The organism is Lysinibacillus sp. fls2-241-R2A-57 (assembly GCF_030209535.1).
Taxonomy (GTDB): domain Bacteria; phylum Bacillota; class Bacilli; order Bacillales_A; family Planococcaceae; genus Lysinibacillus.
This window is the reverse complement of record NZ_JARVRU010000090.1, coordinates 1-52,898: the sequence shown is the minus strand read 5'-3', so window position 1 is coordinate 52,898 and position 52,898 is coordinate 1. Positions and strand designations below refer to the sequence as shown.

Annotated in this window: 58 protein-coding genes and 2 pseudogenes; 25 read left to right on the top strand and 35 right to left on the bottom strand. The window is 35.0% G+C overall.

Annotated elements, in window-relative coordinates; all coding sequences use genetic code 11:
* Positions 1 to 63: 63 nt before the first annotated feature.
* Positions 64 to 276, top strand: a complete 213-nt coding sequence (locus QRN68_RS15570; RefSeq protein ID WP_285397810.1) for a hypothetical protein — start codon at positions 64 to 66, stop codon at positions 274 to 276.
* A gap of 149 nt (positions 277 to 425) precedes the next feature.
* Positions 426 to 824 (top strand): hypothetical protein, encoded by a 399-nt coding sequence (locus QRN68_RS15565; RefSeq protein WP_285397809.1) that lies wholly within the window; start codon positions 426 to 428, stop codon positions 822 to 824.
* Positions 825 to 962: 138 nt separating this feature from the next.
* On the opposite strand, the gene acnA is transcribed toward QRN68_RS15565, so the two are convergent.
* Positions 963 to 3,668, bottom strand: a complete 2,706-nt coding sequence (gene acnA / locus QRN68_RS15560; protein WP_285397808.1) for an aconitate hydratase AcnA — start codon at positions 3,666 to 3,668, stop codon at positions 963 to 965.
* A 259-nt stretch (positions 3,669 to 3,927) separates the two neighbouring features.
* Positions 3,928 to 4,188 (bottom strand): hypothetical protein, encoded by a 261-nt coding sequence (locus QRN68_RS15555; protein WP_285397807.1) that lies wholly within the window; start codon positions 4,186 to 4,188, stop codon positions 3,928 to 3,930.
* Between the two features lie 478 nt (positions 4,189 to 4,666).
* Here QRN68_RS15555 and QRN68_RS15550 point away from each other — a divergent pair, with 478 nt between their 5' ends.
* On the top strand, positions 4,667 to 5,008 hold the full coding sequence (locus tag QRN68_RS15550) for an ATPase (RefSeq protein ID WP_285397806.1): 342 nt from the start codon (positions 4,667 to 4,669) through the stop codon (positions 5,006 to 5,008).
* A 111-nt stretch (positions 5,009 to 5,119) separates the two neighbouring features.
* On the opposite strand, the gene QRN68_RS15545 is transcribed toward QRN68_RS15550, so the two are convergent.
* From QRN68_RS15545 to QRN68_RS15535, 3 genes are all read right to left on the bottom strand, one after another.
* Positions 5,120 to 5,335, bottom strand: a complete 216-nt coding sequence (locus QRN68_RS15545) for a hypothetical protein (RefSeq protein WP_285397805.1) — start codon at positions 5,333 to 5,335, stop codon at positions 5,120 to 5,122.
* Between the two features lie 91 nt (positions 5,336 to 5,426).
* Complete coding sequence (locus tag QRN68_RS15540; RefSeq protein WP_285397804.1) at positions 5,427 to 6,119, bottom strand: ABC transporter permease; 693 nt, start codon at positions 6,117 to 6,119, stop codon at positions 5,427 to 5,429.
* A gap of 432 nt (positions 6,120 to 6,551) precedes the next feature.
* Positions 6,552 to 6,770 (bottom strand): DUF3955 domain-containing protein, encoded by a 219-nt coding sequence (locus QRN68_RS15535; protein WP_285397803.1) that lies wholly within the window; start codon positions 6,768 to 6,770, stop codon positions 6,552 to 6,554.
* A 735-nt stretch (positions 6,771 to 7,505) separates the two neighbouring features.
* On the opposite strand from QRN68_RS15535, the gene QRN68_RS15530 reads away from it, so the two are divergent.
* Entirely contained in the window at positions 7,506 to 8,747 is a 1,242-nt protein-coding gene (locus QRN68_RS15530) for a nucleoside permease (RefSeq protein WP_285397802.1), read from the top strand.
* A 232-nt stretch (positions 8,748 to 8,979) separates the two neighbouring features.
* On the opposite strand, the gene QRN68_RS15525 is transcribed toward QRN68_RS15530, so the two are convergent.
* Positions 8,980 to 9,432: a VOC family protein gene (locus QRN68_RS15525; protein WP_285397801.1), complete on the bottom strand. Its 453-nt coding sequence runs from the start codon at positions 9,430 to 9,432 to the stop codon at positions 8,980 to 8,982.
* A gap of 225 nt (positions 9,433 to 9,657) precedes the next feature.
* Here QRN68_RS15525 and QRN68_RS15520 point away from each other — a divergent pair, with 225 nt between their 5' ends.
* Positions 9,658 to 9,843 carry a hypothetical protein gene (locus QRN68_RS15520; protein ID WP_285397800.1) on the top strand — a complete coding sequence of 62 codons (186 nt, stop codon included), beginning with the start codon at positions 9,658 to 9,660 and terminating at the stop codon, positions 9,841 to 9,843.
* Positions 9,844 to 9,854: 11 nt separating this feature from the next.
* Here QRN68_RS15520 and QRN68_RS15515 read toward each other — a convergent pair whose 3' ends face one another.
* Complete coding sequence (locus QRN68_RS15515) at positions 9,855 to 10,664, bottom strand: phosphotransferase family protein (RefSeq protein ID WP_285397799.1); 810 nt, start codon at positions 10,662 to 10,664, stop codon at positions 9,855 to 9,857.
* Between the two features lie 929 nt (positions 10,665 to 11,593).
* On the opposite strand from QRN68_RS15515, the gene QRN68_RS15510 reads away from it, so the two are divergent.
* Positions 11,594 to 12,550: an MBL fold metallo-hydrolase gene (locus QRN68_RS15510; RefSeq protein WP_285397798.1), complete on the top strand. Its 957-nt coding sequence runs from the start codon at positions 11,594 to 11,596 to the stop codon at positions 12,548 to 12,550.
* 60 nt (positions 12,551 to 12,610) lie between these two features.
* Here the strand turns inward: QRN68_RS15510 and QRN68_RS15505 are convergent, their stop codons facing one another.
* From QRN68_RS15505 to QRN68_RS15495, 3 genes are all read right to left on the bottom strand, one after another.
* Positions 12,611 to 13,111, bottom strand: coding sequence for an NUDIX hydrolase (locus QRN68_RS15505; RefSeq protein WP_285397797.1), 501 nt, complete (start codon positions 13,109 to 13,111; stop codon positions 12,611 to 12,613).
* Between the two features lie 310 nt (positions 13,112 to 13,421).
* Positions 13,422 to 13,898 (bottom strand): PH domain-containing protein, encoded by a 477-nt coding sequence (locus tag QRN68_RS15500; RefSeq protein ID WP_285397796.1) that lies wholly within the window; start codon positions 13,896 to 13,898, stop codon positions 13,422 to 13,424.
* A gap of 204 nt (positions 13,899 to 14,102) precedes the next feature.
* Positions 14,103 to 15,926: a DNA ligase D gene (locus QRN68_RS15495; protein ID WP_285397795.1), complete on the bottom strand. Its 1,824-nt coding sequence runs from the start codon at positions 15,924 to 15,926 to the stop codon at positions 14,103 to 14,105.
* A 105-nt stretch (positions 15,927 to 16,031) separates the two neighbouring features.
* On the opposite strand from QRN68_RS15495, the gene ku reads away from it, so the two are divergent.
* Positions 16,032 to 16,850 carry a non-homologous end joining protein Ku gene (ku, locus tag QRN68_RS15490; RefSeq protein ID WP_285397794.1) on the top strand — a complete coding sequence of 273 codons (819 nt, stop codon included), beginning with the start codon at positions 16,032 to 16,034 and terminating at the stop codon, positions 16,848 to 16,850.
* Between the two features lie 58 nt (positions 16,851 to 16,908).
* Here the strand turns inward: ku and QRN68_RS15485 are convergent, their stop codons facing one another.
* On the bottom strand, positions 16,909 to 17,433 hold the full coding sequence (locus QRN68_RS15485; RefSeq protein WP_285397793.1) for an AAA family ATPase: 525 nt from the start codon (positions 17,431 to 17,433) through the stop codon (positions 16,909 to 16,911).
* 121 nt (positions 17,434 to 17,554) lie between these two features.
* Here QRN68_RS15485 and QRN68_RS15480 point away from each other — a divergent pair, with 121 nt between their 5' ends.
* The 3 genes from QRN68_RS15480 to QRN68_RS15470 all read left to right on the top strand — a co-directional run bounded on the left by QRN68_RS15480 (position 17,555) and on the right by QRN68_RS15470 (position 19,648).
* A complete protein-coding gene (locus tag QRN68_RS15480; protein WP_285397792.1) occupies positions 17,555 to 17,728 on the top strand; it encodes a hypothetical protein in 174 nt (57 codons plus the stop codon).
* A gap of 76 nt (positions 17,729 to 17,804) precedes the next feature.
* The gene (locus tag QRN68_RS15475; protein ID WP_285397791.1) at positions 17,805 to 18,569 is read left to right on the top strand and encodes a class I SAM-dependent methyltransferase; all 765 of its coding nucleotides are present in this window, start codon (positions 17,805 to 17,807) and stop codon (positions 18,567 to 18,569) included.
* Between the two features lie 56 nt (positions 18,570 to 18,625).
* Complete coding sequence (locus QRN68_RS15470; protein WP_285397790.1) at positions 18,626 to 19,648, top strand: serine hydrolase domain-containing protein; 1,023 nt, start codon at positions 18,626 to 18,628, stop codon at positions 19,646 to 19,648.
* A gap of 156 nt (positions 19,649 to 19,804) precedes the next feature.
* Here QRN68_RS15470 and QRN68_RS15465 read toward each other — a convergent pair whose 3' ends face one another.
* Positions 19,805 to 19,984 carry a hypothetical protein gene (locus tag QRN68_RS15465; RefSeq protein WP_285397789.1) on the bottom strand — a complete coding sequence of 60 codons (180 nt, stop codon included), beginning with the start codon at positions 19,982 to 19,984 and terminating at the stop codon, positions 19,805 to 19,807.
* A gap of 38 nt (positions 19,985 to 20,022) precedes the next feature.
* On the bottom strand, positions 20,023 to 20,550 hold the full coding sequence (locus tag QRN68_RS15460; protein ID WP_285397788.1) for a dihydrofolate reductase family protein: 528 nt from the start codon (positions 20,548 to 20,550) through the stop codon (positions 20,023 to 20,025).
* A gap of 100 nt (positions 20,551 to 20,650) precedes the next feature.
* On the opposite strand from QRN68_RS15460, the gene QRN68_RS15455 reads away from it, so the two are divergent.
* From QRN68_RS15455 to QRN68_RS15445, 3 genes are all read left to right on the top strand, one after another.
* Positions 20,651 to 21,592, top strand: coding sequence for a helix-turn-helix transcriptional regulator (locus QRN68_RS15455; RefSeq protein WP_285397813.1), 942 nt, complete (start codon positions 20,651 to 20,653; stop codon positions 21,590 to 21,592).
* Positions 21,593 to 21,685: 93 nt separating this feature from the next.
* Positions 21,686 to 22,738, top strand: coding sequence for a DUF418 domain-containing protein (locus tag QRN68_RS15450; protein ID WP_285397787.1), 1,053 nt, complete (start codon positions 21,686 to 21,688; stop codon positions 22,736 to 22,738).
* 334 nt (positions 22,739 to 23,072) lie between these two features.
* The gene (locus QRN68_RS15445; RefSeq protein WP_285397786.1) at positions 23,073 to 23,264 is read left to right on the top strand and encodes a hypothetical protein; all 192 of its coding nucleotides are present in this window, start codon (positions 23,073 to 23,075) and stop codon (positions 23,262 to 23,264) included.
* A gap of 194 nt (positions 23,265 to 23,458) precedes the next feature.
* Here QRN68_RS15445 and QRN68_RS15440 read toward each other — a convergent pair whose 3' ends face one another.
* Positions 23,459 to 24,955 (bottom strand): serine hydrolase domain-containing protein, encoded by a 1,497-nt coding sequence (locus tag QRN68_RS15440; protein ID WP_481817456.1) that lies wholly within the window; start codon positions 24,953 to 24,955, stop codon positions 23,459 to 23,461.
* Between the two features lie 255 nt (positions 24,956 to 25,210).
* A complete protein-coding gene (locus QRN68_RS15435) occupies positions 25,211 to 25,903 on the bottom strand; it encodes an SDR family oxidoreductase (RefSeq protein WP_285397784.1) in 693 nt (230 codons plus the stop codon).
* A gap of 345 nt (positions 25,904 to 26,248) precedes the next feature.
* On the opposite strand from QRN68_RS15435, the gene QRN68_RS15430 reads away from it, so the two are divergent.
* From QRN68_RS15430 to QRN68_RS15405, 6 genes are all read left to right on the top strand, one after another.
* Positions 26,249 to 26,590, top strand: coding sequence for an ATPase (locus QRN68_RS15430; protein WP_285397783.1), 342 nt, complete (start codon positions 26,249 to 26,251; stop codon positions 26,588 to 26,590).
* Positions 26,591 to 26,928: 338 nt separating this feature from the next.
* Positions 26,929 to 28,053, top strand: coding sequence for a hypothetical protein (locus tag QRN68_RS15425; RefSeq protein WP_285397782.1), 1,125 nt, complete (start codon positions 26,929 to 26,931; stop codon positions 28,051 to 28,053).
* Positions 28,010 to 28,399 (top strand): hypothetical protein, encoded by a 390-nt coding sequence (locus QRN68_RS15420; protein ID WP_285397781.1) that lies wholly within the window; start codon positions 28,010 to 28,012, stop codon positions 28,397 to 28,399. Before QRN68_RS15425 ends, QRN68_RS15420 begins: the two co-directional genes overlap by 44 nt.
* Before the next feature lie 32 nt (positions 28,400 to 28,431).
* The gene (locus tag QRN68_RS15415; protein WP_285397780.1) at positions 28,432 to 28,857 is read left to right on the top strand and encodes a hypothetical protein; all 426 of its coding nucleotides are present in this window, start codon (positions 28,432 to 28,434) and stop codon (positions 28,855 to 28,857) included.
* A gap of 373 nt (positions 28,858 to 29,230) precedes the next feature.
* Positions 29,231 to 29,593, top strand: coding sequence for a hypothetical protein (locus QRN68_RS15410; RefSeq protein ID WP_285397779.1), 363 nt, complete (start codon positions 29,231 to 29,233; stop codon positions 29,591 to 29,593).
* 16 nt (positions 29,594 to 29,609) lie between these two features.
* A complete protein-coding gene (locus QRN68_RS15405) occupies positions 29,610 to 30,002 on the top strand; it encodes a hypothetical protein (protein ID WP_285397778.1) in 393 nt (130 codons plus the stop codon).
* A gap of 385 nt (positions 30,003 to 30,387) precedes the next feature.
* Here QRN68_RS15405 and QRN68_RS15400 read toward each other — a convergent pair whose 3' ends face one another.
* On the bottom strand, positions 30,388 to 30,666 hold the full coding sequence (locus QRN68_RS15400; RefSeq protein WP_285397777.1) for a hypothetical protein: 279 nt from the start codon (positions 30,664 to 30,666) through the stop codon (positions 30,388 to 30,390).
* 592 nt (positions 30,667 to 31,258) lie between these two features.
* Between QRN68_RS15400 and QRN68_RS15395 the strand changes: the two genes are divergently transcribed.
* Positions 31,259 to 31,465, top strand: coding sequence for a hypothetical protein (locus QRN68_RS15395; protein WP_285397776.1), 207 nt, complete (start codon positions 31,259 to 31,261; stop codon positions 31,463 to 31,465).
* Positions 31,466 to 31,539: 74 nt separating this feature from the next.
* On the opposite strand, the gene QRN68_RS15390 is transcribed toward QRN68_RS15395, so the two are convergent.
* Both QRN68_RS15390 and ltrA read right to left on the bottom strand, forming a co-directional pair.
* Positions 31,540 to 31,941, bottom strand: coding sequence for a YhfM domain-containing protein (locus QRN68_RS15390; protein WP_285397775.1), 402 nt, complete (start codon positions 31,939 to 31,941; stop codon positions 31,540 to 31,542).
* Positions 31,942 to 32,121: 180 nt separating this feature from the next.
* Entirely contained in the window at positions 32,122 to 33,927 is a 1,806-nt protein-coding gene (gene ltrA, locus QRN68_RS15385) for a group II intron reverse transcriptase/maturase (protein WP_285397774.1), read from the bottom strand.
* Positions 33,928 to 34,927: 1,000 nt separating this feature from the next.
* Here ltrA and QRN68_RS15380 point away from each other — a divergent pair.
* A complete protein-coding gene (locus QRN68_RS15380) occupies positions 34,928 to 35,131 on the top strand; it encodes a translation initiation factor 2 (RefSeq protein WP_285397773.1) in 204 nt (67 codons plus the stop codon).
* 482 nt (positions 35,132 to 35,613) lie between these two features.
* Here the strand turns inward: QRN68_RS15380 and QRN68_RS15375 are convergent, their stop codons facing one another.
* Positions 35,614 to 35,949, bottom strand: coding sequence for a hypothetical protein (locus QRN68_RS15375; protein ID WP_285397772.1), 336 nt, complete (start codon positions 35,947 to 35,949; stop codon positions 35,614 to 35,616).
* 191 nt (positions 35,950 to 36,140) lie between these two features.
* Here QRN68_RS15375 and QRN68_RS15370 point away from each other — a divergent pair, with 191 nt between their 5' ends.
* Complete coding sequence (locus QRN68_RS15370; protein WP_285397771.1) at positions 36,141 to 36,338, top strand: hypothetical protein; 198 nt, start codon at positions 36,141 to 36,143, stop codon at positions 36,336 to 36,338.
* Positions 36,339 to 36,496: 158 nt separating this feature from the next.
* Here the strand turns inward: QRN68_RS15370 and QRN68_RS15365 are convergent, their stop codons facing one another.
* The 3 genes from QRN68_RS15365 to QRN68_RS15355 all read right to left on the bottom strand — a co-directional run bounded on the left by QRN68_RS15365 (position 36,497) and on the right by QRN68_RS15355 (position 38,502).
* On the bottom strand, positions 36,497 to 36,781 hold the full coding sequence (locus QRN68_RS15365; RefSeq protein WP_481817457.1) for a hypothetical protein: 285 nt from the start codon (positions 36,779 to 36,781) through the stop codon (positions 36,497 to 36,499).
* A gap of 326 nt (positions 36,782 to 37,107) precedes the next feature.
* On the bottom strand, positions 37,108 to 37,968 hold the full coding sequence (locus QRN68_RS15360; RefSeq protein ID WP_285397770.1) for an alpha/beta fold hydrolase: 861 nt from the start codon (positions 37,966 to 37,968) through the stop codon (positions 37,108 to 37,110).
* Between the two features lie 312 nt (positions 37,969 to 38,280).
* Entirely contained in the window at positions 38,281 to 38,502 is a 222-nt protein-coding gene (locus tag QRN68_RS15355; protein WP_285397769.1) for a hypothetical protein, read from the bottom strand.
* A gap of 321 nt (positions 38,503 to 38,823) precedes the next feature.
* Here QRN68_RS15355 and QRN68_RS15350 point away from each other — a divergent pair, with 321 nt between their 5' ends.
* Positions 38,824 to 39,213: a spore coat protein gene (locus tag QRN68_RS15350; protein WP_285397768.1), complete on the top strand. Its 390-nt coding sequence runs from the start codon at positions 38,824 to 38,826 to the stop codon at positions 39,211 to 39,213.
* Between the two features lie 449 nt (positions 39,214 to 39,662).
* On the opposite strand, the gene QRN68_RS15345 is transcribed toward QRN68_RS15350, so the two are convergent.
* Entirely contained in the window at positions 39,663 to 40,019 is a 357-nt protein-coding gene (locus QRN68_RS15345; protein WP_285397767.1) for a hypothetical protein, read from the bottom strand.
* 266 nt (positions 40,020 to 40,285) lie between these two features.
* On the opposite strand from QRN68_RS15345, the gene QRN68_RS15340 reads away from it, so the two are divergent.
* Positions 40,286 to 40,618, top strand: a complete 333-nt coding sequence (locus QRN68_RS15340; protein ID WP_285397766.1) for a hypothetical protein — start codon at positions 40,286 to 40,288, stop codon at positions 40,616 to 40,618.
* Positions 40,619 to 41,095: 477 nt separating this feature from the next.
* Here QRN68_RS15340 and QRN68_RS15335 read toward each other — a convergent pair whose 3' ends face one another.
* From QRN68_RS15335 to QRN68_RS15315, 5 genes are all read right to left on the bottom strand, one after another.
* The gene (locus tag QRN68_RS15335; protein ID WP_285397765.1) at positions 41,096 to 42,301 is read right to left on the bottom strand and encodes an EAL domain-containing protein; all 1,206 of its coding nucleotides are present in this window, start codon (positions 42,299 to 42,301) and stop codon (positions 41,096 to 41,098) included.
* Between the two features lie 536 nt (positions 42,302 to 42,837).
* A complete protein-coding gene (locus QRN68_RS15330; RefSeq protein WP_285397764.1) occupies positions 42,838 to 43,941 on the bottom strand; it encodes a TFIIB-type zinc ribbon-containing protein in 1,104 nt (367 codons plus the stop codon).
* Between the two features lie 14 nt (positions 43,942 to 43,955).
* Complete coding sequence (locus QRN68_RS15325) at positions 43,956 to 45,272, bottom strand: SPFH domain-containing protein (RefSeq protein WP_285397763.1); 1,317 nt, start codon at positions 45,270 to 45,272, stop codon at positions 43,956 to 43,958.
* 315 nt (positions 45,273 to 45,587) lie between these two features.
* Positions 45,588 to 45,962 (bottom strand): DUF423 domain-containing protein, encoded by a 375-nt coding sequence (locus QRN68_RS15320; protein WP_285397762.1) that lies wholly within the window; start codon positions 45,960 to 45,962, stop codon positions 45,588 to 45,590.
* An 11-nt stretch (positions 45,963 to 45,973) separates the two neighbouring features.
* A complete protein-coding gene (locus QRN68_RS15315) occupies positions 45,974 to 46,399 on the bottom strand; it encodes an acyl-CoA thioesterase (protein ID WP_068984419.1) in 426 nt (141 codons plus the stop codon).
* 391 nt (positions 46,400 to 46,790) lie between these two features.
* On the opposite strand from QRN68_RS15315, the gene QRN68_RS15310 reads away from it, so the two are divergent.
* A complete protein-coding gene (locus tag QRN68_RS15310) occupies positions 46,791 to 47,180 on the top strand; it encodes a spore coat protein (RefSeq protein WP_285397761.1) in 390 nt (129 codons plus the stop codon).
* Between the two features lie 198 nt (positions 47,181 to 47,378).
* On the opposite strand, the gene QRN68_RS15305 is transcribed toward QRN68_RS15310, so the two are convergent.
* From QRN68_RS15305 to QRN68_RS15275, 7 genes and pseudogenes are all read right to left on the bottom strand, one after another.
* The gene (locus QRN68_RS15305) at positions 47,379 to 47,519 is read right to left on the bottom strand and encodes a hypothetical protein (RefSeq protein WP_285397811.1); all 141 of its coding nucleotides are present in this window, start codon (positions 47,517 to 47,519) and stop codon (positions 47,379 to 47,381) included.
* A gap of 378 nt (positions 47,520 to 47,897) precedes the next feature.
* Positions 47,898 to 48,171, bottom strand: a pseudogene (locus QRN68_RS15300) (replication protein); the annotation flags it as partial.
* Positions 48,172 to 48,286: 115 nt separating this feature from the next.
* On the bottom strand, positions 48,287 to 50,362 hold the full coding sequence (locus QRN68_RS15295) for a serine hydrolase domain-containing protein (RefSeq protein ID WP_285397760.1): 2,076 nt from the start codon (positions 50,360 to 50,362) through the stop codon (positions 48,287 to 48,289).
* Positions 50,363 to 50,667: 305 nt separating this feature from the next.
* On the bottom strand, positions 50,668 to 51,255 hold the full coding sequence (locus QRN68_RS15290) for a DJ-1/PfpI family protein (RefSeq protein ID WP_285397759.1): 588 nt from the start codon (positions 51,253 to 51,255) through the stop codon (positions 50,668 to 50,670).
* Positions 51,256 to 51,436: 181 nt separating this feature from the next.
* Positions 51,437 to 51,610, bottom strand: coding sequence for a hypothetical protein (locus QRN68_RS15285; RefSeq protein ID WP_285397758.1), 174 nt, complete (start codon positions 51,608 to 51,610; stop codon positions 51,437 to 51,439).
* Positions 51,611 to 51,713: 103 nt separating this feature from the next.
* Positions 51,714 to 52,286, bottom strand: a pseudogene (locus tag QRN68_RS15280) (histidine phosphatase family protein).
* Between the two features lie 24 nt (positions 52,287 to 52,310).
* Complete coding sequence (locus QRN68_RS15275; protein ID WP_285397757.1) at positions 52,311 to 52,556, bottom strand: hypothetical protein; 246 nt, start codon at positions 52,554 to 52,556, stop codon at positions 52,311 to 52,313.
* Between the last annotated feature and the right edge of the window lie 342 nt (positions 52,557 to 52,898).

The following is a 52,898-nucleotide window of genomic DNA, read 5'->3' as shown; positions in this document are numbered from 1 at the left end:
TGACTGTTCTATCCGTCACTCTGTTTTCTATCCGTCGCTTCGGCTGTTCTTTCCGTCGCTCTGATGATTCTATCCGTCACTTTGACTGTTTTTTCCGTCGCTCTGTTTTCTATCCGTCACTTTGACTGTTCTATCCGTCGCTTCAATTGTTCTTTCCGTCACTTTGAAGTTCTATCCGTCGCTTTGATTGTTCTTTCCGTCACTCCGTTTTCTATCCGTCACTTTGCCTATCCGGAGGTGTCTATCCATCACTTTAACCGGGCTATCAATCACTAAGAATTATAAAGTGCATTACTACCATTATCTAGGTAATGGCGTTTGAAAAAGTTGTAGCTTGCATTAAATGTAAACTCCCACAATCTGTAACTATTTGTAATTTATTTCGTCTAATCGGCAATAGAATACATTTTTTGGGAGGCAGCCTAATGAAAAAATTTTTGTTTCTAATTTTGTTGGTAAGTCTATTTTTGATTTCTGCTTGTACAAATGAAAAAACGCAATCATTAGAAGCCTTTTATAAGGAAGCAAAAATTGAAAGTATAGATAAAGTAATCATCCAAGATGGTTCAACTGGTGCTTCAAAAACGATAACTAAGCAAGAACAAATCAATGAGTTCGTTTCTCTGATTAAAGATATAAAGTTTACTCCACAAGAGAATCAAGAAAAACGTGTTGGATGGAAATATGGTATTACTCTTTTTGATAGTAAAAGAGTATTTAAATTCACACTAAGTGAAATTGATGATACCTACTATGATTCAAACCCAGATATTTATCCTATTGTAGAGAACTATTACAAACAGTTGGAAATTGTAGAAAAGTAAAGATTTTAAAACTAATGACCTCTTTATATTGAGGTTTTTTGTTTTTCGGAACTTCTATCCGTCACTTCGATAAGTTGTTTTGACAGAAGTGCATAAAAAAACCGATCTCCTAGGAGATCGGTTTTCATATTTAAATGATTACTCAGCAGCTTTTGCGCGAAGAACCATTTGTAGGATACCACCGTGACGGTAGTAGTCTACTTCTACTTCTGAGTCGAAACGAGCTAAAGCTTGGAAAGTTTTAACTGAACCGTCTTCAGATTTAGCAGTAACTGTTAAGATTTCACGTGGTTTTACGTTGTCAGTAATGTTTACAGAGATTTCTTCTTTACCAGTTAAGCCTAAAGTTTCAGCTGATTCACCTGGCATGAATTGAAGTGGAAGAACACCCATCATTACTAAGTTAGAACGGTGGATACGCTCGTATGATTGTGCGATAACAGTTTTCACGCCAAGTAGGAATGTACCTTTCGCAGCCCAGTCACGAGAAGAACCCATACCGTAGTCGTTACCAGCAAGTACTACTAAGCCAGTACCTTGCTCTTGGTATTTCATACATGCGTCATAGATGTACTCTACTTCGCCTGTTGGCCAGTAAGTAGTGAATCCACCCTCTGTACCAGGAGCAACTTGGTTACGGATACGGATGTTTGCAAATGTACCACGCATCATAACTTCGTGGTTACCACGACGAGAACCGTATGAGTTGAAGTCACGGATTGCAACACCGTTTTCGATTAAATATTTACCTGCAGGTGTATCTTTACCGATTGCACCAGCTGGAGAAATATGGTCAGTTGTAATTGAGTCACCGAACTTCGCCATAATGCGTAAGCCGTCTAAGCCTTTAATAGCTTCTGGCTCTTTTGCAAGACCTTGGAAGAATGGTGGGTTTTGGATGTAAGTTGATTTGTCATCAAATGTGTATAGAGACTCAGTTGATGTTTCAATTGCATTCCATTTTTCGTTCGCTGTGAATACAGTTTCGTATTCTTTTTGGAATAATTCACGGTTAACTACAGTACCTAATACTGCGTTAACTTCTTCAGTTGAAGGCCAGATATCAGCGAAGAATACTTCGTTGCCATCTTTGTCTTTACCGAATGAATCTTTTTGTAGGTCAACATCCACAGTACCAGCAAGTGCATAAGCAACAACAAGTGGTGGTGAAGCTAAGTAGTTAGCTTTTACAAGTGGGTGTACACGGCCTTCGAAGTTACGGTTACCAGAAAGAACTGATGTTACGAATAAATCGTTCTCTTTGATTGCTTCTTCGATTTCAGGAAGTAATGGACCTGAGTTACCGATACATGTTGTACAACCGTAACCTACAGTGTTGAAACCGATTTGGTCAAGGTAAGTTTGTAAACCTGAATCTTCTAGGTAACCAGTTACTACTTTAGAACCTGGTGCTAAAGAAGTTTTTACCCATTTAGGCACAGTTAGACCTTTTTCTACAGCTTTTTTCGCAACTAAGCCCGCAGCGATTAATACGTATGGGTTAGATGTATTTGTACAAGAAGTGATTGCAGCGATTGCTACAGCACCTGTTGGGATTTCTACATCACCTTCAGCGAATTTAGCTACAGAAGTTTTTGCGAATTCATCTTCAGTTAAACCGAAACCTTGTGTACCTTGTGGTGCCACTACTGCTTCTTTGTAACGAGTACGCATTTGAGATAGTGGAATTAAGTCTTGTGGACGTTTTGGACCAGAAAGGTTTGGTTCGATTTCAGCTAAGTTTACTTCTAATACGTCAGTGTAAACTGGCTCTAAAGTTGGATCGAAGAACATGTGGTTAGACTTTAAGTAAGATTCTACAACCGCGATGTGCTCTTCGTCACGACCAGTTAAACGCATGTAGTTTAATGATTCTTCGTCAATTGCGAAGAAACCACATGTAGCACCATATTCAGGAGCCATGTTAGAGATTGTCGCACGGTCAGCTAGTGGTAATTTAGTTACGCCAGGTCCGAAGAACTCAACGAACTTACCAACTACGCCACGTTGACGTAATACTTGAGTTACTTTTAATGCTAAGTCAGTAGCAGTAGTTCCGTTTGGAAGATCGCCAACTAATTTAACACCGATAACTTCTGGAATTGGGAAGTATGAAGGTTGACCAAGCATACCTGCTTCAGCTTCGATACCACCAACGCCCCATCCAAGAACGCCGATACCGTTGATCATTGTTGTATGAGAGTCAGTACCTACTACTGAGTCTGGGAATGTTTCGAAAGTACCGTCAGCATTTTCGTTTACGTGTACAACTGGAGCTAAATACTCTAAGTTTACTTGGTGAACGATACCAGTTGCTGGTGGTACAGCACGGAAGTTATTGTAAGCAGTTTGAGCCCATTTTAAGAAGTTATAACGCTCAGCGTTACGTTCAAATTCTAGGTCCATGTTTGCTGCTAATGCAGATGCATTACCGTATTTGTCAACTTGTACTGAGTGGTCAATTACAAGGTCAACTGGAATAGCAGGGTTGATTTTGCTTGGGTCGCCACCCATTTCTTTCATAGCAGAACGTAGAGAAGCAAGGTCAACTACTACTGGTACACCAGTAAAGTCTTGTAATACAACGCGTGAAGGTTTGAATGGTACTTCAGCTTCTGGATCTGCACCGTTACCCCATTTTGCTAATTCGTTTACGTGCTCTTCTTTGATTACATATGCATCATATTGACGTAAAACAGATTCTAATAATACTTTGATTGAGTAAGGAAGGTTTGAAACTTTTGCAACGCCAGCTTTTTCAATCGCAGCTAAGTCATAATAATTGTAAGATTTACCATTAACTTCGAATGATGCGCGGCTGTTGTGTAAATTACCTTGTGCCATTTGCGGATCCCCCTAAATATCTTTTTGAAAAGGCCTATTAAAAAAATTTAAAGCATCTTTTCTCCAATACCCATGATAACGCATTAATATTCATAAGTAAATTACATTAATATTATCTTTTTCAATAAGCTTAACTTATGACCTTGATTTCTAACCTAAATGTATTTAATTTTTTGATGTGCATAATATGAAGGTTTTGCTGAAAGGACATTTTTATACATTAGAAGCTAAATGTTTTAAAGGGAGTACTTGTAGTTTTTTATTTTGAAATGGCGATCCAGTAAAAAATCAATGATTTGGCTTTGTGCTTGTACAAAGTACTCCCTTCCGAATCCGTGACATCCGCCAGAGATTTTAACTTATTTTCAGAGAATGTTTTGACATCCTCTGAAAAGTAACTTAAATCTGCATTCATCTGTTCACCATAGGGGTAGGAGACTTCTGTATCCGTCGCTACAAAAATATTGCTGAAATAAGTTAAATTTCCCGGACAAGTAATAGTAATAATAGAAGCAATCATAACAAAAAAACGTATTTACAACAACTGTTATCCTTGAATATTTAGAACATTCGCATTTTTATTCTTCGTTCAACCTAATGTCACAGCATGGATCCTTTTAAATATGTAATAAAAACCTCAAGAAAAAATCTTTAAAATCAAATGTAATAAAAAAACGGACTGTCTATTTTGTGATTACTAGCATTTTGAAACCACTTACTCACTCCCCTGCACATATTATCCCGAAAATGAATCCAAAGATTTTCAGTTCGTTTTTCAATTCGAAATTAGGCTTAGTATATGCTTCTTCTAGCACAATCCATATTCTGGTTTGCTTTCAGATTTATCTTTAATAATTTTCCCTTTAATCAATTCACACATTTTTTTAATTAATAACAAATTGATTAATATGTCTAAAGCATTCAGTAGAGTACTGAATACTATGAATATGTAAGCTGCAGATTATAAAACTTTTATTTGCAAAGGAGGTGAATTTCAAATGCCTTTAACTACTGGTCCGATTGAAAATACAGGAAATCTACCTGCTAATGCTAGTAGCGTTCGTATTAAAGTTCTTAACCTTACTGGAGGCTTACTTTCCGGACTAATTAGAGTTTTCAGACTGAACGGTACAAGACAATTACTATCAGTGACTGCTTTTAACGTAGGTGCTAATTCCTCTACTTTTATAGATGCAAGTGTTGGAACTTCGGCTCAATATGAAGTTGAAATTGCTCCAAATCAAAATGGTGGATTATTTAGCGTTTACGGATTAACTGCTTCAGGTGTTATCATTACTGCCCAAAGATTAGTTAACTCAGAATTAACACAGATTCTTTAATTTGAAAGTGGCTGTCAAAACTTTAAAAAGCGCGAGAAATCAATTTTAAAAACGTTGATTTCTCATGCTTTTCTGATGTGAAATTTTTTGTTTTTTACTATTTATTTTCTTTTAAATTACTCTCACAACGATTTGGATTGTATGGGTAATAATAATTAATAAGCCTAAACCAATACAACATGTCGCCAACGTGCTATTTTTTTGTTTTTTTTGCTTTACAAGACCAAAAATAGTCAGGCTTAAACCAATCGCAATAGATACTATTGATAGAATGGTAAAAAACGGTGTACTTAATGAAGAATTGAAAAAAATACTTTCTAATTGCATTTTACGCTCTCTCCTTAAACTTAGATATTAAAATCAATAATGCCATGGCAAAATTGCTCGGAATCGGCTTTGTGTTTGTACATACTTCAAGTTAAACCGCATCCTCCCTTTCAATATTACGAATGCCTAAGTAAGCAATTGCTCCTCCAATAACTGCAAGCCCTATTTGAAGTGGAATAAATGTCACCAAGGAGATTTCTGGATTATAAGAACAAGCAATGGCCACTACAATAAGTGATGAAGTAATTGTGACCGGAACAGAATGATTACGCATTCCGAAATATAATGGAATTAAACTCATTCCCGCAGAGGCAATTACAAAAGGAACCATGTTAATGACTTCTCCTAGAAATCGATTTACAGTTAATGTAAATGGAACTATAGGGATATAAATATTAACGATAGTAAATAGTCCTGCAACAATGATATTAGACAGCATCATAGTAATTAACGTTAACGATACGATTAGCAGCAGTTTACTAGCGATGATTTTCTTCCTATTAACAGGATAAGAAAATAAAAGGGATATTGTTTTATTTTTATATTCTTCTATGACTATTTTCGAAATCAATACAGAGGCAAATACAATAAACGTTGCCCTCACGCTTGCACCAATCAATATGTATACATCCTGATACACTGTAATTAGTAAATCACCCTCACTATGTGCTAAATAAATTACGAAACACATTATTACTGTTAATAGGATATTTGCGATAATCGCACCTTTTACATACCAACCTAATTTAAATTTCTTCAATTCTAGCTTTATTAGCTGTAACATCCCTTTCACCCCTCCTCTTCTAGATTGTCATCTCACTGCAAAGGTTATATAAGCAACACTTATTATGTTGAATATTGGTAAACTATCATTATGCTTGAATCCTTCCATTACTATACGGAATAACATAACAGCTAAAAAAATGATAAATGTGAATTTCAGAAGAAAATTCATGAATGCTATGAGTCCTAAATATTTTGTAATCGTAAGTCTAATCCCAAGTGTAGATCCCAATGCCGTGAAGCTGCTTGCTAAGGAAATTGCGACAATCATTAGTTTAAGCATGGATTCGCTCTCCTTTCATTTTGTAATTTTATTGTACGAATCGATTTTCACTTTTTTCTTACTCATTCCTTACAAATTTATTAATTTTAAAGTTGAAAACAAAAAAGACCAGGATCTCATGAAGAGAATCCCGATCTTTTCAATATAATATTAGTTTGAAATTTGTGTTTTCTTAAACATTGAGACCAACGTCACTCCACATAAAGACACAATCCCTATGAACAATAATAAGTATCCAATTGGAATCAAGAAGAAAGGTTCCTCTAATTTGCCATCTGCAGCTACATTACTTCCAATGATGGCCTTTGCAAGAAAACAGATTACTCCTAAAAGAATTGGTGTAGATGCAATTACATATTTCATTTTCATAATATCTTCCTCCATTAAAGTTAGTTTATTTGTTAATACACTTATTTTTTATCCTGTTTGTATTTTGAATCGAAAAATCATTCCCACAACTTACATCTGTACAGAAATTCCAACATCTACAGGCTTTTCGAAGGAATTCCAGGTGACAAAATAACAACCCAGTTAATACGATTATAAATTCCAACCAATACTGTTTGATGCCTCACCGCTTTCTCAACTTTCTATAATCATAATATCTAAAACCTCATCCTTAGTCAATAATTATTTATCGAAAAACAATAAATTATTATTGTTTTTTAACAATACGTGCTGACGTTATATTTTCACTTTACTGAAATAAAAGTGGAGTGAATGCAAAAATAAAATATAAATAAGCCTAAGATAGCAGAATTAATTGCCATCTTGGGCTTTTGTCATTTTAACAACTATTTGACGATTAATTTTCTTTAGTTTTATTTTCGGCTGCCTATGCAAGGAGATGTGAACTAGCAAGAGAAACTTCAATTAAAACTCGTATGAATCTGACATTAGGAGTAAATGCTGTAGTTATGCTAGAGTCAATATAGCGACTTATGGGAGAAGGTGTTTGTATTTCATTACATCAGACAATAAAAATTTTTTATGAACGAAAAATGCCTGTTGAATTCATCAGTATTAGCTCAAACTATAAAATGAACAATCGTAGAATAACGTTCTTTACAAAAGAACTTCATCACCTTCTATAGGAGGCAAAAAATGAATATAAAATTACGTCTTAAAATAATGATTTTTCTCCAGTTTTTTATTTGGGGATCTTGGCTTGTTACACTCGGTTCTTATATGATTAATACGTTGAGTTTTACTGGTGCACAAGTTGGATTTGTATATAGTTCAACCGGTCTTGCTGCCATCTTTATGCCAAGTATTATAGGCATTGTTGCAGATCGCTGGGTAAAAGCAAATATTTTATATGGAATCTTACATTTCCTCGGTGCGATTACCCTATTTACAGCTGCTCAAATTGCTGATCATACTATTATGTTTTGGGTAATGTTCTTTAACTCGATTGTTTATATGCCAACACTTGCTTTATCGAATACAATTTCTTATGTTAGCTTAGAAAAAAAGGGGTTCGATATCGTAAAGGACTTCCCGCCTATACGTGTCTACGGGACAATTGGTTTTATTCTTGCGATGTGGATTATTAGTATTGCTAAGCTTGAATTAAGTAATATTCAGCTATTCATAGCTAGTGGAGCATCGATGGTACTTGCACTATACTCATTTTCTCTTCCTACCTGCCCAACTTCCAATGCCATAAAGGATAAGTCGTTAGTTAGCCTTTTAGGACTTGACGCTTTTGTTCTTTTTAAACGAAAAAAAATGGCTTTGTTTTTCCTTTTTTCAATGCTATTAGGTGTTGCCCTTCAAATTACCAATACATTTGGTGATCCATTTTTACACGATTTCGCGTTGAACCCAGAATATAAGAATAGCTTTGCCGTTAAATATCCAGCTATTTTATTATCAGTGTCGCAAATTTCAGAAGTATTCTTTATTTTGACCATTCCCTTTTTCTTACGTAAATTTGGAATTAAGAAAGTAATACTCATCAGCATGGTGGCATGGACATTACGCTTTGTATTCTTTGGATTCGGAAGTCCAGTCGGTGTAGGATTCTTATTGTTATTATTATCTATGATTGTTTACGGTTGTGCATTTGATTTCTTTAACATTTCGGGAGCCATTTTTGTAGAAAAAGAAGTCGATCCTCGAATTCGCGCCAGCGCTCAAGGATTATTTAGTACAATGGTAAATGGAATCGGCGCCTATGTGGGGGCTATAATTAGCGGAACAGTAGTTGATTATTATACAGTTGATGGAGTAAGAAATTGGCAAAACATTTGGTTGTTTTTTGGAGCCTATACTCTCGTTTTAGCAATAATTTTTGCGATAACTTTTAAATATAATCATGACAGCAATGAAATGAAAATTTGACCGTTTGCTTTTGTCTTCACTAATAAGAATGTTACTACAATATCCAACTGTATCTCCTCACTTACTCACGGGAAATATGTTTTCCATTAATCGGAAATCCAAGGTGATGGAAATCCTACCCTTGCTTGTTTTCAAGTACAAGAAAGAGCCTTACCGTTCTCGGTATAAGGCTCTTTTACTTTAGCAGAAAAACCGGCTACCTTCAGTTACTTCAGGATGCTTTTATATGGCTTTAACGCTTTCTCCACTCTTCAAGAGACATCTCATTAAAATCCTCAACATCATCTAGTCTCAATGGTGTAATTAATTCTAAGGAGTTACCAACTGGGTCTGAGAAATAGATTGCTGCATGTGCATGAGGTTTGTTTAATAGAACTAAAGGTTGCTGTTCAGAAGTAAGGCCAAATTCAGTTCGAACTTCTATGCCAATTGAAGACAACCACTCTTTTACATGTTCAAGATCTTCTTCATCAATTTTAAACGCCAAATGTCGGATAGATGGATGGTATTTTAATTGAACACTATCATTTTCCCATAATCCTAACCAGCTTTCTCCTTTAACTATCCAAAAGAAAGCGACTTTTCCTTTTTTATACGCGAGTTCTAACCCTAACTTTTTATAAAATAAAATCGAATTTTCTAAATTACGAACTGGTAAATGGGCTTCATATAAACCTTTAATCATTTCAATATTCTCCCATTTCATCTTTATTTATGAAATAATATATTAAAAACACATTCCATTTACATCAATCTTTAGTCTGAATCTTTAAAAAACCTATCTTCAATAAAGTATCTAAAAACAGAAAAAATTCCAACTAATACATAACTCAAACTATTGAAAAAAACTATAATCATAAAAAACATACTAATATACGTAAAATCGTCACCAATACTAAAAACACTTGAGATGAATTTAACTAAAGATAGAAAAACAACTGGTATCAAAATTGCACCGAATAATCCAATGCGTATCAAAGAAATATTTTTCACTTTATGGAAATATAAAAACACACCGTTTGTTAAAAAAATTAAAAATAAAAAAAACCCCGCTATAGAAATATCCATAATTATACAAACACCCTCCAGAATTTAGCGAAATAAATATTAAAAGAACTCATATAATCCATTAACAAAATACTCATATATTTTGTCATCAATTATATTTTCACCGTACCCTTCAAAAAAGATTTGTTTTTCGATTTCGTTTTCAAAGACATTTGGTTTCGGTCGAATTGCAAGAGATACATCATATCTTGGGTCTCCGTATGCTCCACTCCCCCAATCAATAACACCTGTCACTTCCCCGTTGGAAACCAATACGTTATCAATTGTATAGTCTCCATGAATTAACGTCTGCTTATAATGATCTGGTTTATATTTTTTAACCTTTTCCAATAATTCCTTAGTTCCATCTACTTCATTTTTAATAAGATTATCGTTTGCTTGACTTATCATTTGCTCAAGCCAGTTTTTATGGTGTATTAGTTCCTTTGGACAAGGCGTTGAATGAACATCAGCTAAGAGTTTGCCAAAGTTAAATATTATTTCTTGTCTTATTTCCTTATTTTTCTCATCTTTTAAAGCAATTCGGATAGTTTCACCCTGAAAGAATTCAAAAAGTGCCCAACATTGACTATCTTGCTTTTGTTCAACGAATAGCTCAACTTTCGGAACACGTAGTTTTGTTTCCTTTGCCAATCTGTTTAGTACAGAAACCTCTCTTTTTAACAAAGAACAGAACCATTCACCTGTTGTTCTTTTGAGAGCAAAAGAGCCTTGATGACTCTGAATAATCGCAACATTCGAGGTGTATCCTTGTCTTGGAAACTTAATACAGTCAATGTTTTTTAGATATTCTCTTATTTCTTCTGGTATTTCATCTACCTGTATTGGCTGCAATAAAAAAACCCCCACCTCTGAAAAGATATTAGTATACGCTTCCCCTTACCAAATAATCAAAATAATTATGTCAATCTATTTTCCACTAGAATTCTAATAACTTAGTGACCGCCTTTAACATTAAAATATCAATTTCAACAACAATAAGAGATTGTTTCAATAATGATAGCGACTACGCTACCGATTCTAATCAACTTTATTTGAATATCAGATAACTCAGGGATTTCTTTGTATCGCTATCGCTCAAAAAAGAAAAAGCTTTCCATAGGCTGTTACATACTCCAAATACAAAAGCCATAAGTATGGATAATACTATACTTATGAATAACATCGCTTCTCCACTGTTTAAAACTTTAATTATAGATTAATTCTTCCATATGTTTCAATATTCCTGTTGTTTTTGGGTCATCACCAAAAGTTGTGGATGACATTTGTTAAAATATATGCCATGTATTAATTGATCTTCGTTCCGACTAGGCGACTCCTTGGGAATTAGCGTTACAGATGAGACCCTGCGGCGAGCATGTAGAGGAACGAAGACTAAGAGCATCACATCCTGGATTTATCGAAACAAGATCGCTCTTTATCGAAACTATTTGAGCTTTTATCGAAACAAAATCTCATTTTATCGAAACTTTTTGGGCTTTTATCGAAAAACAAGCTCTTTCTAGCAAAGAAATCAACCACACGTTATGGTGAAGAGTCTTGTTTTTTCCAGAAACTGGTGAAATTTTCGATACTAAAATAAATGGAGCATGCTTTAAGGGTATGAATTATTAACAAAGTTCGTAGATCTGAGGAAGTTACATTTTGCTCAGCAAAAAAATGAATGGACACTCAGATTGTTTTTCTATTATCATAAAGTATAATCACTACTTTTACAGATAAAAAATGCACATTAGAGAATATTTCACACATTTCAAAATCGGAAGGGGATTATTTTCATGAGTAGAGTCCAACAACTTGCACCAAATTTTTATTGTATTGATACACACGATTTAAATCGGGAACAGCGTACAAGCTCTTATTTGCTTATCGACGAAAAAATTACATTAATCGAAACATCTGCCAGTCCTTCTATGCCATATATAGTTGAAGGTTTAGAGGAATTACATATTTCTTTAGAGGATATTCAATATGTAATTGTTACACATATCCATTTAGACCATGCTGGAGGTGCGGGATTATTTTTACAAAGTTGTCCAAATGCTACATTCGTTGTCCATCCACGAGGTGTATCTCATATGGTTGATCCTAGTCGTCTAATCGCCAGTGCAAAAAGTGTTTATGGATCAGAATTTGATCGTCTTTTTGATCCAATTGTACCTATCGATGTTGAGCGTATTATAGAAATTGGACATGAGGAAGTATTATCTTTAGGTCAACATCAGCTAACGTTTTATCATACGGAAGGCCATGCAAAGCATCATGTATCGATGCTGTATTCTGCTACGAATGGATTGTTTGTTGGAGATACAACTGGTGTACGTTATCCAGAAATGGAGAGCGAAGCAATTGATTTAATTATTCCCTCCACTTCGCCGAATCAGTATGACCCAGATACGATGGAGCAATCTATCAAGCTTTACGAAAAATTAAATGCTACTGAATTGTATTTCGGTCATTTCGGTGCATATAAAAATCCAGCTGAAGCTTATAGACAAGTGCGCTATTGGACACCACTATTCTTAGCTGAAGGGGAAAAGGCGTTAACGGTATCTAGTGATTTTAAAGAACAAGTACAATTTTTAGATACTCGCTTAAAGAAACTTTTGTACAACTACTTACAGGAAAATGGCATCGAAGAAAATCATCCGGTATATCAAACAATCCCATTTGATACAATTGTTTCGGCAATGGGAATTTTGGATTACTTAGAGAAAAAGAATGCCCAAAATTAAAGCATTAGCACTGATGTACTAAACCCCAAATACGAGAGGAGAAATCCTCTCTGTTTTCTTTTATGTTCTTTTTTCTTCAATCGTTACGATATGTTTGATTTCAGCAGGCAAGCAAACTAGTTCTGATTTAAAGAACTCTGGGAATGGAAAGACATCCTGAAGATTTGAAATAGGTAACCATTCTAATTTTTCTTCAATACCATCACTAGTGTAGCTTTCACACTTAATTTCGACTTCAATAGATTTCATCAAATAAAAGAATGATATTTCATGAAATTGCGTTTCACCATATGGACCGCTTTGAACGGGAAAAAAGTTTTCATGAATAAACACTAAACGATCAATTTCAACATGCACTTTGGTTTCTTCAAAGCATTCGAGAATGATAGCTTCTTCCAAAGTCTCCTGTAACTTCACTCTTCCCCCAACGGAGTAGTAGTAAGGGTCACGATTATTTTTAACCATTAGCACTTTATCATCTCGAAGAATTATAGCGCCCATCCTCATATTGAACACTCCTTCTTTAGTTGGGAAGGTAATGTCTTGATTTTGTTTATCCAACTGAATCTCCTGCCTTTCAAACGTTAACTTGATCACTCTATGTAGCTATCTATTCCCGAAATGGCACTGGACTACATTTGAATTTAAATGATTGGAATTCACCAAAGATTTATCAACAAAATATATAACGTCTAAGAGAATTGACAAATCCTTAACTTTTAAGCAGTTGATGATATAAATTAAAAAGAGGGCCAGTGTAGTAATTCCGCCCTCTCTATCAATCAATTAAATCATCCAAGAGATTAAAATCCTGCTCCTTCCCTATCAATCAGAAGAAAAAGTAAAGGATTACTGATAAAAATTTAACCAATTAATCAAATATTTGATTGTGAGGAATCTGAGCATTAGGACATCGTTTTTTTAACTCTAAAATGAATTTCCTTTTATCTTTCGGTAAAATTTTTATACTACCATGAGCTGCTGTTTTATAAAATATTTCAAGACCCTTATCAGATGATGAAATTAGATAACCAGTATACTTATCTGTCGTTGGAGAAACCCTCGTTATACTTTGATAAGGAATCTTACTTTTGAATGGTCCACCTTTCACTAAAAGATAATTTTCACAGAAAACAAACTTAATAGAATTTGCGTACCACCATATAAAAACTACTGAAATAATAAAGACCATTGACATAATAATAACAGTTGATAAAGATCTGATAAATAGAAACAGTGGTATAGCCCCAAACATCCAAACCAATAAAAATATAATTATTGCTAAAATAATATCTGTTTTTGCATGATATACCATAGGAATTATCCCACCTTTCTTTTTAATTTCCATTAAAAAACCAACCATTTAACGGACAGAAAAAAATAAGGAGATCAAGCCAACCTTAATAAGTAATTTAACATTAATTATTGATTTAGCAAACGAAATAAAAAAACTATTCAGATAATTATAAATAAGTTTATTAAAAAGCATCGACACTAAAGCCGATGCTTTTTGCTTTTATCGAGGTTTTCCTGTTCATATTTAGGAAGAAAATCATTGCTCCTTTATCCGTTCTAAAGCTGATTGAAAATCTTGCCTCTCCCCTACTTGACGGAAATTTTTAAATGGATTGCTCACTTTTTTCATTCGCTCCAGTACAGCTGGAATGGTAAAGAGGTCTGGTGTTAACTGTTCATTGACCTCCTCCCAGTATAATGGTGTTGCCACTAAGCCCTTCTCATTACCACGTGTTGAGTATGGTGCAATAATTGTTTTCCCTTCTGCATGCTGCACATAATCTAAATATAATTTGTTATGCCTATTCTTTTTTAAGCGCTCAATCGTATATAGTTCAGGCTTTTGCTCACATAAAAAACGACTGATAAATTCAGTAAATACTCGCACCTCTTCATAGGAAAATGCATTTTCAGGTAACGGTATATATAGCTGTAATCCTTTTCCACCCGATGATTTAACAAAAGATTGTAGCTTAAAATAATCAATAATTTCCTTTAAATCTAACGCCCCACGAACGGCCAGTGAAAATTGCTCTACCGACGGAGGGTCTAAATCGAAGACAATTTCAGTCGGATACTCTGTTTGCAACGTTTGAAAAGGTATATGCAGCTCTAACGCAAGCTGATTGCCTAGCCACAATAATGTTTCAAGATTGTTACACACAAGATAATTAATATTGTCCATCCATCCTGTTGAAACAAATTCAGGTATTTTCTCTGGACTACTTTTTTGATAAAAGCTTTCACCCGGAACCCCATGTGGAAACCGAATTAATGTAAGCGGACGATTTCTCAAAAAAGGTAATAAATACGGAGAAATTATTTGTAAATATTGCAAATATCCATCCTTCGTAATACCGATTTCAGGCCAAACAGGCTTATCAGGATGCGTAATTTGAACAGTATCGGGAATAGGATAAAGTTGACGCTGCATGTGCTGCCAATGACAATCCCGAACCATCGTCCCCAGTCGAAATGCATGGAAACGTGGTTCTCGACATTTGCTTCCATCAAAATCAATACATGCTACATCAACACAAATGGATGGCTCCAGTTCCCATGTTTCATTATTCCTCTGTCCATTTTCTTGAAAGAAAGCAATGAGTGTTTTACGCTCTTCCTCTGACAGTCCATGTTTAAAACTAACGACTTCAACTAGCTCCTCCTGTTGATAAACAGAGCCATGAAAATAGCCATTGCCATGATCATATTTAGTCACTATGACCGTTACATAGCGCCAATTCTTAATTTTTAACCAATGAGTCGAGCGCGTATCTCCAACCCATTTACTAGTTTTCTTCTTCGCAACCATTCCCTCTCCATTGTAAATCTTAATAGCCTTCCAAAGAGGCTCACTCTGTTCTACACCATTAAGTGCTTGCAAACGACGTTGATCTTCATAATTGATCATCACAGGAAGCTTTAAAGTCTTAAAAAGCTTAGCCAGTTGCTGTTTGCGAGTTTTTAAATACTTATTTGTCAGCGACTCCCCTTTATAGCTCAGTAAATCAAAAGCAATATAATGAAAAGGAAAGTCTTTTGCATGTGCAGCAATAACTTCTTTATTTTGCATCCTACCTCTTTTTTGAACAAGCGAAAATTCACTTTTAAAATCATTCATTAAATACACTAATTCCCCATCAAATGTTAATGGTAAATACGCTTTTACTTGAGGAAATATGCTCTGACAAAAATCCAGGATCTCTGGAAACAAGTGATTTAAGTTATTGCCATTTCTGCTTATTAACATTGGCTGTTCGTCCCATACTAACATACATCTAAATCCATCAAATTTTGTTTCGTACAACCATTCTTCACCAATAGGCGTTTCAAGCACTTCTGTTAATAGCATTGGTTTCATAATGATTACCTACTTTGCTTTTTACCTTCAGTTTCTGACGATTTCACTTTAAGATACATAAAAATAAGCAAAATATATCATAGTAAGAAAAACGAGGTGACACAAATGCATACAGTTTGGAAAGGCAGTATCTCATTTGGACTTGTCAATATACCAGTGAAACTACATGCCGCAACTGAAAATAAAGACATTAAACTGCGACAGCTCCATAAAGAATGTCATACACCTATTAGCTATAAAAAGGTTTGTGAAGGCTGTAATCAAGAAGTTAAAGATGAGGATATTGTCAAGGCTTATGAATATGCCAAAAATAAGTTTGTCGTATTAGATCAAGAAGAATTAGAGAACTTGCGTAAGGAAAATGAAGATAAGGCAGTTGAAATCATAGATTTTGTTAAATTAACCGAAATCGATCCTATTTATTTTGAACGAACTTATTTTTTATCCCCTGATACGACTGGCAGTAAGGCATATTCCCTATTACGTCAAACATTAGAGCAATCTGGAAAAATAGGCGTTGCCAAAATTATTATCCGTTCAAAAGAGCAGCTCGCGATTGTTCGTGTTTATCAAAATGCCCTTGTGATGGAAACAATTCATTTCCCTGATGAGGTAAGAAGTGTGAGTGATGTGCCGAGTATTCCTAGTGAACAAACGGTCGTTCCAAAAGAGTTAGAAACAGCACTAATGCTCGTTGACCAATTAACAACAGAATTTAACCCTGAAAAATATACAGATGACTATCGTAATGCGTTAATGGAGCTAATTGAGGAGAAAAAAGCTACGAATACAATCTCAACTAGCGATAAACGTCCGGTACCTGATAATGTCACGGACTTAATGACAGCACTTCAAGCTTCCTTAGAAAAAACGAAAAAGCCAACAACAAGAAAACGAGCAACAAAAACGAAGAAAAATGCTTAAAAAATATAGAGCGTATCCTGATTTTGGGATACGCTTTTGATGTGGTGGAAGTGGACAATTAGTCATTTCCATTTAAGTACCTGTGTGTAAACCTCTCATTATTTATGACCAATATCTTATCCTGATAACCGCTAAACTTTTGAAAAAAATTAGGTTTACTAATCTCTTCAAAATATCGATTCCATTGAAACATTTTGATGAATATTGTAAAAGTCGGTTTGTAATGTGACTTTTCCAGACTCATTTTTTGCAAAATGAATCTTTTGATTATTCGATAAATTCTTACGGCATAATTTGTATCCAAGAAAATAATCAAGTCGGCATGATGAAAACTTTGTGCTACCCACTCCTCATTATGTACGCCCTCAATGATCCAAGTTTTAGTTTGAATGATAGCATTTAAATGATCTATCTTTTCTTGATTGGTCCTTCTTATATCCCCCGATTCTTTTCTTGTCCAAACAACATTATCTAATTCATAATAAGGGATATTGAATTTTAAAGATAATTCTTTCGCTAACGTTGTTTTCCCGCTCCCAACAGAGCCGATGATATGTATTTTTTGTGGAAATGTATTGTTCAAAAAAGCCCTCCTATCCTTTAAAGTTTGTTAATTTTGTAGCTCATCACCTAAAGTTAGAGATGAATAGCGTCACAGCTGAGACCCTTGAGCGAAGCGGCTCATCGGACGCCCCTCGGAAGTTTTGCACTGTGCGAAAGCAACAAGGTTTTGTCTGTGCGAAAGCAAAGCGATAGCAACAAGGTTTTGTCTGTGCGAAAGCAAAGCGATAGCAACAAGGTTTTGTCTGTGCGAAAGCAAAGCGATAGCAACAAGGCGCTCAGCCGGAACGGAAATCGACTACACATTTACGGTATAGCTCGATTTGTGCGAATATTGCATCTATTATACAATATATCTCAAGTAAAGATAAAATATTGAAGGAGTAGAATTGTATGGATCAAAATGAGTTTAGTGGAAATTTAGAGAAATATAAAAACCCTATTGAATATGATGTAATTTATGAAAACTACAACGTAGATTTACATTATATTAAAAATCTTCTTAGGAAGAATAGCGATCCGATCATTGAATTAGCTTGTGGCACAGGTCGATTAGCTATTCCCCTAGCCAAGCAAGGATTCAATGTTTATGCAATAGATATCCATGAAGGGATGCTTCAATTGGCAATTGATAAAGCGAAAAAACAGAATGTACAAGTGCATTTCTCTTTGCAAGATTGCACGCAACTTCAATTACCTATTTCATCAAATTTCATCTATATGACAGGAAATTCATTTCAACATTTTTTAACTAATGACAGTCAAAATGCTTTATTCCAATCCGTTAAAAAGCACTTACATCCAGGTGGAGAATTTGTATTTGATACGAGAAATGCGCTTCTAAACGAACTGTCTATCGTGGATGAATACGAAGAAAGTTCAGTTAATAGCAAAGGTGAAAAACTAACCATTCAGCATCGCGAAGAATATAACCCTGTCACACAAATCTTAACTTGTCGTTCTATAAATAAGCTTGGACATTCAACTTTCGAAGATTCAATTCTACTTCGCTATACATATCCAATGGAATTGAAACGGCTATTAGAACAAAACGATTTTGAATTATTACATCTATACGGTTCATGGAAAAAAAGTGAATTTACGAAGGATAGTCCTTCTATGATTGTACATGCGCGATTAACAAAACAAAATCCATAACACAAACATTCGTTCCACTTTCTGTTATAATAAAGAAAAAACCAGGAGCAAACTAGATGATAAACATTAGTGAACGTATGGAGCATTATCGTATAACTGGCCTTAGTCTTGTAGCGATCGAAAAGAGCAAAATCAGTAAGTCAGATTATTTTGGAGTTCTAGAAGCAGGTAGCGATCAAAAAATTAATGAGCACACGATTTTCAATGCTTGTTCGATAAGTAAGTTTCTAACAAGCATATTAGTATCGAAATTGGTGGAACAAGGTTATTTAAACTTAGATGAAGATATTAATAAGAAGCTAGTTTCATGGAAGGTTCCTGACAATCAATTTACAAAGCATAAAAAAGTTACATTACGTAACTTACTCTGCCATCAATCAGGTATTGTGGACCCGGAAAGCAGTTTTACGGCAGTAGAATCGTTCAATGACATGCCATCCATGCTAGAAATATTGGATGGTAAAACGCCCTACTGCAAAACGCCTATTGAGATAACGTATGAACCCGAAAGTGAATTTCACTATTCCGATGCAGGCTTTTGCGTTATTCAATTACTTATTGAAGACACAATGGGCAAACCATTTTCCGTTCTTATGGACGAACTTATTTTTCAGCCATTGAGCATGACAAACAGCACTTTTTCTAGCACTCTTTCAACATCAAATACGGATAATTTTGCATGTGGTCATGATAAAAATGGCGAGTTAATCTCAGGAAAATACGCTATTTATCCATACCTTGCAGCCTGTGGTATATGGACTACTCCAAACGATTTAGCAAAATTATTATTGGATGTTACGAGTGCTATAAAAGGACAAAGTAAACTTGGTCTTATGGCAACAGGAATAAAAGAATTGTTTCAACCTCAAGGATGTAAGGAATGGGCAGGCCTAGGTGTATTTCTAGATGGAGCTGAAGAGAAACTCGAATTTTCCTCGCTTGGCTGGGGTGTTGGGTTTCAATGTATGCTAGTAGCTTATCCATACCTAGAAAAAGGTATTATCATGATGACGAATACGGATACTGGTGTACATCAAATGAAGGGAATCATGGGTGAAATCTATCATTCGCTTTCGTAATCAAGAAAGTGGCTGGGACAAAACTGGTCAAAACCTTAAAAAGCGCGAGAAATCAATTTTAGAAACGTTGATTTCTTGCGCTTTTTTATGTTAAACTTTTAGATTTTGCGTAAGAAAATATGCTTATGTCATAAGCGACGTAAATTATCAGTGCGGTCAGAGAGTGTTGCATGAAGGTAGATGTCGATATTTTTCAAAAGTTGGTTGATAAATTAAAATAGTTGGTTGATAAATCGATAAAGTTGGTCGATAAATTAAAAAAGTTGGTTGATAAAACGATAAAGTTGGTCGATAAACAATCAAAAGTTCTCGACAAATCTCAAAACTGCAGCTCATTAAAGATTTCTTTCGCTGCAGAAAAATGAGGTTTTGTCCTAGCCTTTCTTCACCCTATAATGCATTTGCACCATTTGTCCATAGCGAGTCGTATTGATTAACTTCAACTCTTGAAATGGATTATTATTCTTAAACAGCGGAATGCCAGAGCCTAATAGATGGGGTGTGATTGTAATTATCCATTCATCGATCAGCTGTTCCTTCATAAATGCATCAAGTATGTCAGCTCCACCAACCATCCATATTTTCGAGCCTTCCTGTTCCCTTAACTTTTTCGAAAACGTTACGACATCCTCATTCACAAACTCAACATGTTCGTTTTTACCACTTAATGAAGTCGAGAATACATAACATTTCTTATCAGGATATGGAAAGGTCTCCGTATGCTCAACAACCCAATCATACGTTCTTTTACCCATAATAATGGTATCGATAGATTGATACATGTCGGAATAGCCAGCATCCCCTTCCACCTCAGCCTCTTCCAGCCATTGTAAGTCATCATTTTCTTTCGCTATAAATCCATCTAAACTAGTCGCAACATATAATATGATTTCTCGTGACATATCGTCATCTCCCTTTCTTCTTTGAAAAATTCATGATCAACATTTATACTAAACCTAAAACATGACAACTACTGGCATGATTACAATGAAAGGTGGAAAAATGTCAAAAGCAAAACGTTTATTAGATATTCTTTTGTTTGTGAGTGCAAAAAAGAAATTTACTGCACAAGAAATTGCTGATGAATTCGATATTTCAATTCGTACAGTTCATCGATATATTTTAGATTTAGGTGATATGGGCTTACCTATTTACGCGGAACAAGGACGAAACGGTGGTTATACTGTTCTAACGAGCAGACTTCTTCCCCCTATTTTATTTACAGAAGATGAGGTCGTTTCAATTTTCTTTGCGTTTCAATCACTCAAATATTACCGTGATTTGCCCTTTGATGCGGAAATCTCCTCCGCTTCTCATAAATTATATAGCTCACTTCAACATGACGCCAAGCAGAAAGTGGATAAACTTCAATCCTATATCGCCTTTTGGAATCCTAAAAGAGCCATAGAAACACCTTTATTGAAAAATGTTTTAGAAGCAGCCATTGAAAATAAAAATCTTCATATCCAATATGAATCCAAATCAGGTACAACTACGAAACATATTCATCCACTTGGTGTTTACGCACATGATGGATTATGGTATATGCCTGCCTTTGATTTTACGAAACAAAAAATTTTACTATTTCGAGTAGATCGTATTCTTTCTATAGAAAATGAAGAAAACAAAGATAAATTCTTAAGCTTGGAGGAGTGGTTTGGCAGCACATATGAAAATAAACAACCCATTCGTTTACACGTCTTATTATCAAGGGAAGGTGTACGTCAATGCAAAAGCGATCCAAGCCTGGAGGATTTTGTCGCCATAGATGAAGATGGAACAGGTCATATTGATTCCATTATAGACAAAGGTGAGCTTGATTTTATTAGTCCCCTTTTCTATCGGCTGGGTAAACATGCTCAAATTGTAGAACCAAAAGAATTAATCGCTAATTTACAACAGCATGCAAAGGAAATTTTATCTATGTATCAAGAAAATGAGTAAGGCTATATGACGATTTTGTAAGATTGGCGTAACACTTATCGATACTACTTTTTGGAGAATTTCCTTATACTTAGTAAAAAAGGAGGAGAAAAAATGCAACCAATTGAATTAAACAAAAGAATAGATACATTAGATTATTTAAGAGGATTTGCTTTATTAGGAATTATTTTAGTCAATATTCCATCATTACTGTGGATTACACCACCAGAAACATCGATAGATATTACATATAATAGGTTTCTATTGCTCTTTGTGGAAGGGAAGTTTTTCTCCATTTTTTCATTTTTATTTGGTGTAGGCTTTTATATTTTTATTTCCCGTGCAAAAGCTAAAAATGAAAAGGCATATTTATTATTCATTAGAAGAATCATTATTTTATTTTTAATAGGACTTGTACATTTCTATTTTCAACCAGGAGAAGCATTAACCGTCTATGCGATATTTGGGCTAATTGCGTTACCATTTTACAAAGCTCGGAAAGAAATAAACGTTACTATAGGGCTTATATTATTAGCCGTAACAGCTTATTATGGCATCAAAATTGCTATGCCGTTTCCACTTATTTTACTAGGTTTAGCAGCTGGGCAATATCGAATTTTTGAAAAGATCAATGACAATCGAAAAAGCATATTTATCTTTACAATTATAATGTTCGGTATTAGCATAGGCGGCTTGCTGTATCAATGGCATTATGTCCCAGAGGCAATGGTGAACTTTAATAATATGACAGAGGATGAACTTACAGAACATGTGACAAACGTTGGGAATTTTTCGCTAATAGGGCTTCAGTTCAGTCCATTTGTATCAGCATTTTATGTAGGACTATTAATGCTTTTACTCCAACATCCTTTATGTCAATTTTTGCTATCACCATTAAAAGATTATGGCCGAATGGCTTTAACAAATTATTTAGGACAAACAACGCTGATTTTAATAATAGGGAATGCCTTTCACCTTATTGGCAATATCCGTTTCATCCAATCTCTTTGGATTTGCATAGGCATTTACATTTTTCAATTACTATTTAGTAGGTTTTGGCTAAAATTCTTTAGATTTGGTCCATTAGAATGGTTGTGGCGCATGGGCACATATTGGACAGTACCTTCAATACTTAAAACTTCTACTCATTCTAAGGAACGTTCCTAAAGAATTGTTTTAGAAAATGGCAAACACCTAACAGTAGGTTTTTCTCATTCATAATATGGTAGTGTACCTAATACACTTCCATTTTGCTCATACCTTCAGCAAAAACACACCCCCATATTTTACTTTTGGTCACTTTCGCTTTGGAAAAGTGACCTTTTTTCTTGTATAATATCCGTTAATTTTTGTGTACATAAAAGATGTACTACACACGACTTCTGTGTAATGCATAAGATGCAAATAATACAATTTGTATGGAGGATAATTTGAAAATAATAAAAAATCAAATCAAAATAATCAAGTTCCAAATTCAGAAAACCAAGCGGCCAAACTCGCAGTGATCGGAGCCGCAATTACTACTCTTGGCGATGCCATAACTACGATTTCAACAGGACTCGCGTTAGAAGAAGCACAAAATCAGAGCAAAAATAATAGTCAAAACAATAGTCATGATATTGAGAGATTACAAAGGCAAATTGACGAACTATCAAATGAAATAAGACAAATCAAAAAAATGATGATGCGTTAATGTTTAGATTGTCCTAAACCATTCATAAGATATTTCAACAACCCAAGAGGACAAGTAATGGCTTTCGGCAATTAACAAAAGCTTATAATTATACAAAAAAGTCTTTCATTATTCAAAAATGAGAGCCTTTTTTGTGTAAAAAAACCGACAAAACCATTTTAGATTTTGTCGGTTAGCAACCCTAATACACGGGTTTACTTATTTTCTTTTTTAGTAAAAATGCTCAATAAGCCTAGCAAATAAAAAATAACACTTCCCACTATGACACCATAAAACAACACAGAAATTGAAGTCGGACCCCATACTTTAACAAATTCCCAGTTTGCCCCTAGTAAAATTTTAGGGAACATAATTAAAAGTGTCAAAAATATTGCTACAACTAAAGAATGTATGATTAGGAAGAACGTCCTTTTTGTATTGAACGATACTCTCATTCGCTGTTTTTTAACAATCTGCCTCAATGTTGTTAGCAATAAAATACTTAAAAACATCCCAAATCCTACGACAATCACGCACAAAAGCGTCACAGTTTTATCTATTCTTTGTAAGTTGTCGGAATGGTTAATATCAATATTTTTCCCTTCCCACAAATTCATCACACCTTGTCCAATAGCGGTTGTATAGCTCGAATTCATATTGGACAGTATGGCCACTCCTAATTGTTCATCTGGCTGCATAATGAAATAAGATGTAAATGTTGGATTTTCACCTGCATGGAGTAAATATTGTTTTTTGTCTTGTTCCATAACTCCCCATCCACTAGCGTAGTATGTATCCTTATCGAAAGGCTCTACAGATTGATCAGGAATATGCGATTCTTGAATAATTTTTTTATCAATAGAATAAATTTGGCTACTTCCTAACTGTAACTTTAACCATTTTGCTATATCATTCGTGTTGCTTATAATATATCCAGCAGGTACATTTCCACGATAGATAGGTGGTGTGTATGGCTGCTCTCTCATTAGTCCGATTTTATAACCTGACGCCATCTCATCAGATTTAACTTGATGAAGACCAACATATGAATCATTCATATTGAGTGGCTCTAATATATGCTGTTTGATATACATATCAAAGGGCTGTTTTGATACCTTTTCGACAATGAGTCCCAAAACATCATAATTCAGCGTTGCGTACTCAAATGAGCTACCTGGTTTACGATCTAATGGCTGATCAAGTAATTTTTTCACAGTCAACTCAAGAGCATCACTTTCGTTACTTTCAGGGATATTAGCTATAGTGATAGATGGGATCCCACTTGTATGATACAGTAACTGATTAATCGTAATCGACTGCTGCTCCCCATTATATTTTAACTTCAACCACGGGATATACTTTTGGACATCATCAGATCGTTTTAACAATCCTTCCCTTTCCAATTGTAGAATGGCTAGTCCTGTAAATGCTTTCGATGTGGATCCTAGTTCAAATAATGTATTAGAAGTAACGGGTGTTTTTGACTTAACATCGGCATATCCGAAGCCCTTTTCATAGACCGTTTCCCCCTTCTCTACAATTACTAACGATACCCCGGGAATTTTACTAATTGCCATTTGCTCTTCAACAAATTGTTCAATTTTTTGAATTTTTTCTTCTGAGTTTGCATGTACGATTGTTGGCGATAAACTATAAAACGCCACAATCAAAGCAATCATAAACATATAGATTTTTGATGGTTTCATTTTCATTTCTCCTTGGATCTACTCCTTCAAGACGTTTTGCCTAGGTATAAGTTAACAACTTCATTTACTATAACAAGCAATTAGTACCTAAACCATCGTTTTACATGACTAAAAACGACACAACATGACAATTTTGTAACGTACAGGTCTTTTTACAGTCTATCTGTTTAGACAATCACCTATTAAGCCTATAAAAACAGATAAAGACCAGGCTCAAATGGTGATACCTGGTCATCGTCTTTTACGCAGCAAATCGCTGTGTTATCGTTGATTTTTAATAACAATTTCAGTTACAGCTAGTAATTTCCTTGGTTTAATATTATCCATGATAATATCCGCGATATCATTAGGATCCATTAAGTTCTTTGTTCGTTCCTCTGAAAATATCCCGTCCCAAAACTCTGTTCTCATACCACCCATGTAAACAGCACATACATTAATGGATGTTTCTTTTAATTCTAATGCAAGACTTTCCGTAAAACCTTTTACTCCAAATTTACTTGCACAATAAACTGATTCCGTTACTTTCCCCTCTTTACCAGCTGTGGAAACGATATTGACGATCGTTCCTTCATTACGTTCTTTCATACCTTTTAACACTTCTTGTGTGCAAAAAATAGTTCCTTTTAGATTTATATCAATCATTTGATGAACTGAATCCTCACTCAAGTTTTCAGCGTTATCAAAATAGCCAACACCAGCATTATTAATTAGTAATTGAATTGACCCTAAATCATCTTGTATAGATTGAATTATTTTAGCGACCATTTGTTTAGAAGTAACATCCACCTCATAAATAGAATAGCCATTGCTTAACGTTTTAGCCGTTTCCTCTAGCTTTGATTTCGTTCGGCCTAATAAACAAATGTAATAGCCAAGGCCCGAATATTTTTTGGCAAGTGCAGCACCTAATCCACTGCCAGCACCTGTTATAACAACGATATTTTTGCTCATATTTATCATCCTCTCTCGCAGTTAATTATACCAAAATAGAAACTTCTTTCAAAATACGAACATTGAATTGTATCATCACCCTTTAGTAGAGCAAAAATAATAGGAAAAATTCCTGATATGCTGATAATAGCATATCTTTCACTATGTATTGCTACTCAAATATTTGCATCCTTAATAGATTGGTTTTCAGATTTTTCTTTGAAAAGTTTTCTTTGATCATTTCACAGATTTTTTATTTATAGCAAATTGATCAATATGTCTATAGCATCTCAATAGAGTTTGAATACTATGAGTATGTAATCTGCAGATTATAAAACTTTTATTACGCAAGGAGGTGAATTTTAAATGCCTTTAACTACAGGTCCAGTTGAAAATACAGGGAATCAACCAGCAAATGCAACTAGCGTTCGTATTAAAATTCTTAATCTCACTGGAGGTCCGCTTACTGGAGTAATCAGAGTTTTCAGACTAAACGGTACGCGACAATTACTATCAACAACTTCCTTTAGCGTAGGTGCTAATGCTTCTACTTTCTTCACTCGAGGTTTAGGACTCTCAGCTCAATATGAAGTAGAAATTGCGCCAAATCAACCAGGCGGATTATATAGTGTTTACGGGTTAACAGCTTCAAGTGTTATCATTACTGCCCAAAGGTTTGTAAACTCAGAATTAACACAGATTCAATAATTTTGGTACAATTATCCCCTTTGAATATAGAGAAAAGTCACTCATTTTATTTTGAAAAATGAGTGACTTTTTATTGTTCTATTCATAACTTCTTCAACTATTATTGCAGTTAATTAACCGGTCATTGTCTTGGGAATCTTAACGGTCAAGTCAAGCGAACGTTCCCCTTTCAAAAGTTTTTATTCATTTTCTTGCATATTCGTTCCAAGTCATCCCTACTATTATGTCAATTAACAATATTTTGTAATTTTCTGGTTATTCAGAACATATAATATTAGTTAATATAAACTGCATAATTCCATCGAATAAAGAATAATATAAATTGTGGAGGGCGTTAAATGAATACAATTAAATCTTTAATCTTCCCCCAAGACTTGAATAGATTGACCAAAACTCTACTTAAAGAAGTTTGTAGTGATTTGACATTAGAAACAACAGGAAATGTAAATGAATTAGCGAGCAGAGTATGGAACGCTTTTGAACTAATTGAAGGCGATGTTCTTACATCAATCAGTAATAATATTTTTACTGGGGCAGTTTCTTTAGTTTGGTATCAAACTACAAATCAAACTGGTTTAATTGGACTTAAACAAAGTATTATTGATAAAATGTCATTTAATCCTTTTGAAACAGTAATTACACCAAATAGCGAAAATGTTCCCATTGAGCCTACAATTATTGCTGCTACTGAAATCGAAGGCTCACAAGCTTATTATTTAAGGTTTATTCACAGATCTGGGATAAATGTTGATTACTTTTTAACTAACCGTAGAGAATACATTAAACATGAAATTACGACAGTTTATATCGATGAAAATAAGGGAATAATCGAAGTAAGGGCAAGTTCAGCTGTTGCAAAGAAAATTATTGCTGGATTAGCTAAAATAGTAGATGAAGTATACGAATTCAAACAGTATGATTTCTTAGAAAAGTATGGCGGAACTCTTGAGCCTTTAGCTGATGTTCTTCAAGGAAGACTTATTGATGCTACTGGAAGACCAGCTGGATTAGTAAATACATTTGAAGAAACACAAGGTAAATCAATTGTAAGTATACTTTCTGCGATTGATGAATACTATACTAATGGTGAATTATCAGTGCTTGAGCAAAATTTAAATAGCGAAGATATTACCAGCATTTTAGAAACAACACCTTTTACTTTGCTACTTTTAAGTGGTCTTGAAACAATAGGATTAGGGAGTATTAGAGAGTTAAGGGGCTTACCATTGTATAATTATTTAGAGCCTTATCTTTCCAAGCAAAAAGGATCAATACTATTTGAACATAGTGTTGGTGGAGTAGTACAAGAATATTCTATTCGAATTGGCGTAACTACAAAGACATTTAAGTTCAATGTATTTGCGTCTGAACATGTATTGGATTATATTAGAGAAAAATTGATTCTGCGAGGTAAAAGTTGTGAGCAATTTAAAGCCATGGGAAATTTCTCAAAAAATAGATAATGCACTCGAGGCAATTGCTATAAGTAAAATCGACAAATTTTACCATAGTTATATTGCAAAAATAACTGACTTACCTCTTGGAGTAGTCATTGATAAATTATCTGAATTAGAGAAACAAGAAGCGCTCGTTATAAAATTAGAATTCCACTGTGAGGAATGCAGTAGAAGTATTTTAACTGCCAATAAATTTGAACTGGAAAATATCGATTCATTTACTTGTAAGTATTGTGGTACAGAAAATTGTTTTGACCCATTAAACGCTATTCCAATAATTAAATTAAGTGAAGATTACAAACAAAGTTTTTCAAAAAAAAAAATAATAACAAAAGGATTAATGTCGGGTTAAATAAACAAAATAAACCTGAGAGTTTAAGAGAAATGATTGATCTTTTAGAAAAAGAAAATTCTGGACAATTATTAGATAAAGTATCAAAACTCGGGCAAGTAACTATTATTTTAGGAGATGGTTATATGGGTGAATCTAGTAAATATGGTGGTTTAACTTTTGGAGACAATAAAGGTAATATAACGATTGAGAACAACGGTACACTGAATCAAGGAATGGCTAGCCAATCTGATGATATTATCCTTGCGTTAAAACAACTTCACGAAGATATTCAAAGCCTATCAGATGATCAAAGAGACATTGCAGAAGCGCATTTTGAACTTCTTCAAACGCATATAAACAATGGAGATAAAGAGAAAGCTAAAAAACCATTAGAGAAATTAAGTAGTTTGCTAGGTGTTATTAGTTCTATAATTTCTATCGCTTCTGCCCTCGGACTTGGATTCCCTTTAAAATAATATAGGTGTATTGATCTGATTTCCGCTACGGGCTACAATCAGTTAAAATGGAAATATATTAGTGAAATAGTAACGAAAAATTCCTTTTATCGCTCAATAATAAACCTATTTTTTCCTAACCCACTTGTCAGGCACATCTAACAATCTTAGGTGCAGTTTCTAAATGGGGAAATATAGTAAAGAACTCTCTGATATCCTATAGAATTATAAACCTAACAAACCGTCACTCCCCAGTATTAAACTGGGGTTTTTTGGACCCTTTTCCTACTTTAAATCCATTTACATATATTAATTTCGGAATAGCTCCTTTACATCGAAAGCAGGAACATTTTCCAATTCTTATCGTTCATTAATTGATAAGGGGGAGATGAATATGTTCGGATTTCTTAATTTGGGAAGCCTTGTGCTTGGAATAATTGCTTGGTTATTACCGATTGGAAATCTTTTACGTTCAAATAAGCAAGTTCATAAAAATGAGGTAGTTATTTGCATGTTGAGCTTCAGTGCTTGTGCGACATCGATAAGTTTCCAGTTATTTTACAATGACCAACTTGTGAAAATTGAGGATTGGACTGCTCTTATGGATACATCAGGAAGTGCAGTAGATGCTGTAACCATCCTGCTCATCGGTACGATTCTCTTAAATACTTTAACTATAATTGTACATCGCATTAAAAAAAAGAGAACTATATTATCAAGTGAAAATGTAAACGGAGTAAAAAATGTACAGAAATAGCCGGTCCTACTTTATAGTGGCTTTTACAAATATTATCACTGTCTGTTTAGCCCAAATTTTTTACCATACACTACTTGGTGAATCAAAAGATGAAGTAATTTTTCAATTTTTGATTTTCCCTTTACTTTTTGTGTTTATCAATATTTTTCTGTGGTTTAGCCAATTCAAACTAAAATTTTTTGAACACGCATTATTCGCCTATCTAGCCTTCTTTGTTTCCGTCATTGTTACTTCCTTACTGGTATTAGTAATCATAGGGCCTTCTCAAGAACTACCTCCGGGCGAAATCGTATTAGGGGCAGATTTGATATTGATTCTTGCCATCTCAACAATACAGTATATAATTTTACTGTTTTTAAATCTCATTTGTTATATAGGTTACCGAATCTTTGGTACTCGAAAAAAATAATAATAATTTCCAAAAAAGGATGATGGGAATCAGAAATTTTCTTTAATATAGAAAGTAAATCTCTGATCCCCCTAATCCCTTTCTATCAACAGCGAGTAATTTATCATCCCTCTTTAACGAGCTGTAATCTGTTATTTACTTCAATCCTGGTGTATTTAACTTACTCTAACGTTTTACTCAATTTGTGCTTCCACCATTTCCACTTCCCATGTAATAAAATTTTTTTTATTCATATTGCCATCTCAGATACAAGTCGCTATTTTTAATTAGTTAAAAGATCTTTGTTTCACTTAAATTGCCCCACTAACACAAAAAGCAATTGCTCCAGAACAATCGCTTCCTTTACTAAAATAAGAAGACAACTTAATTTTTCTTCCCAATAGTCTTATATAAACTGATGCGCTAACATAAAACCGATAGGAATAGTTAACCAAAGCAGAAAGTTGCTCAAGAAAATTTTAAAATAAGAGCTATCTGCTAATTTATCTTTTGAAAAAAATCTCCATAGAAATAGCACCCCAATAGCCCATATTGGTAAGATTAAAAAGAATTCTGGTGTTAAAGCATCAGCTTCACCTAGTGCCCCTTCTGCAAAAAACCAAGCAATAAATAATGCAACAAAACCACTAATTGTAACATTACCCATAACTAAAATTGATTTCAATTTAAACCCCACCATTCGCTTTGATTCTTATGAAATACTTTATTCAGCAGGTTATTCCAGGCGTGTTGATTAGGAAAAAATAGGTTTATTATTGAGCGATAAAAGGATTTTTTGTTACCATTTTGCTAATATATTTCCATTTTAACTGATTGTAGCGTAGGGCTACTCGACTCCCGCGGGATAGCGAGACAGACGAGACCCTGCACGGAGCGGAGCGGAGGAAGCGGCTCGACGCTCGCCCGCAGGAAAGCGAGTAGCCCGTAGCGGAAATCAGCCTTTTAAAATGTATAAAAATGGTTAATCAACACACCTGGGTTATTCCTCATTAAACCCTAAAGATGATGTTAAGGTCATCGGCTCTTCCCAAGGCTATTAACTTAATAACGTTACCTTAATTAATCATGTAAAAAAGAAAAACAGGAGCAGAAAGGAATAAAATTCATTCAATTACATAAATCATCGGAAACATAATATTTTCATTTTCGTACCACCCTAACAATTATATTCTTTATAATATTGTAACGGTAATTTTGTAAATTAGTTCCATTGATAAGTGTTGCAATTTTCAAAAAACTCATTATGAGGTGATGTTGTGGAGAATGATAAATTGGTCTGCAAGGCTTGTGGTTACGATTCTTTTGCAACTGGTCAACTTGGTCATGGTAGTTTTACTACAGACAGTAATGTTAGACCTATAGGATCTTTAATTGCTTCTGGTTCCCCACTTATTTTGTCATTTTGCAAAAATTGTGGAGAAGTGACTTCAATCAAAGTAGCTAAACCTGAAAAATTCAAATAATTCCACGTAGTTAATTAGGATCACTTTCAGCCGAATGATCCTTTAATTGTTTCTTTCCTCATATTGTCAGTAAATCATTTTACTTCTTTATAAGACTCAAAAAGTTCAATTAATGCTGGAATGGCTTCTTCATTCAAAGAATACATATCATTCATATAAAATCTTCCTGTATTTGCACTTGCGTAATACCATATATCAATGATTTCTTTCGAGTTATCACCGTACATCACTTCAAGCTTATATAAAGGACCTTCATCTGTATGAGGTTGTGATAATATAGTGGCATCTTGCATTGCATCTTCAAAAAGTTTTATTTGAGTGGCATTTTCAACTTCTTGTTTATCTAACTTAGCATTTGTTCCTTGTCCAATCACAATTATTTTTTGAATTTCATCTGCAAACTCAAAAGTTTTCATCTCTTCATTATTACAACCGACAAGAAACAACAAAACGAATATTATAAACATTTTTTTCATTAGATCCCAGGCCTCTCCCTATTTGTTTTATAGATTAGACTTATAATCTGGTAAAAAGTTACAAATTGTTGAAACTTTCATTTATAGCAATAGGTAAGACTTTGAAGTTATCTTCATCTTTTCCCCTGCTCCACACCGTACGTGAACCTTTCAGCTCATACGGCGTTCCATCTTATTCTTTTAGACTAAAGCAACTAAATTACATTTCTTACGAAATTGGTTTAATTTCTTCAATTGTTTACCATCCAATCGGAGAAGGCTCTTATATCGTTCAATCGTCTCTGTTTCTGTAGCGTGGATTAATTTGTGAACATTTCTATGCACTATTACGAGGTTCTTGAATTCATCAGTACCACCCATATGTCGAGGGATTCTGTGATGACAATGAACCTCTTCAGCCACTAAGAATTCTCCTGTTATCGCACATTTACCTGACTGCATAGAGTATCTTGAAATTCGATTATCTACATATTCAAGGTTATCGCTATAAGGAATTCTTTTTAGCAGTTTATTTATTTCAATAGCTACGTCACTTTTTAACTGTTTATGTAGCTGTAATCTTCCTTCCTTTGTATAGTTGCATAAGTCTTGACTAAAATTTCTACTGTTCACAGTTTTTATATCCGCTAAAGGGAAAAGGTGTATTCCCTCTATTTCAAATGTCTTGTAATTATTTTTGTTAAACCTTTTATATGTTTCTGAGGGTTTAATTGGTATTCCATATTTCCCAATAGATTTGAGTCGATTGTATAAGGTTCGAGAAAGCCGATAGGCTATTTCAGAGAAGTCAGTGTTCACATGCGTTGCTATCTTGTAGTAGTTTTTGATTCCAAGGACATATGCGTTATAATTCATAGCCATTTTAGCTGTTGGATTTTTTCGGATTTCATGAATTAACTTTCTGGCTTTTTGCAGAATTGTTTTCACTTTATCATCCATAACATGTGTATTGGCTACATATCGCTTTCCTTTTTTGATTACTTTGAGTGAGAATCCAAGAAATTCGGATGTTCTTCTCCGTAAGTTGGTGATCTTTGATTTTTCATTGGAAATGTCAAGATGTAAGTAATTCTTGAGATAACCTTTAACTGCATGATAGATTTTGGTAGCATTTTTATGGGATGTTGTGAATATCTTAAAGTCATCTGCATACCTCACGATATACATTTCCTTTAAGGTCGTAGTTCTTTTTATCATGTAAACTTTATTTTTTCTTTCTTTATAATTGGAATTAGTTTTCATATTTTCCCATTGATTGCTTATCCACCAATCTAAATCGTTCAATACAATATTGGATAAAAGAGGTGAGAGAATCCCTCCTTGCGGAGTTCCTTTGGTTGGGATTCCTATACCTTTTATAGGGGCTTTTAGCATTTTTGATACTACACTTAGCACCCTTCTGTCACAAATTCCTATATTGTACATTTGTTTTAGCAGTTTTGAGTGATTGACATTATCGAAGAAACCTTGAATATCGATATCTACTACGTGTTGATTTAGTGCAATATTGGCAAGGAATTGACATCTCCCCATTGCATGATGAGTTGACCTATTTGGTCTAAAACCATATGAATGGTTGTAAAACCTGGCTTCACAGATGGGTTCTAGTATTTGTTTAAACATTTGTTGGATAAGTCTATCTCTCATGGTCGGAATCCCTAGTGGTCTAGTTTTCCCATTTGGTTTTGGTATCTCTACCCTTCTGACCGTTTGAGGTTTATAGTTCTTTAATGTTGTTCTTATTTCATCAACAAAAGTTTCAACGTCTTCTATTTTATATTGCTCTATGGTGATACCATCTGTACCAGCAGTTTTTGAACCTGTGTTAGCCTTAATATTCCGATAAGCTAGTAGAATATTGTTTTTAGATATGATATGTTCGTATAAATTTAAACCTTTAGTTGCATTATTCTTGCTTCTTTCGTAAAGGTCGTCAAATATACTTTGCATATCATAATATTCTGCATGTCGTAAAGTTGTACTCACCGATGGTGTGTTGCCCCTTTCATATGAAAAGTCCCATCATCTTACTCGACCCTGTGAGTTTCATTTAGTTGATTTAGTTTTCAAAGGACAAGACTTGGGACTATCCCTCCACGTTCGTTAGATGTTTCATCGGTACTGTGTCCCTACTTTCACAAGGATAAAGAAACTTCGGCATCTGCCTTATATCCACCATCCCGATAATAGTCGTTTGAATGGATGTTCCTTGCTTACAACGTTCCAATTAACCTAGCTATACATATGTCCTTAGGTGCTTACTATAAGCCTGTCAAACTATATTCTCCTTGTCGAATATACCGAAGTTCATATACAGGAATCTTACTTTTCGGTGTTTAACTCTGAATAAATCAGACTATGTTTTTCAATCATAGTAATTGTCTAGACCCTTACCTTCGCAAGTTTGTCAGCCCTACCGGGCATTCTCACCATAGACACTTTGTAGCATCCCGACCTATCGAGAACCATATCCTTTCTTAGCGACTTAGGTACTTTTCAGCCGACTTCACCTAGCTTCATACATGTTATGTCTATTATCATTTCATGCATGTAGGAGTATCAGATAATTCGTTTCAGCTCAACATGACGGCTTTCATTCCGAATTTCGGTTAATCAGTTGTGGCTGTGATAACAGCCCTCCCATTTCATGAATAACATTTATAGGGAAACGTTTCGCACACTGTACATTTTCTTTCTATTGTTCAGTTACTACCCAGCCAGTTATGTAAATTTCTTATCTATAGCCCAACTTACACTCATCTTCGTTACTACACTTCTGTTGAATATCTATCTCAGTTTACTTACCATTTGAATCACTAATTTTTCTACATGATTGCTTCGCATTAATAAATTTTTTCTTTTCATTTTTTTAAAGTGAAGCATATGATACAATAATGGGCTTTTCCGGAAGGAGGGATGGAAAATAAATAACAGTAGAAGTAATTCAAGTCAACCCAAGGATTCTCTTGAGATTTATGCTGCCAAATTGGCCTATGTCGGCACAGCTATTTCTACATTAGGAGATGGCATTCAAACAATAGCTGCTGGTCTAGCATTAGATGCGTTAAGAAATTCCAATACCCAAAATTCTCAAAATGATACGGAACAATCCATGCAGAAAGATAATATGCAAAAACAGATTGATTATCTTATTTACGAATTAAAGCAAATAAAAAAAATTATCAAATAATGTACATACAATATTTCTAGAATTACTTGTATTATTTTCCGTTGCTAAAAAAATCTTTATTTTGTAAAAAAGGTTTTTGCTTGGAAAGCAGCTTAACTGACATACAAGACATAATTACAGATGCTCTAAATAGCATTAATGAAGCTTGATCAAGAATTAATTTAGGTGAGATGCAAAGTAATTATTTTTTAATGACTTACAATCAAAAATTGACAAACTACTAATTGAAATAAATAAAATTAGGTGTGTTGATTAACCATTTCTATACATTCGAAGAGCTGATTTCCGCTAAGGGCTACTCGCTTTCGCGCAGAGAAAGGCTTCCTACGGGCGAGCGTCGAGTAGCCCTACACTACAATCAGTTAAAATTGGAATATATTATCAAAATAACAACCAGAAAAACCCTTTTATCGCTCAATAATAAACCTATTTTTTCCCAATCAACACGCCTGAAAATTAAAATCTTTAGGAAAATCATTAATTCATCTTCCTATAACAATCTCATCTCTCCCGCTCGATAAATGGATCTGAACTCTATCCTTCTCATAGATTGTTAAAGTACCTTCTCTAACTACCTTTTCCCAACCATTTACCCTTATGATCAGACTATAACTAAATGGAATACCATTTAAATCAGAAGACTTTGACCACTCATATACAGAGATATGCTCATTTTCCTGTATTAGTTTGGCGCTTCTAGGAATAGGGAAATCACTATATTTTCCCGATAGCTCGTATTTAGAAGTAGCTACAAAATAATAGCTAATTCCTAAGAAAATAAATAAAACAACAGTGAGAATTATTTTTTGATATTTCATTTAAAACCTCCCCGTAAATGGTCGAATAAATAAAAGAGCAAAAACCAATTCGAAGCTGTAGCGTGTGACGACGCTGCGGCTTTTTATATCCCAACACTTATACCATTATCAAACAAAAGGAATTATTTGGGTTATTTGGGTTATTTGTGTTATAATTAAATAAATTTATACACTCAAAGGAGGTTTAACAAATGCGAGAAAATAAAAGATTCGCCTTAATTGCTTCATTGTTTGCATTAATTGGTTTACCTATTATTTTTCTAACAGTATCCTTGTACACAGGAGAATGGCGTTTTTTTATAGTTAGTATTGCACCTTCATTAACTGCTGGTTTAACAGGACTAATTCTTACAATGCAGAAAGTCAGTAAAGATAAACGAATGGCTTAAGGTTTTTTATACTGACCTAAGCGCTCGCGGCAAAGCCCTTAAAAAAGACATTATTGCTATAATTATACAAAGTTTCTTGCACGAAAAATATACTACATTTGTAATTTTCCTTCAAAAATTCACTTCCCCACTTTCCGCAAATAAAAGAAAGTAAAGCTCTACTTTCTTTTATTTTTTCCATATTTCTCGTTACCACGTTTAAAATTACCTGTAATCTTAGCTAACAATAACTGTACTGCTATTATATTATCTTCAACTTCTTCAATCCTTGCGATAAGACGCTCAGCCTCCTTATCTTTTACAATTTTAATTTGTTTACCTTCGTAATGTATTACAACTGTTCCTTTTTTCGTTATTTGATAAGCAAATGGTTCTTCGCTTAATCTGTTTCGTTTATCTATTTCGCTCACTGCACATCTCCCTAATTCTTTTAGTTTCCACATTATATTCAAAAAAATCTGTTGGTTCACTTGTTTTCTTTTAAATTCTTAAAAAGTATCTAGTGGCATAAACAGTGTTTTCTCTTTTAACTGCAAACCGTAAAAGGCTAACTACTACGGTAATTCTCACGCCTATTTGCCTTGCTTGTAAACACGAAATTTCATATTAAATTTGATGCTATTCGACGTAGAGTTCTAGCCTTTACCAAAGTAATGTGACCCATTCTCTATTTAAGATAGAAACCCTGCCCCGTTAGCTGCAAAAAAAAAGAGCTGAACACACAGTCTAACTGAAATGTTTCTCTTTGTTCAGCTGTGTACTTAATTGGTTACTCCTTAAGAAATTCAACGATCATTTTCATTTCACGCTCTTGCATCATATGCATGTGTCCGCACCCCTTTAACATATGAACTGTGTTATTTGGTATGATTCTTTTTGCTCTTGGTAATACTTTTCTCGCTGGAAATAAACAATCGTTTTCTCCTGCCATAATAAGTGTCGGTGCTTTACACTGTTGCATTAATTTCTCATTCACATTGGATGGCATCCCTACTTTTGTTTTTACATGATCAAAACTATCTTTCACCATATCCAAAGTATCTTTATCAAGAAATTCTTCTTTAATAGCCATAAATAAAGCGGTTTCTTTTATATATTTTTCTATCTTTGTTAGTTTATATTTGAGTAGTGGTATCATCATTTTAAGAGTACTGATTGGAAAGGCATTATTAATACCTGATGGCACAATTAATACGGATTTTTCTACTTTTTCCGGTGCGATACACATCAGTTTTGCCAAAACGCCGCCTCCAAACGAAACCCCAAAACAAGCTATTTTATCAAATCCAAGCCCTTTAATAACTTCACTTGCCCACTTTCCATAATCATAATTTCTAGGAGAAAGACTCACTTCTTCGCTTTTTCCAGGGTGGCCAATAATATCAACCGCATAAACGTGAAAATCCTTAAGCAGGAATCTATACATTAGTAAATTATAGGCAGTCGTACTATTACCGCCATGAAATACTAGCAATGGTTCACCCAATAGATTGCCAGTTTCAATGATATGTGTTCTTCCAAAACGTGTATGAACGTAAACATCCTTAAATAAATAATCCAATTTATTCAATTGAGCATCATAAAGCTTTAATGACATTTCTCTTCCCGATTGTGTTTTGTATATACTCATATCGGTCCTCTCCCTCCTAATTTGAAAGTATGGCAGCTTTAAAAGATTTGGGGAAAATAGGTTTATTATTGAGCGGTAAAAGGATTTTTCCGTTACCATTTTTCCTATATATTCCTATTTTAACTGATTTTCGAATGTATAAAAATGGTTAATCGACAAACCTGATTTTATTCCGTTATGTGGTTGATTTCCGTTGCGACTGACCGCTTTGTTATTTTTTGTGCGGCAGCGTCACGTTATTTTTTTGAAATTATAGCTTTTGGATAGTTCCAATCTCCTAAATAACATCTTTAACAGTTTCATATCTGCATTTTAATAAGGTATGGAATCTGTATTTTCTTCATAAGCCTTTATCGCTTGCTCAGCATATACATCTATTCTTTTAAAATCGTTTGTATGCTTATGAAAAATAACTGAATGATCTGTTAATATGATTGTTCTTCCCCCATAACAATCATATCCTTCAAACCAAATGCTGTAACCACAATCATTTATCCATCCACTTTTATTAAGTTGGTCATGGGAATCCCCCAAGTTCCTTCATTTTCAACCTAATCTCCATTGTTGTTAAATTAGATAAAGAAAGAAAAAGCATACATCCTCCTAATTCTTTCGATAGAGCCCTAGTAACTTTTTCAAACCAATTGTGATTATTATCTATTTCGAGGATTATCTTTTTCTTACAATCGAAATTAAACAACTTCCATGTATGCTACGTTTGCTTCTTAGGCAGTCATGCTAGAACAACTACTATAAATGATTATTTTAATTATTCTTAAATACACCTTCCTTTTCGTCCAAACAACTGTATTCGATATGAATAAAATAGGATATAGAATTGGAGGTGAATATAAAATGGCATCATTTGAAATTGGAGCGAGAAGTCTTTTCAATTTTCGAAACGAACGCTTTTTCCTATTTGTTGAAGATGAAGTTACAATTCCAGCTCAAGGTGTAGAGATTGATCCAGTTAATATCTATGAGATTGACCAACAAACTTTCAATTTTATTAGAGATGAAGGGGATACACCTGTGATTCGACCAGTTATTACTCTTCCACCTGTACCACCTGGATTTGAATTAGAACGAAAATGTATTTTTACAGTTGATAATGCATACTACGTAATTTATGATTTAGAAAATGGAACAGACAACAATGTTTTATTAAGAATCGGTGCAGCTTTATTTAACTCATTGAGAAATTCTGGTGTTCGTGAATGTATTCCTCAAGATTTTATTAATTAATACAATCTCCAACTGGCGTCGGGAACTTATTGAACAACTTAAAAACAAACGGAGTAGCATTTAAATTCGCTACTCCTTTGCTCTTTCTATTCTATCCCTTCCCCTTTTTTTGGAGAAGATTTAGAGATGGTAAAGAAATATTTTCAGGAAAAGCATGGGATTCAGCAATTTTTTTTTGACATAGACTACGATAAAGGTTATGTACAATTTTAATCATGTATTAGAAAATGACCAAGACGGCAATTATGCTATCTTGGTCATTTGTTTATATGTCTTGAAAATATTAAAATTACAATACTTTAGTTTAACACACTGACAGTAAAATCAAATTCTCCTGCTCCGCCATTATTTGAAATAATCGATATCTTATATTCACCCATTGGGATATCATGTAGATCCAAAAATGCTGTATAAGTTTTAGATTCACCAGGTTTTAACGTACCATTATTTCATATTTCCCCTTTAGGATTAAAAATTTTCCATGCGGAAGTATTAGACCCTCTATTTGCTATATTATATCTTACGTCATGATCATTTGAGGCAATATGGAATTCATTTTTAAATTCCCCATGTATTAATGGCTGATTATTGTAAATAGCTACTAATGTTTTTACATACTTCCAAGTATCACTACCGAAATCCTCTTCGTAATTTTGAACAACAGTACCATCTTCATTTTCTTGAATGCTTGTGTTAACGGTTTCTTGTTGTACTGCCACTTGTTTTTCTGCCATTGCAGGTGGAAGGCTAGATCCTACCAAAGCTAAAGTTAAAGTAGATGTTGTAACCCATTTTGTAAATTTCATAAGATATCACTCCAAAATCGCTCCTAATTATGTATAGTATACTTCGAATTACTAAATATACCAATTAAGACGAAAGAAAAATAATCAGGTACTCACCATTTAATGAGCGCCTGATCATTTGTTTTGCTTACTTAATAGTAATCTCTATAATCGTATTTAATGTAAATATATTTTGAAAAGATTAATTTATTTACAGTTCCGGTCGATATTAGGATAAGTATGGTAAATACTAAAAAATCAATTAACTAGAAAGGTGGAAATCTTTTATGATTACTACAAGAAATTCAACAGCAACTATGCAATATTTAATGTCACGTAGATCCTATAAACAATATGGGCTCCCTCAACAAAACAGTAACGAAATTAACCGCACTTCTAAGAGTCAAGAAAGAATAAACAATGTTAATAAAATTATCGAAGAAAGTAAAACATCTAAACTCTCTACTAAACAGATTGAAACACTTAAAAGTGCCGCTAAGGATGGTTTATTAGGATCTAGTACTACTAAATTAGGACCATGGGGGAAACACAACCTCCAAAAATTTTTATCAAACTCTAAGTACAATTCAACATTAAATGCTTATCGAAATTCAATATAAAATCATTAAAATCAAAACACCCTTTAACACTTTGGAGGTTTTTTTGAAATACAATTAAACTTACAAGGTATTACGTTTGGTGTTGTACAATAAAAAGCCCAGGCTCAAATTAATTGAGTACCTGGGCTTTTTGTTGAAGTTTAGGTTAAAGTAAAGATATGAAATCTTTCATTAATAAGATAACACAACAACCTGAACAAAATCTGAACAATTATTATGCAGCTACAATTTTTGTTTTCTGCGCTAATTTTGCTACCTCTATTTTTCAGCTCCTTCTTTGGCTGCTTCGGCACCAGTGAATGTACCTGTTTTAACTCGTCATAACTTACCTTCTGGCTCAATGTAAGAAACCCAGCCAAAATGATGTTTTAGAACATCCGTTACATTTTCTGCTGTTTGATGTGTACTAGATGTGCCATTTTGGGTGCAAACATAATTTGCATCCCTGAAACCTTGATTCTATAAGCATTTAAAAGACTATCTAAATATATTGTGCTCATAAAGGTAATCATAGGAAAGATCGACGAACAAATACTCATGTTCGTTAATAGCAATCGAAAACGTTCTTGTAATTTCCCCTGTCTCAATATCTCGATAAAGCTCTGAAATTTCCCCGCTTTGATCGTTGCGCATTTTAATGATTGTTTGTAGGAAATATGGACGCCAGCTCCAGTTTTTATTAATAGCTCTAGGCTGCAATTCCCACTGTCCATCTATACGCATAACGTTTGGAGATAGTTGGAAGCCATCTTCATTACAAATATATAATCGGAATGAATAACTATCCAACAGCTGTGCCAAATGCTCTAAATGTGAGATGTTGTCACTAGAAGGTTTAACACGATGGACAATCGCTTCTAGCTCCTCTCTCAATTTTTTCAGCTCAAAATATTGCGCTTCAAGCATTTTCTTTTCAGATGTAATAAATTGCTGGCACTCCTCTTTAAATCGCTCCTTTAAAATATCCTTTTCTACAAATGTCATTGCAGGATTTGCTAAGTATCGTCCTTGATAGAAGCGCCCTCCATTTTTCCAGGCAAACTGTAATTGATAAACGGTTTCGATTCCTTCAAATAAGAGGTTTGCACCAATTTTATAAGCGAGGCTCCCTATTGCTGATATCATATCAGACTGTGCAGACCAAGAATCATAATTTAAATCTCGAATATTCACCTTTAAAATTTGTGGGGATAATAGAGCAATATGTTCTAAATGACTCTCCGCTCCCACTTCCTGAACGGCAATTTTCACACCAAATGTCGTAAAGTAACGTAGTGCATGGTGTAGCTTATGAATGTCACCTAGAAAACGATGTTCAGAAACAACTAATACAATACGATGTAACTCTTCTTCACTTATATATTGTTGAATAATATTAAAGTGACTTTCTCCGAAATCCTGCATCAGTATGTTCGGATTACTTGGAATATAAATATCAACATCCGGTGCAATCTCTCCTATTTTTTCTAATGCAGCATGTAGAATTTTATGTTCCATGTCAATACGGTACTCTTCTGGAATATCTTCATTATTTACAAAATCTTTTAAATTAATTTGTTGACCCTCGATTTGTAACTGTCCGGAAATTTCGTAGGCAATCACCGTATGCGCATCCGCGCTAAATATAGGTTGAAAATACCCATGTATTTGATCTAAATTTGTTAACACTTCAATTGCGTCCATTGTCGAAACCTCCATATCATGAATAACTCCATAACAGTTATTCAAGAATAGCATTACTTTCACAGCTCATTACATGAAAAAAAGCTCTCTGACTGTATATTAATTTGTTTAAAGTAAATTCGCAACTTCACTTGGCAATATTTGATGGAAATATCTGTTCTGAAAAGTTAGCCGTCCATTCATTTTTCACAGTTTTTCAGTAACCCTAAAGTCTAATACCTGAAATCATCCACTAATGTCAAATCACATTTTGCCGAAAATATACCATTAAATGATAATGCCGTCATCTAAAACTGCTTTTATCATGTACTGCTGTGTAAAAACGAAAAAAATTTCTTTATCACCATAATTTATGCAACAAACCGAAGTGAAAGCCGTGATAATTAGAGCTATTCATCCAATTTACTTAAAATATTCAGTCATTCACCCACTAATATAGATGATATTATTTTTGTACTGGCGTTTCCCCTTCTACTCATAGTAAAAAAGCAGTATTCCAAAGTATGAATTATACCCTTCCGGAATACTGCTCATGACTATTCTGACATAAAGAAATACCAAATAATCGCAATTGTAATTAAGGATAAGATTACAGCAAATGTAACACGAAGCGGTGAAATCGGAGCATCTCCACCTACATGACCCGTTTGTCCGTTCACCATAAATCGGTAAATTTTCTCCTTATAACGGAATGAAGAAAGCCAGATTGGTAACATAAGATATTTGTATGTAATATCATCATGTGTTGTAGAGAAACATAAATTGGATACAACATCTGCATTCTGTTCCCAACGGATTTTTGAAGTAATTTGTGCATTCAGATGATCATGTATTTCTCTCTTTGCTTGACCCCACCCGTCCTGTAAACCAATACTGTAGCGTTCTGATAAAAACCCAGCTACATATTCTGGCTTATAGGCTTTATTATCGAGTAAATTAAAAGGTTCTATTTTTCGCATCATATTCCGATCATAACGGGTTGTTGCACTTATTAAATGATCGTCAATAAATTCCTGATAAAAACCACTTGTGGAATACCAATCTGTTTCAGTTCGAGTATTTCCTTCTTTATCTGTAACTGTACGATGTCTACCGTAACTTGCGGAATACCTTGAGCTTGTTTTCGTATCAAAAGTCCAATAAGGAAGATAAACCCCTTTAAACGAATCAGGCTTTGCACTATCTTTTGCAGCTTTCGGGGTGAACCATTTTCCTTTAATCCATCGTTGGAAGCTTTCACCTGCTTGCTTATCTGTTATTTCAAATGCACATACCCCGTTCGGTGCTAGTGTATTTTCAGCACTAGCCTCCATAACCTGATTAGAACCACAATATGGGCAACTATCGGCTACCTGTAATGCATCATAAATCGTTTTTGCCGCACAGGATTTACAAATGACTGTTTTTTTCTCAACACCCCAGTCAAAATTCCCACGTTCTTCAGCATTTGCGAAAATCATTTCCTGGGCAACTTTTTCCTCTTGCTTTTCTGGGGCTGCAATTTCTGACTCATAGCCACAATAAGGACATGTTAGCTTTCCTGTTGCTGGATTAAATTCAATAGATGCACTACATGATGGACACTCAGCGTCAAAATCAAGCTTTACTTGTTTAACATTTTCAGCATCTTGCGTTGTCATCACTAGTTATCTCCTTACTTAACATCATTTTCATCAAACACATCGCCACACTCTGGACAGAATTTTGGTGGGTTTGCAGGATCTTCTGGCTGCCAACCACATTTATCGCACACGTATTGTAATGCTCCTAAAGGTTTTTTAGCACCACATTCGCTACAGAATTTACCTTTGTTGATAGTACCACATGTACAAGTCCAGCCCTCTTCGGCAGGTTTTGCTGTACCACAATTCGAGCAGAATTTACCAGTGTTTTCATGGCCACAAGCACATTTCCATGCACCAGAAGTCGTCGCTTTTTGTTGTTTCTGGGCTACCTGTTTATTTTGCTCATTCATTTGGTAAAGCTGTCCTGCATTAACACCGCCTGCTTGAGCTGCCATGTTCATGCCCATAAATCCTGCCATTGCACCGCCATCATTATTTGCTGCCGCGATCATCGCTTCCGCCTGAGCACCCGTTAAATGAGCCGCAGCCATACCTGGATCACGCATTACGGCATTTCGTTGTAATTGTTTAATCATCGCCTCATCTTCTTCAGATGCTTTTAAAGAACTAATGCCAAATGATACAACCGCTAGACCACGAGTTGATAACCATTTTTCTGACAATACTTTATTGAGAGCATCCGCTAAAGCAACTGTATGTGCAGGAATTTCACTATAGCGTACTCCACTTGCTGAAATATGTGCGAAAGCTGGCTGTAACGCAGTCATTAACTCTGTTTTTAATTGGCTATCGATTGCGTCTCTTGTAAATTCACGCTCTACGTTTCCACAAACATTTGTATAAAATAATAATGGATCGACAATTTTATATGAATATTCGCCATGACAACGAATAGCAATATCAATATCTAGGCCTATGTTACGGTCTATAACTCGGAATGGAATCGGTGCTGGTGTTCCGTATTTATTGCCGACGATTTCTTTTTTATTAAAATAGTACACACGCTGATCCTTTGCAGGTTCTCCTCCAAATGTGAAGCGTTTACCAATTTGCTTGAATGTTTCCATAATACTTTCGGACAAATCATTGCCATACATAATCGAAGGCTCTGTTGATGTATCATAAACATACTCCCCAGACTCCGCAGAGAACTCCACTACTTTCCCTTGCTCGACAATCATCATACATTGACCTTCATTAATTGCAATAATAGAGCCATTACTAATAATATTGTCATTGCCTTTATTTGATCCTCGTTTAGAAGTACGTTTAACACCCTTTGCTACAAGAACATCTGATGAGAGTGACTCACAATAGAAATATTCACGCCATTGATCTTCTAGAACACCCGTTAATGCGCCAACTCCTGCTTTTAATAAACCCATAGTTATTCCCACCTTCAACTTATATACTTAACACTTATTTTATCATATCAATAATACCTCGACATCATTGCGTGAAGCTTTAGGTCCACACGACGTTGGTCACTCAGGCGTTTTCACAGGACGTGAAGTTCTTAGCCTGCGTTCTCTATTTCAGCGTGTGTTTGAACACTCGCTAAAAGAAGTTAGAAATAATCTAATCATTATGTAGTACGTACAATAAGGACAATTTGTTTCATTTTTTAGCCTTCTTTATAAAAAAAGAGATAGCTCCATAGGAACTACCTCAATCATAATTATAGTGGATCTTAGCGTTTCTTAAGAAAATGCAGAAATAGCAACAAGCACCCAGGCAATTATAAACAACAAACCGCCGATTGGTGTAATCGCTCCAAGCTTTTTCACACCTGTAACGGCTAATACATATAAACTGCCAGAGAAAAACACAATACCAGCAAACATTAAATAACCTGCCCAAGAAAGCATACTAGAAGCTCCTAAAAGAGCATCGCTAGATAAAATACCAAGTCCCAGTAAGCCTAATGAATGATACATATGATATTGCACCGCAGTTTCCCAAATGGCCGCATAATGTGGTGACGCAAATTTATCTTTTAGTGCATGTGCCCCAAAAGCACCTAGCACAACACCAAGACAAGCCATAATAGCCCCTAAAGCTAATAAAATTTCCATACTTCCGTCTCCTATTTCGTTTCACATGCGATTTCTTTGTATTTCGCATCCCAAGCCGGATCAATTTTACTTAGCGATACCGGACGTAACGTATCTTTATGGGCTAAAATATGTACTGACTGAGCAGTCGCAGCTATCGTTCCATCTTCATGTAAAATTTCATAGCCATATGTTGTACGTAAACGATCATGCTTTTCCACCCATGTACGCACAGTTGCTACTTGGCCATAATGCATAGCTGCCTTATAAGAAATGGATAAATCCATCACCGGCGATACATAACCATCTTTTTCTAACGCTGCATACTCAAAGCCTGCATCATTTACTAGCTGTGAGCGTCCAATCTCCATCCAAATGATGTAGTTTGCATGGTACACCACGCCCATTTGGTCGGTCTCAGCATATCGAATTTCTATTTGTTTCTCACTTACAAACATTTTCTTCACCTCGTCATTCATTATAGCGTAAAAATATTGATTTGGCGGGTTTTTGCTCTATTGATTTTTGTAAGGTGAAAAATAATGGTTCGATTAAGTGTGATGATTATTAGAAAAACAAATTTCATATATGTTTATCTCTATTCCATATAAACTCGTATAAAATCTTTTATTTGCTGTACTTTTGTAGAATCCATTTTGAGGATTATCTTCTTCTTACAATCGATATTTAACAACTCCCATGTATTCAACGTTTGCTTCTTTAGCTGCCATGATAGAACAACTACTATAAATGGTTATTTTAATTATTCTTCATTACACCTTCCTTTTCGTCCAAACAACTGTTTTCGATATGAATAAAATATGATATAGAATAGGAGGTGAATATAAAATGGCATCATTTGAAATTGGAGCGAGAAGTCTTTTCAATTTTCGAAACGAACGCTTTTTCCTATTAGTTGAAGATGAAGTTACAATTCCAGCTCAAGGTGTAGAGATTGATCCAGTTAATATCTATGAGATTGACCAACAAACTTTCAATTTTATTAGAAATGAAGGAGATACACCTGTGATTCGACCAGTTATTACTCTTCCACCTGTACCACCTGGATTTAAATTAGAACGAAAATGTATTTTTACAGTTGATAATGCATACTACGTAATTTATGATTTAGAAAATGGAACAGATAACAATGTTTTATTAAGAATCGGCGCAGCTTTATTTAACTCAATGAGAAATTCTGGTGTTCGTGAATGTATTCCTCAAGATTTTATTAATTAAATGAGAATTGTGATACATTACTCAATACTGGTTTTATAGTACAAAAAACAAGCGATCATACTCTGTAAAATTAAAGACAAGTGAATGTTATAAATCTGTAATATCAAGAGGTTGTCTTTAATGTCACACATTATATTAAATAATTAGTATACCACTTTTATATAGCGATGTACTTTTTGGGAATAAATGGGTTACAGTTTATTTTGAATTATTTAAATAGTAAAAAGAGACAGCTATTGCTGTCTCTTCCTCCTTTTCCATCATCTGATTCAAAATATTGTATCTACCCCTGAAGATAGTAGTACTAGAGAGCTTCATGTGTTTACCAATCGCTCGCATACTATCACCATTAAGTAGCCTATGAAGTATCTCCCTCTCACGATCTCCATGTACTAACGATATTCGCTTTTGCACCTCAGCAACCTTATATTCGTATTCACTGATGCGATGATTCATTGAATATACACGTCTTTGAACTTCATAAATACTGGATCGCTCGTACCACCACTTGCCTTTGGTAATGCTGCCTCAATACCATACATAGCAGTTTTCTGAGCTGTAGCGTGTGACGACGCTGCGGCTTTTTTTATATTACAATTTACATACTGGATTCTTCATTTTCTGACGTAACGTTATGCGTATCGTGTGACGTATCGTAATACGACTCGTAGACGATACTTACAGAATCATTTGGAATTCCTTCTCCACCCCATTGAATAAGTGAAGTGTCTTTCACTTCTTTTAATTCTGATCTCACGCAATCTAGGATTGGTTTACCTCCACGATTGAGGTTGTATTTGCCTCAGTTTTTAATAGCTATTTCACGAGTTTCCTCATTGTATTTAATAATCTTGTGGTGGTCCCTAAAGCGTTGATGCAAAGCACCAGCACTTTCCATTGAGTAACCCATATCAAAAGCAATTTGCTTTTTAGTAATTTGATAGATTCCAATTTGAGTTGTACTTTCATTTGTCAGCAAATACAGGAAGAAGTACTACGTTTTAAGAACAATGTCATGTGAGCGTGAGTTAAAGGTTTATATAGTTTAAATGTACCATCAGAATATCCATTTGCGATACCAGCTTTTACAATACTTTGAATTGTAGCTAGTTCAACGTGATTTCAAATTTGGAGTTCGGCGCGCCAGCAAATACAACCGTTCCGTTCTTCGGTAGTTTTACTTTGTTATTGCCGCTCACAACAGTAAAATTGACGCATACACCCTCCTCATCATACACTGCGAACGCACTCTTCTCTGGCAACGCCACGGTCATCGTTTTCCCTGCTGCCTCTTGCGGGATCGTAAACCATTTCGCATGCCCATTTGCTTGAAGCGTAACTTTGGATGATTGGCTTACATCCAGCGGTTTTACGTTGGATTCACTTACGTATAAATATCCGGACATCTCCATATATTCATCGCCGCCTTCTGTATAGAAACGGGCTTCCGACGTATCACGGCCACCCATCACAGGTATTTGGAGCTGATGCATCGCCGTGTTAGGGCCTGTAATTTTTCTGCTTTCCCAATAGCCCTCCATGCCTTCCTTACTATTAATTTGTTTGGTAGGCATCATTAAATATTGCATAGAACTAAATTTCTCGCTCACAAGATAGAAATTGACGCCTTCCCGCTTCGCCCATGCGGCAGCGGTTTCCTTCGATAGCGCGTTGTCTTCTAGTTTCTCGCCTAAATAGTAAGTCATCGCTTCTTGCCCTAAACCTGGCAGCGATATAAATGTGCTCTCCCTCAAATATGTTCGTCTATTCTTCTCAGTGACGAAGTTGAGCTTGGAGGTACCTTTCTCATTAATAAAGCTTCCATCCGCAGTATATACATATTTTTCTTCTGGATTAGATGGTAAAATCAGTTCACCATTCTTCGTAATTTCTATTTTGAATTGACTGAAACTATTGCCGTAAAAACCCGCTTTCTTTGCTACTTCATGAGGCATCTTGGCCTTGACCGGCTTACCAAAGGATTTGTTCGGCTTGATATCCTTAATTACGCCCTTCTCTTTAAGCGCAGCGAGCAGTATTTCAGTCGCCATCATTTGATTTGTAGTGCTGCTACCGCCGGATGACAACACAGCCACTGCCATCTTCTGCTCAGGAAGTACGACCAGTGATGCATGTTGCAGTGCCGTGTCTCCGCCTTTAGCCAAGCCCTTTATCCCATATTCACTGAATGGATATAGTTTCACACTATCCCAGCCAAGACCATAGTTGATAATATTATCTCCATCCCCAGGCCACATTCCTTTTTTATATTCCTCTTGCTCCATCGCCTTGACTGCCTTATCAGAGAGGATTCCTTTTCCCTGTCCCATGAATATTTGTGAGAATCGCACCATATCTTCTGCTGTGGAAGAGATTCCTCCCGTACCAATCACATTCACCGATTCAGCAGGAAGCTGCCCTTGGTACGTTGGAAAATAAAGTCCAGCCCGCTTATCGTCTTCCCATTTGTCCTGCGGCGTTTTCGTATGATTTAGCTTTAAGGGTTTTGTAAACCGTTGATGTATAAATTCGGTAAAGCTCATACCGCTGACTCTTTCCACCATAATCTCGGCTAGCGTAAAGCCATCGTTGCAGTATACCGAGAACGCGCCAGGATCCGCCTTCAATTGCTGGTTGGACAATTGCTGCAACAAGTTATCATGCGCATAGGTATCATTATCTTTAAATAAAAATGAACTACTAAGCGTACTACCTTGCAAGCCGGAGGAGTGGTTCAACAGCATACGTGGCGTAATGCTTTTGTAACGCTCGTCTTTCATCTTGAAATCAGGAACATAGTGGACGACAGGAACATCCAAATCGACTTTTCCTTCGTCGACCAATTTCATTACAGCCGCCGTTGCATACATTTTACTGACTGAACCAATCCCGTATAGGGTATCTTTGGTCAGCGGCTGTTTCCCATTCATATCGTTCTTGCCTGTCTGCCCCGACAAAATAAGTTTGCCATTATCAATTAACGCATACTGCACGCTAGTCGTCTCATAGGACTTCGTGAGTAGAGTAGCCTTCTCTGCCGCAATCTTTTTCAGTTCTTGACTAGCTAATTCTTGGCTAGCCACAACCGTAGTCTGATTGCTAGAAAACGCCATCGCCCCTGTTGGTAGGCTCATCGTTAACGCTAATGTTGCGGCTAACACCGCAGATAGTTTATTTTTCATAAAAGAATTGCCCCCTTGATTTCTAGATATACACTTCCTAAAACAATAATTAATGCCCCCACAAAAAAATTTTTTTGTTCACTTTAACATCCAGATTACCCCCTTAGGAAAGAAATATTTTCCATAAATAGAATATCAAAGTTTTATTAGCTCGTAAATACAATGATAGACTGATACCATACCGGGCTTAAGACTTATGGTTGATTATGACTAAGTAAATTAAAAAGACCAGATGCTCAATTTAGCACCTGGTCTTTTGTTTTGATGACTGATAAGTAATTTTTTCCACTTGTCTTTTAAAGGAGTTATATTTGAGTCTTTTGGAAATACAAACCTTTACCTACTGGTTGAACAGTTTCTAGTACAATGTCAACCATTGTTTCATTAACAAGAGTTCCTATTATCCAAGCTGATAAATCTTGTGCAGCAAAACAACCAGCAGCAGTAGAGATATTGCCTTCATTTACAAAACTTTGTTCAATGACATCTACATCAAATTGTTTTAGTTGATCTACTACAGATGGATATGTAGTTGCTTTTTTGCCTGTTAACAAATTTTTAGCTCCCAGTAGTAGAGCACCTGAACACATAGAGCCTATTAATTGTCTTTGGGGATCTAAAATAATTTTATCTAAATATTCTTGATTTTTATATAAGTCTTGTACACCCTTACCACTGGCAAAAATAACAGCGTCAGCAGAAGGGATCTCGGATATGTCTCCTGTCATTGGTATTCTCAAACCTGACATAGATATATGAGTTGTTTCTGTTCCTAATAGTTGGACATCCCATTCAGACATACCACCAACTAGACGTACACGATTTAATATATCCCATGGTAAAAAAACATCTATATCAGTGAAGTTATCGAAACAGACAATTGCAATTTTCATTCCCTATTCCTCCGTTATTTTAATATTAAAACATTTCTATTATATCAATAAAAAGGATAATCAAGGAAATTTAAAGTATTATGACTAACCGTTTCTATTACAACGTCTTTGATGAATCTTAATATATGCTCCTACCAAACGATCAATCGTTATGTTACCATCCTTTAAGTCATTCAATGTATTAAAGTGAATTATATTTTTTTACAACTAAAGGAATAGATATAACATATAAATCTATAGCATACGTAATAATCGTTATCCCTTTACCTTCTTCAGTAAATTTTGCTTGAAAAAACTTTTCCGAAACTTTTCTTTTTCCCCATTTTTTAGGTAACCATTCAAATCCTGAGTACATAAAAAATAATCTACCTTCTTTTCACTAAAATTGCAGCATAATTTAAAAGGACCATTAGTTCAAATTCGATTTCCAACTACTACACTGACTTGTGTATTTAAAACTAAGAAATTTCCCACAATCTTTTTACTTCCACCAATTCTTGCCCTTCGAATTCCATTCTGTATATATCTGGTTTCGTTGTTTGAAGTAAAAAGTTTAAATCGTATTTACTGTCATAATACCTCATCATTAAAGTCATAACAGCCCCATGCGTACCAATCACTACTTTCTGTCCTTGATATATGTTTACTATATCTTTTAAGACTTTTATAGCACGTTTCTGGCAGTCAGCATTAGACTCTCCTCCCTGTAAAGCAAAGTTTGAATCAGAAAATGACTTTTCTAATAAAGGAAATAAGTCCTTGTCAGACATTCGCGTGTCTTCAGCATTAAAAATTCACTCTTTAAGGTCCTCAAATACAATTACTTCTTTTTCAATTTGTTCTGCTACTTTCTGTACAGTTAGGATTGAACGACGATACGGGCTTGAAATAACAACATCAATGCCTTCTTTTTTTAATATATCAGTTATTCGTTGAGCGTCTAATCTGCCTTTTTCAGTTAAATCTCTTGTTCTTTCATCCCCATATTTTGGAGAATCACCGTGTCGAACCAAATATATATATGTTCTCATAAAGCCTCCTATAGTTTTGGCTCATCACCATAACGTGTGGTTGATTTCCATTCCGACTTGGCGCTTTGTTGCTGACGCTTCGCTTTCGCACAGATAAAACATTTGTTGCTGCCGCTTTGCTTTCGCTACAGAAAACATTTGTTGCTGCCGCTTTGCTTTCGCTACAGAAAACATTTGTTGTTGCCGCTTCGCTTTCGCTACAGAAAACATTTGTTGCTGCCGCTTCGCTTTCGCACAGATAAAACAATTGCTGCCGCTACGCTTTCGCACAGAGCAAAGCTTCCTGGGGGCATCCGATGAGCCGCTTCGTTTCACTGCAGGGTCTCATCTGTGATGCTTATCCCCACGGAGTCGCCCTGTCTCCATTCCAACCAACTAATATCCAAAATCAGGTGTGTTGGTTAACCATTTTTATCCACATTGATTAAATTAGAAGGATCTGATTTCCGCTACGGGCTACTCGCTTTGTTGCTGTCGCTTCGCTTTCGCACAGATAAAACATTTGTCGCTGTCGCACAGAGCAAGGCTTTCTGCGAGCGAGCATCGAGTAGCCCTATGCTACAAGCTCTTCATCATAACATGTGGTTGATTTCTTTGATAGAAAGAGCTTGT

Bases quoted from the DNA above. Each gene is read 5' to 3' on its own strand.
- QRN68_RS15570 (WP_285397810.1), top strand. From the start codon at position 64: ATGATTCTATCCGTCACTTTGACTGTTTTTTCCGTCGCTCTGTTTTCT.
- QRN68_RS15565 (WP_285397809.1), top strand. From the start codon at position 426: ATGAAAAAATTTTTGTTTCTAATTTTGTTGGTAAGTCTATTTTTGATT.
- acnA (WP_285397808.1), bottom strand. From the start codon at position 3,668: ATGGCACAAGGTAATTTACACAACAGCCGCGCATCATTCGAAGTTAAT.
- QRN68_RS15555 (WP_285397807.1), bottom strand. From the start codon at position 4,188: ATGATTGCTTCTATTATTACTATTACTTGTCCGGGAAATTTAACTTAT.
- QRN68_RS15550 (WP_285397806.1), top strand. From the start codon at position 4,667: ATGCCTTTAACTACTGGTCCGATTGAAAATACAGGAAATCTACCTGCT.
- QRN68_RS15545 (WP_285397805.1), bottom strand. From the start codon at position 5,335: ATGCAATTAGAAAGTATTTTTTTCAATTCTTCATTAAGTACACCGTTT.
- QRN68_RS15540 (WP_285397804.1), bottom strand. From the start codon at position 6,119: ATGTTACAGCTAATAAAGCTAGAATTGAAGAAATTTAAATTAGGTTGG.
- QRN68_RS15535 (WP_285397803.1), bottom strand. From the start codon at position 6,770: ATGAAAATGAAATATGTAATTGCATCTACACCAATTCTTTTAGGAGTA.
- QRN68_RS15530 (WP_285397802.1), top strand. From the start codon at position 7,506: ATGAATATAAAATTACGTCTTAAAATAATGATTTTTCTCCAGTTTTTT.
- QRN68_RS15525 (WP_285397801.1), bottom strand. From the start codon at position 9,432: ATGATTAAAGGTTTATATGAAGCCCATTTACCAGTTCGTAATTTAGAA.
- QRN68_RS15520 (WP_285397800.1), top strand. From the start codon at position 9,658: ATGAATTTAACTAAAGATAGAAAAACAACTGGTATCAAAATTGCACCG.
- QRN68_RS15510 (WP_285397798.1), top strand. From the start codon at position 11,594: ATGAGTAGAGTCCAACAACTTGCACCAAATTTTTATTGTATTGATACA.
- QRN68_RS15500 (WP_285397796.1), bottom strand. From the start codon at position 13,898: ATGGAAATTAAAAAGAAAGGTGGGATAATTCCTATGGTATATCATGCA.
- QRN68_RS15495 (WP_285397795.1), bottom strand. From the start codon at position 15,926: ATGAAACCAATGCTATTAACAGAAGTGCTTGAAACGCCTATTGGTGAA.
- ku (WP_285397794.1), top strand. From the start codon at position 16,032: ATGCATACAGTTTGGAAAGGCAGTATCTCATTTGGACTTGTCAATATA.
- QRN68_RS15475 (WP_285397791.1), top strand. From the start codon at position 17,805: ATGGATCAAAATGAGTTTAGTGGAAATTTAGAGAAATATAAAAACCCT.
- QRN68_RS15470 (WP_285397790.1), top strand. From the start codon at position 18,626: ATGATAAACATTAGTGAACGTATGGAGCATTATCGTATAACTGGCCTT.
- QRN68_RS15465 (WP_285397789.1), bottom strand. From the start codon at position 19,984: ATGAGCTGCAGTTTTGAGATTTGTCGAGAACTTTTGATTGTTTATCGA.
- QRN68_RS15460 (WP_285397788.1), bottom strand. From the start codon at position 20,550: ATGTCACGAGAAATCATATTATATGTTGCGACTAGTTTAGATGGATTT.
- QRN68_RS15455 (WP_285397813.1), top strand. From the start codon at position 20,651: ATGTCAAAAGCAAAACGTTTATTAGATATTCTTTTGTTTGTGAGTGCA.
- QRN68_RS15450 (WP_285397787.1), top strand. From the start codon at position 21,686: ATGCAACCAATTGAATTAAACAAAAGAATAGATACATTAGATTATTTA.
- QRN68_RS15440 (WP_481817456.1), bottom strand. From the start codon at position 24,955: ATGAAAATGAAACCATCAAAAATCTATATGTTTATGATTGCTTTGATT.
- QRN68_RS15435 (WP_285397784.1), bottom strand. From the start codon at position 25,903: ATGAGCAAAAATATCGTTGTTATAACAGGTGCTGGCAGTGGATTAGGT.
- QRN68_RS15430 (WP_285397783.1), top strand. From the start codon at position 26,249: ATGCCTTTAACTACAGGTCCAGTTGAAAATACAGGGAATCAACCAGCA.
- QRN68_RS15425 (WP_285397782.1), top strand. From the start codon at position 26,929: ATGAATACAATTAAATCTTTAATCTTCCCCCAAGACTTGAATAGATTG.
- QRN68_RS15415 (WP_285397780.1), top strand. From the start codon at position 28,432: ATGATTGATCTTTTAGAAAAAGAAAATTCTGGACAATTATTAGATAAA.
- QRN68_RS15410 (WP_285397779.1), top strand. From the start codon at position 29,231: ATGTTCGGATTTCTTAATTTGGGAAGCCTTGTGCTTGGAATAATTGCT.
- QRN68_RS15390 (WP_285397775.1), bottom strand. From the start codon at position 31,941: ATGAAAAAAATGTTTATAATATTCGTTTTGTTGTTTCTTGTCGGTTGT.
- QRN68_RS15375 (WP_285397772.1), bottom strand. From the start codon at position 35,949: ATGAAATATCAAAAAATAATTCTCACTGTTGTTTTATTTATTTTCTTA.
- QRN68_RS15370 (WP_285397771.1), top strand. From the start codon at position 36,141: ATGCGAGAAAATAAAAGATTCGCCTTAATTGCTTCATTGTTTGCATTA.
- QRN68_RS15365 (WP_481817457.1), bottom strand. From the start codon at position 36,781: ATGTGGAAACTAAAAGAATTAGGGAGATGTGCAGTGAGCGAAATAGAT.
- QRN68_RS15360 (WP_285397770.1), bottom strand. From the start codon at position 37,968: ATGAGTATATACAAAACACAATCGGGAAGAGAAATGTCATTAAAGCTT.
- QRN68_RS15350 (WP_285397768.1), top strand. From the start codon at position 38,824: ATGGCATCATTTGAAATTGGAGCGAGAAGTCTTTTCAATTTTCGAAAC.
- QRN68_RS15345 (WP_285397767.1), bottom strand. From the start codon at position 40,019: ATGAAATTTACAAAATGGGTTACAACATCTACTTTAACTTTAGCTTTG.
- QRN68_RS15340 (WP_285397766.1), top strand. From the start codon at position 40,286: ATGATTACTACAAGAAATTCAACAGCAACTATGCAATATTTAATGTCA.
- QRN68_RS15335 (WP_285397765.1), bottom strand. From the start codon at position 42,301: ATGGACGCAATTGAAGTGTTAACAAATTTAGATCAAATACATGGGTAT.
- QRN68_RS15330 (WP_285397764.1), bottom strand. From the start codon at position 43,941: ATGACAACGCAAGATGCTGAAAATGTTAAACAAGTAAAGCTTGATTTT.
- QRN68_RS15325 (WP_285397763.1), bottom strand. From the start codon at position 45,272: ATGGGTTTATTAAAAGCAGGAGTTGGCGCATTAACGGGTGTTCTAGAA.
- QRN68_RS15320 (WP_285397762.1), bottom strand. From the start codon at position 45,962: ATGGAAATTTTATTAGCTTTAGGGGCTATTATGGCTTGTCTTGGTGTT.
- QRN68_RS15315 (WP_068984419.1), bottom strand. From the start codon at position 46,399: ATGTTTGTAAGTGAGAAACAAATAGAAATTCGATATGCTGAGACCGAC.
- QRN68_RS15310 (WP_285397761.1), top strand. From the start codon at position 46,791: ATGGCATCATTTGAAATTGGAGCGAGAAGTCTTTTCAATTTTCGAAAC.
- QRN68_RS15305 (WP_285397811.1), bottom strand. From the start codon at position 47,519: ATGCGAGCGATTGGTAAACACATGAAGCTCTCTAGTACTACTATCTTC.
- QRN68_RS15295 (WP_285397760.1), bottom strand. From the start codon at position 50,362: ATGAAAAATAAACTATCTGCGGTGTTAGCCGCAACATTAGCGTTAACG.
- QRN68_RS15290 (WP_285397759.1), bottom strand. From the start codon at position 51,255: ATGAAAATTGCAATTGTCTGTTTCGATAACTTCACTGATATAGATGTT.
- QRN68_RS15285 (WP_285397758.1), bottom strand. From the start codon at position 51,610: ATGTACTCAGGATTTGAATGGTTACCTAAAAAATGGGGAAAAAGAAAA.